Below are 55,776 nucleotides of genomic sequence, written 5' to 3'. Positions count from 1 at the left end.
ACGCTCAGGGAGGCTCGTCGTTCCAACTAGCCAACGATGGTCTTCTCCTGCACGATGAGCAGGCCTGTTCGATCCATATCGAGGAAGTTCTTTGCATTGTCCACCGCTGCAGCCATTTCCGGAGACTTGAGGGCCTCCGTCATCGCTTCATCGCTCTCGAACCAAAGCTCTCCAATGCCATCACACATCGGCTCGCCTGGTCCGCCCACCACATGGTTTTGGACCCACCTGGTCAACCCTGGCAGCCTTCCAACGATTGGCGTGTGGACGGGGCCGCTCCAGTACTGCAGGCATTCATCATGTGTCCGATCCTGCCTCCGCTGCAGGATGAAAATGATCTTCGCCATTTCATCCTCCCGAGTTGCCTTTGTACGGCAGCAACCCATTCTACGCTTATGGGCAGACTTGGAGGACTCTGTTGGCCGCTCCGCAGCAGTGTAGATTTGAACCAAGGCAATAATCGGCGCCTATTGCATATTGTATCCAATTCGGGCAGATAACCGCCGGGCATAGAGACCTCGGCGGCTGGTAGGAACCATGGCAAAATTCACCTTCAGTTGCATCGATGCGCACACCTGCGGCAACCCCGTGCGCGTGGTGATGGGCGGCGGTCCGCAGCTCGCGGGTGCCAACATGAGCGAGCGGCGCCAGCACTTCCTCGCGGAGTTCGACTGGATCCGCACCGGCCTGATGTTCGAGCCGCGCGGCCACGACATGATGTCGGGCAGCATTCTCTACCCGCCCACGCGCCCCGACTGCGACATCGCCATCCTGTTCATCGAGACCTCTGGCTGCCTGCCGATGTGCGGGCACGGCACCATCGGCACCGTGACGGTGGCAGTGGAGCAGGGGCTGGTGCGGCCGAAGACGCCGGGCCTGCTGCGCCTGGACACGCCGGCGGGGCTGGTGGTTGCCGAGTATGAGCAGAAGGGCGAATACGTCGAATCGGTGCGCCTGACCAACGTGCCGGGGTTCCTGCATTCGACCGGCCTCGAGGCCGAATGTCCGGGCATCGGCACGATCAAGGTCGATGTGGCCTATGGCGGCAATTTCTACGCCATCGTGGAGCCGCAGGACGGCTATCGCGACTTGGCGGACTTCACCGCAGGGCAGCTGGTACAGATGAGCCCGGTGCTGCGCAAGAACCTCAACGTCAAATACACCTTCCAGCACCCCGAGAACCCGACGATCAAGGGGCTCAGCCACATCCTATGGACCGGCGCGCCGAAAGCGGCCGGGGCGCACGCGCGCAACGCCGTGTTCTACGGCGACAAGGCGATCGACCGCTCGCCTTGCGGCACCGGCACGTCGGCGCGGATGGTGCAACTCGCCGCCAAGGGCAAGCTCAAGGTCGGCGACAGCTTCGTGCACGAGAGCATTATCGGCAGCCTGTTCAAGGGCCGGGTCAAGGAAGCTGCCAAGGTCGGCAAGTACGAAGCGATCGTGCCCTCGGTCGAGGGCTGGGCACGCATCACCGGCTACAACACCATCTTCATCGACGACCGCGACCCGTATAAGCACGGTTTCCAGGTCATTTGACGCGTCGCGCCATTCGGCTTGAACCGTTGCGCCGGCGTCCGTAATCTGCGCCGCAAAGGCGGCCGCCGCGCCGTTCACAAAAATCACCGACAGGGGCGCACGATGCCGACGACCTATCCGGAATTTCCGCAGCTGTTCGTGATGGATCACCCGCTGATCCAGCACAAGCTCAGCATGATGCGCGACAAGAACTCGCCCACCATCCTGTTCCGGCAGCTGCTCAAGGAGATCTCGCTGCTCATGGGCTACGAGATCACGCGCAGCCTGCCCATGACGACGACGCCGATCGAGACGCCGCTTACCAAGATGGACGCGCCGACCTTGCTGGGCAAGAAGATCGCCGTGGTGCCGATCCTGCGCGCCGGGCTCGGGATGGCTGACGGATTGATCGAGTTGATCCCGCCGGCGCGGGTCGGTCACATCGGCCTCTATCGTGATCACGTCACCAAGCAGCCGGTCGAGTATTTCGTGAAGCTGCCGGACCCCGAGGGCCGCATCTTCATCCTGGTCGATCCGATGCTGGCGACCGGCCATTCCGCCGCCGCGGCGGCAGACACGCTCAACAAGCGCGGCGTCAGCGACGACCACATCCGCATGATGGTGCTGGTGGCGGCGCCGGAGGGCGTGCGCGTGTTCCACAAGGCGCACCCGAAGATTCCCGTGTATGCCGCGGCGCTGGATTCGCACTTGAACGAGAATGCCTACATCGTGCCGGGCCTGGGCGATGCGGGCGATCGCCTGTTCGGCACGAAGTGAGGGGACCATGCCGGATTTCATTCTCTCGATCGATCAGGGCACGACCTCGACCCGCGCGATCCTGTTCGACCTGAAAGGCGAACAGCAGGGCACGGCGCAGAGGGAGCTGCCGCAGATCTTTCCGCAGCCCGGCTGGGTGGAGCACGACGGCGAAGAGATCTGGCGCGCGGTGCAGCAAGTCTGCCGCGACGTCATGGCGAAGCGATCCGCGGGAACGGTGCGCGCGATCGGCATCACCAACCAGCGCGAGACAACGATCGTCTGGGACCGCAAGACCGGCAAGCCGATCCACAATGCCATCGTCTGGCAGGACCGCCGTGGCGCGCCGCTCTGCCGCAAACTGATCGATGATGGATGGGAGCCGAAGATCCAGGCCAAGACCGGCCTGCTGATCGACTCGTATTTCTCTTCCACCAAGGTGCGCTGGTTCCTGGACAATGTGCCCGGCGCCCAGGAAGCGGCCGAGCGCGGTGAGCTCGCGATGGGCACCATCGACAGCTTCGTGCTATGGCGCCTGACCGGCGGCAAGGTGCATGCGACCGATGTCACCAACGCATGCCGCACAATGCTGTTCAACATCCACACGATGGATTGGGACGAAGAGCTGCTGCAGCTCTTCAATGTGCCGAAGAGCATGCTGCCGAAGGTGCTAGAATGCGCCGACGAGTTCGGCACCAGTACGACGGAGTCGATCGGCGTTGCTCTGCCGATCGCAGGCATCGCCGGCGACCAGCAGGCTGCGCTGATCGGGCAGGCCTGCTTCCAGCCGGGCATGATAAAAAGCACCTACGGCACCGGCTGCTTTGCATTGCTCAACACCGGCAACAAGGCCGTAGCTTCGAAGAACCGGTTGCTGACTACCGTCGGCTACAAGATCAAAGGCGATCTCGTCTATGCCAATGAAGGCAGCATCTTCGTCGCCGGTGCCGCCGTGCAATGGCTGCGCGACGGCTTGAAGCTGATCCAGCAGGCGGGCGACACGGAAGCTCTCGCGCGCTCCGTCGCAGGAACCAATGGCGTCTATCTGGTGCCGGCCTTCACCGGCCTCGGCGCGCCATACTGGGATCCGGCCGCCCGCGGCGCGATCCTGGGGCTGACGCGTGACACCGGCATTGCGGAGATCGTGCGATCGGCCTTGGAAGCCGTGTGCTATCAGACCCGCGACCTGATGGAGGCGATGGCCGCCGACGCCGGATCGATCGCGAGCAAGCTGCGCGTCGATGGCGGCATGGTGCGCAATGACTGGGTCATGCAGTTTCTAGCCGACATCCTGAACGTACCGGTCGAGCGGCCGGTGGTGACGGAGACGACGGCGCTGGGGGCGGCGATGTGCGCCGGGCTCGGCACGGGGCTCTTCTCATCCACGGACGAAGTGGCGGGCAATTGGCAGAGCGACCGCGTGTTCCGGCCCATGATGAAGGACGAGCAGCGCGAGCAGCTTTACGCCGGCTGGCGCGCAGCGGTGAAACGGGTGCAAAGCCCGAGCTAGCCGCGCCGCGCGAAGGTATCGGCGAGGTCGGGGGCCACGCCGATCACGCGGCGTTCGGGCGATTCGATCTCCAGCCCGCCGGTGACGTTGATCCCGTCGCTCGACAGCGGGAAATAGCCCCACTCGTAAGAGACCATCGCGTCGGAGCGCGTGCGCATCTCCGTGACGCCATAGACCGGGGCCTTGGTCTCGATCAGCGTGCGGTAGATGTTCTCGGCAATCTGGCGATATTTATCGCTGATCGGGCGATCATGCATCCAGGTGCCTGTGAACTCGCCGTAGAATTCCGCGATGCGCGTGCCGACCAGCCGGTAATAGACGCGCAGCGGATCGCGCTCGATATCGACCAGGACGACATAGGGCAGGAACTCGCGGATTTGCGTGGGATCGATGTCGGCGCGTGACGGCATCGCGCGCTCGCCACGCTTCCGCTTGAGATAGGCGCCCATTCGCTGGACCATAACCGACGTAACTTCGCCCTGACCGATCAGACGGTCCGTAATGTCCGTCTCGTCGACCCAGGTGATGGCATTGCGCATCCGGTCGAGCTCCACAATGACGGCTGAGCCGGAAAGACTGTAGTGGCCGCGGCCGAACCCGTCCATTCCCCAAAATGGATTAGGATTGCCGTGGTTCTGCCACCTTTATCCCTGCAATCAGGAGTAAATGAACAGAGCGGAGCAAAGGATATTCGCTACCTACGGAGCATCCTCTTCGCGGTCCTCGTCACCGCCGGGCGCAGCCGTGGCGGAGGGCGAGGTCGACCTGATCGTCGCGGAAAAATCGCAACGGCGCATGGACTTGCTATCCGGCAAGTGCGTGATCCGCAGCTACAAGATCGCCCTCGGCTCCGCACCGGAGGGCCACAAGCAGCGGGAGGGAGACGGCAGGACGCCCGAAGGCAAATACCTCATCAAGGGCGCAACCCTCCGAGCGCCTTCCATCTGTCCCTCAAGAGATCCTATCCCGATGCTTCGGACCGTATGGCCGCAGCGGCACGCGGCGTCTCGACGGGCGGAGATATCTTCGTCCATGGGGCGCCGAACTGGTGGCTCCTGCCGGGCCAGCCGCCCGGTGACTGGACGCGTGGCTGCATCGCCGTGACGAAATCGGAGATCGAGGAGATCTGGCGCCTGGTTGCCGACGGCACGCCGGGTCGAGATCAGGCTGTAGCGCCTATTCCGCCGGCGAGTTGAGCTGGTGACGCTTGATCAGCGGAATCTGCGTCAGCATGAACAGAACATTCAGCACCAGGATCCCGAATACCTTGAAATCAACCCAGAGATCGGTCGACTGCGTGCGCCAGATGATCTCGTTGAGCACGGCGGTGGCGGCGAAGAACAGCGCGAATCGGAGCGTGAGCTTGCGCCAGCCTGCCTCGTCCAGCTCCAACGCCGAGCCCATCAGGAATTTCAATGGCGGCTTGCCGATCGCGAGCCCGCCGACCAGGGCCGCCGCAAACAGCCCGAGAATGATCGTCGGCTTCATCTTGATGAAGGTCTCGTCCTGCAGCCAGAGGGTGAGGCCGCCGAAGATTCCCACCACGACGAGCGTGACGAGCGGCATGGGCTGGATCTTCCGGGTCAGGAAATAGCCCAGGCCGGTCAGAACGCCCGTCACCACGATCAGGACCGCCGTGGCCTGCATCAACCCGCCGATCTTGAAGGTGACGAAGAAGGCGATCAGCGGCCCCCAATCGACCAGGTGCTTGATCCAGGGATATTGCGTGTCTTTCATGCTTCTCCCATAACGGTTGGCAGCAGGAGAGGCAAGGCGGCTGAGCCGCCAGGAAGGAGAACCGTATGGAAGATCCCGGACTGAAGCGCTTGTTCGAGCGGAACCGCGCCTGGGCCAAGTCCATGACGGACCGGGACCCGGACTTTTTTACCCGGCTGGTGCGGCAGCAGACGCCGGATTATCTCTGGGTCGGGTGCTCGGACGCGCGGGTGCCGGCCAACGAGCTGATGGGCATGGCGCCCGGCGAGCTGTTCGTCCACAGGAATATCGCCAACCTGGTGCACAATATCGACATCAATCTGATGTCGGTACTGGAATTCGCCATCAATGTGCTGAAGGTCCGGCACGTGATCGTGTGCGGTCACTACGGCTGCGGCGGCGTGCGTGCGGCGATAGAGCGGCAGGAGTACGGCCTGATCGACAACTGGCTGCGCAAGATCAAAGACGTCTACGCCGCCAACAGGGAGGCGCTGGATTCGGAGCCTGATCCGGAAGAGCGGCTGAACCTGCTATGCGAGATCAACGTGCGCCAGCAGGTGCTGAACATCTGCCATACCAGTATCGTACAGAACGCCTGGCGCGAGGGGCGCGAGCTCGCCGTGCACGGCTGGATCTACTCGCTCGCAGACGGTCTGCTGAAGGATCTCGGCTTCACGATCGAGAACGCCCAGTCGCTGGAGCCGATCTATCACCTGCCAGGCGTCACGAGGGAGATCGGGTTCTGAAGCGCTCAGCCTCTACTGTCCATTTTTTATGCCGGACAGCCGTGTGCCAAGCACGACCATGACGATGCCGAGGCATTGTCGAGAACCGTGTTATTGCGCCGCGGTCTTTGACAGCGCGTGCTCGCGGTGGGCGATGTAGACGTTCGAGGCGATGACGATGGCAGCGCCCAATAGAACAGCCAGTACTGGCGTCAGGCTGAAGAGCCAGAGATCGAAGATGATCGACCAGATGAGCGCAGTGTATTCCAGCGGCGCCAGCATCGAAGCCTCGCCCAGGCGATAGGCGCGGATCACGGCGTAGCTGCCGAACACGCCCCACACGCCGACCAGCAGCAACAGCCCCCAGTCGACGGCGCTGGGCTCGACCCACACGGGGACGGCGTTCACGCCGCCGACCAGGAAGGCGCCGATGGCGCTGTAGAAGAGGATATTGCGCGTCGGCTCCTGGCCCGCAAAGCGCCGCAGCAGCACCATGGAGAGCGCGTAGGCGAAGGCCGAGATGATGACGAGGATCGGCCCGATGCCGAGGCCGCCGAAGCCCGGTCGCAGCGCCACCAGTATGCCGGCAAAGCCAATTGCGACGGCGCTCCAGCGGCGGCGGCCGATCTTCTCGCCCAGGATCGGGCGCGAGAGCATGGTGATGAAAAGCGGCGCCGCGAACGCGATGGTGATGGCCTCTGCCAGGGGCATCAGCTTCAGCCCGGTGAAAAAGCACCAGATCATCGGAATGGTAAGGGCGGCCCGCAGGATCTGTATTTTTGGGAAAGCGGTGTAGAAGTTGAGTGCGTTGCCGGTCTCCCGAAAGGCGAGGGTCATCGCCACCGCGATCGGCACGACGCGGCTGACGGAGACGATCACCCACGGATCGTACCCCTGGGTCAGCCACTTGGCCGTTGCGTCGACCAGCGAGAAGCACAGCACCGCCGTTCCCATCAGGGCGAACGCCAGCAGCGGCTTGATCGGTGTGTTGACGATCGCGGGAGGGGCCACGGGTCAGGAATCAGGGTTAATGAATGGAGACCTATCCTGGCGGATCGCCCGAACGGCGGCAAGTCGACACTGGAAAGCCGCCCGGGCTGGCCTCATAATCGGCGGTGCATGGGTGACACCATTGTCCCCATACACCAAGGCCTGACCGTCACCGATGCAAAACAGTCGCTTTGCCGTTGCGATCCACACGCTGGTCCTGCTCGCCGCCAAGGCAGGCAGGCCGACCTCGTCCGACTACATTGCTGGATCGGTCGGCACCAATCCCGTCCTGATCCGACGCTTGATGGGCGAACTGCGTGCGGCCGGCATCGTGGATTCGCGCGCCGGGGCCACCGGCGGCTTCGTGCTGGCGAAGCCGGTGGAACGCATCGGGCTCGATGAGATCTATCGCGCAGTCGAGGATGCGCCTCTGTTCGCGCGGCACGAGAACGCCAATCCCAATTGCCCGATCGGCCGTGCCGTCGGGCCGCTGCTTGATCGCGTCCTGGGCCAGGCAGAGACCGCGATGGTGCAAAGCCTGAAGCGCACGACGCTGGGCGACCTGCTGCGCTCGCAGGAAGTGGTGACGCAGCTGGCAGGGTAGATCAGAGTCTGGCTCTTTCGGCGGGGGAACCAACGAGATGCGGCGAGTAGTATTGGCGGTCATTCTGGCGGCTCTTGCCGGCAGTGCGCAGGCCGAGAGCGAACTGCAGGATGTCGGGTGCGCGCAGGAAAGACAGCTTCGCTCGATCGATCAGGTGACCGCGACGGAGGTGGTCTTCTTCAACCAGAGCCCGGTGCCGATCCGGACCTACTGGATCGATTTTCACGGTAGGCGGATCTTTGGCGCAGAGATCCGGCCGGGCGACAGCTTCTTCCAACAGACCTATGTCAACAATCCCTGGGTCGTCACCAAGACCACGGCAAAGATCTGCGTCGGCATCTTCCAGCCGATCGCAGAATCATCGATCGTCGTAGTCCACTGAGGGAATTGCAACGCTCACGCTTGTCGGCGTGTATCCGTGGTCAGGCCGGCGGAAGGAGACATCATGCCACTCAAGGTCATCGGTGCAGGGGTCGGTCGAACGGGGACCTATTCACTCAAGCTCGCACTCAATCAATGGGGCTGGGTCCTTGTCATCACATGGAAGAAGTGTTGCACGATATGTCCGTGCAGGTACCGCTTTGGATTGCTGCCGCGAAGGGGCACCCGGACTGGGACACGATCTACAAGGGCTACGAAAGCGCCGTCGATTGGCCAACCGCGGGCTTTTATCGCGAGTTGAGCGCGGCATATCCTTCGGCGAAGTTCATTTTGACTCATCGCAGCGCCGAAAGCTGGGCCCAGAGTTTTTTCGGAGACGATCTACAAATTGATGGCCCAAAGGGATGGGGCTCCCACGGAAATGCAGGCTTGGCTGGAGATGGGGGTCAGCGTTCTTGCAAAGACGGGATTTCCTGGCGGTCTCGATGTGGCAGGTCTGATGCGGGCGTTTGCTGCCCACAATGAGGCGGTCAAATCAGCAATCCCCGCGCAGCGACTGCTCGTCTATCAAGTGAAGGACGGCTGGGGCCCTCTTTGCGCGTTCCTTGGTGCACCTGTGCCGGCTGCCCCCTTTCCACGCACCAACGATCGCGCCGAGTTTTGGGACCTGGTGTCCGGCAAGAAGTGACGCTAGTTGCCGAGATCGAATCCGCTCTAAGCCTCGACCGCTAGATTGAAGTCGGCGGCCACCTTCTCCAGCCATTGCCAAAGATAGTCCGAGAAGCTCTTCAGCACATAAATCTCGAAGGTCGGCGTGTCGTCGACCAGGTGCAGCAGCACGTTGGCGCGGGAGAGGCCCGTCTGCGCGCATTGGCCGACGCGGAATGCGCGGGGGTGCAGATCGAGGCTGACGCCGCGCATGAGGACGTCGCGTGCTTTCGCTCCCTTGAGCGCGATGATGGCGCGGGATTCGGATACATCGCAGGCGATGGCGTGCTGGCCGGCGAAGTTTGCGCGCAGAGCCTCGATCAGCGATTCCGCTTCGCCGTCCGGGCCGGTGATCCACCATTCGTTGGGACCGAGCCAGACGATCTGCCAGACGCCTCCATTGGAAACAGTGTTTGCCGCGCTTGGCAGCGCAAGGCCGGTGGCCGTCTGGACCGCGGAGGAGAATGCCACGTCAGAGGCCGTGCCGCGGACATTCACGATCGTGCGGTGCGGGACTTCGGACATGATCACGCCGGCGCCGGCCGTGCTGCTGCTGGCGGCGCGGGCGACGAGGCCGAGGTGGGCAAGGGCGCTGCGGCGCTGATAGGTCTCAACCATTGATGCGCGCTCCTTCCGGATCGTAGAACTTGGGCTCGGTTACCTTGGCCTTCACGACCTTTCCGTCGTAGGGCATGTAGAGCGTCTCGCCCATGCGGTTGCGGCCGTTCTTCACCAGCGCCATCGCGATGGAACGCCCGCAGTTCGGGCTGTAGTAGCTCGACGTCACATGGCCGATCATCTCCATCGGCGGCTTGTCCTTGAGCTCCGCGACGATCTGCGCGCCTTCCGGCAGCACTTCGTTCGGGTCCTCGGTCAACAGGCCGATCAGATGCTTGCGGTCCGGGCGCTTGGTATCGGAACGCTGCAGCGAGCGCTTGCCGAGGAAGTCCGGCTTCTGCTTGCTGACGATCCAGTCCATGCCGAGATCCTGTGGCGTGGTGGTGCCGTCGGTCTCCTGCCCGACAATGATGAAGCCCTTCTCGGCGCGCAACACGTGCATGGCCTCGGTGCCGTAGGGCGTGATGCCGTATTTCTCGCCCGCCTGCATCAAGGCGCGCCACACATGCATGGCGTAGGACGGCGCCATATTGAGCTCGTAGGTCGCTTCGCCGGTGAAAGTGATGCGGAAGATCCGGCACTTGACGCCTGCGACCACGCCATCGCGGAAGGAGAGATGCGGGAAGCTCTGGTCATCGAGCGGCAGGTCAGGTGCCACTTCCGACAGGAGCTTGCGCGACATCGGGCCGCTGATGCCGATGACGGCCCATTGCTCGGTCACGCTGGTGAGATAGACCTTCTTGTCCGTCCACTCGCATTGCAGCCAGTCTTCGAGCCAGGCCATCACGCGCGCCGCGCCGCCGGTCGTGGTTGTCATGTGGAAATGGTTCTCGGCGATGCGGCTGGTGACGCCGTCATCCATCACCATGCCATCCTCGCCCAGCATCAGGCCGTAGCGGCACCGGCCGGGCTCCAGCTTCGACCAGGCGTTGGTGTAGACCATGTTCAGGAACCAGGCGGCGTCCGGACCTTGGATATCGATCTTGCCGAGAGTCGAGGCATCGACGATGCCGACCGAGGTGCGCACTGCTTTCACTTCGCGGTTGACCGCGTCGTGCATGGTCTCGCCGGGCTTCGGATAATACCAGGCGCGGTGCCACTGACCGACCGTCTCGAACGGCGCGCCATGCTGCTCGTGCCAGGAATGGAGCGGCGTCTTGCGGATCGGGTCGAGGAAATCGCCCTTGTCGATACCGGCGAAGGCGCCGATGGTGACCGGCGTGTAGGGCGGGCGGAAGGTAGTGGTGCCGACTTCCGGAATGGCGACGCCGCGCAGATCGGCCATCAAGGCCAGCGCGTTGATGTTGCTGGTCTTGCCCTGGTCGGTCGCCATGCCCATCGTGGTGTAGCGCTTCAGATGCTCGACCGAGCGATAGCCTTCGCGATGCGCCAGCGCCACGTCAGCAGCGGTCACATCGTTCTGGTAGTCGACGAAATGCTTGCCGTCATGGCCGAGCGGTTTCCCTGACGGCATGACCCACATCTCGCGCATTGGACTGTGCGCCGGCTCTGCACCGGCGACCGGCGTGCTGCCGGCCGGCTCGGTGTGACCGGCGGCATGGGCGGCCGCGGTGCCCGCGGCGAAACCGTCGACCAAGCAGTCCGTCAGCGCAAAGGCGCCGCGCGCCGCGCCGACCGAGTGGTTGTTCTGGCCGGGCAGCAGCTTGTCGGGCACGAACGCCAGGATGTCCTGGTTCCATTTCAGCTTACCGCGCGCCTGGGAGAACAGATGCACGGTCGGCTGCCAGCCGCCGGACGAGAGCACCATGTCGCAGGTGATCGTGCGGCCATCGCTGCTGACGCTCTTGCCGTCGCCAGTCAGGCGCCGCACCTCGACCTCGCGCACCGCGAGCTTGCCTCCGACGCGTGTGATCGCGTGATTGCCGAGGACCTCGATGCCGCGGGCACGCGCAGTCGCGACCAGTTCGCCTTCCGCGTTCTCGCGCGCGTCGACGATTGCTGCGACGGAGACGCCGGCATCCACCAGATCGAGCGCGACCTGATAGGCAGTGTCGTTGTTGGTCATGATCACCGCGCGCTTGCCGGGCGCTGCGCCGTAGCGATTGACATAGGTCTGCGCGGCGGAAGCGAGCATGCATCCCGGCCGGTCGTTGTCGATATAGACCATCGGCCGCTCGATCGCGCCGGTCGCCAGGATCACGTCCTTGGCCCGCACGCGCCACAAACGCTGGCGCGGCTGGTTCAGGGCTTCTGGCGAAGTCGGGGGCAGGTGATCCGTCACCCGCTCCATCAGGCTGACCAGATTGTGGTCGTAGTAGCCGAACGCGACGGTGCGGGGCAGCAGGGTGACTTCCGGCATCGCACGCAACTCAGCCAGTGCATTGGCGACCCACTGCGCCGCCGACACGCCGTCGATCACGGCCTGGCGATCGGAGAGGAGGGAGCCGCCCATCTCCTGCTGCTCGTCCACCAGGATCACACGCGCACCGGCACGACCGGCAGCGAGCGCGGCGGCCAGGCCTGCGGGACCTGCGCCTACGATCAGCGCATCGGCATGGGCGTGGAGCTTGTCGTAGCGGTCCGGGTCGGGTTCGGTCGGGCATTTGCCGAGGCCGGCCATGCGGCGGATGAAATGCTCGTACTTCATCCAGAAAGTCTTCGGCCACATGAAGGTCTTGTAGTAGAAGCCCGACGGGAAGATGCGGTGGAACAGGCTGTTCACCGCGCCGACGTCGGTGGTGAGGCTGGGCCAGCGATTCTGGCTCTCGGCCACTAGGCCTTCATAGAGCTCGATCTGCGTGGCGCGGAGATTCGGCTCTGAGCGATTGCCTTGGCCGAGCTGGATCAGCGCATTCGGTTCTTCCGCACCGGCGGAGAGGATGCCGCGCGGGCGGTGATACTTGAAACTGCGGCCGACCAGCACGACGCCGTTCGCGAGCAGCGCGGAGGCGAGCGTGTCGCCCTGATAGCCCTCGTACGGCCTGCCGTCGAACACGAAGCGCAGTGGCTTGCTGCTGTCGACGCGGCCGCCATGCGGCAGGCGGTTCACCTGAGTCATCGGCCATTCTCCCGCTCGATGACCGGAGCAGGCTGGCCCATTTCATAGACCGCGTATATCTCGTGCGTCACGGTATCGCGCGCCACGTTGAAGTAGCGGCGGCAGCCCTTGGCATGCATCCAACGTTCGTAGTGCACGCCCTTCGGGTTCTTGCGCATGAAGAGATACTGCGCCCATTCCGCGTCGGTCAGCTGCTCGCCATTGGTCGGGCGGGCGATGTGGCCCTCGCGCGCGTAGGTGAATTCGTGCTCGTCGCGCTTTCCGCAGTAGGGGCAGGGGATCAGCAACATGCGTTTGCCTCTCAGTGAGCGACGCCGGCGGCGCCGTGCTCGTCGATCAGATAGCCGGTGGTGAAGCGCTCCAGCGCGAAGGGTGCCGCGAGCTTGTGCGGCTCGCCGGTCGCGATGGTGTGCGCGAAGACATGGCCGGAGCCCGGCGTCGCCTTGAAGCCGCCGGTCCCCCAGCCGCAATTGAAGAACAGGTTCTCGACCGGAGTCTTGCCGATGATGGGGCTCGCGTCCGGGCAGGTGTCCACGATGCCGCCCCATTGGCGCAGGAAGCGCAGGCGGCTGAAGATCGGGAACAATTCCGTCAACGCGTTCAGCATGTTCTCGACCACCGGCGGACTGCCGTATTGCGAGTACGAGTTGAAGCTGTCGATGCCGGCGCCGAACACCAGTTCGCCCTTGTCCGACTGGCTGACATAGACGTGCACCTGGCCGGACATGACAACGCAATCGAGCACCGGCTTGATCGGTTCCGACACCATGGCTTGCAGCGGATGGCTTTCGATCGGCAGGCGGAAGCCCGCCATCCCGGCGAGCACACCGCAATGGCCGGCGACCACGACGCCGACTTTCTTGGCGCCGATAGAGCCACGCGTGGTCTCCAGGCCGGTGATCTTGCCATTTTCAATTTTGAAGCCGGTCACTTCGCAGTTCTGGATGATGTCGACACCGCGGGCGTCGGCCCCGCGGGCGTAGCCCCAGGCGACCGCGTCATGGCGCGCGACGCCGCCGCGGCGCTGCAGGCTGGCGCCGAACACCGGATAGCGCGCGGTGGGCGAGCAATCGAGGATCGGGCAGTATTCCGCCACCTGTTCGCGGGTCAGGATCTCGGAATCGATGCCGTTGAGCTGGATCGCATAGACGCGGCGCCGCAGCGCCTGCATGTCGTGGACGGTGTGCGCGGTGGAGAGCAGGCCGCGCTGGCTGAACATGACGTTGTAGTTCAGGTCCTGCGACAGACCCTCCCATAGCTTCAGCGCATGCTCGTAGAGGTGCGCGGATTCGTCCCACAGGTAGTTGGACCGCACGATGGTCGTGTTGCGGCCCGTATTGCCGCCGCCGAGCCAGCCCTTCTCGATCACCGCGACATTGGTGATCCCGTGCTCCTTGGCGAGGTAGTAGGCCGTCGCGAGGCCATGGCCGCCGCCGCCGACAATCACCACGTCGTAGGACGGCTTGGGGTCCGGGCTGCGCCAGGCTTCGGTCCACTTCTCATGGTAGCTGACCGCGTTCCGCGCCAGCGTGAAGATCGAATAATGCTGTTTCATCAAGACTTACCCGGGCGACCTTGGAATCGGCCGCGAGGATGGCGGAGCCAGCCACCCCCGTCCTTTGGCCGAGCGCCATGTATTGTCGTCGGAACGCCCCACGGTCAAGTGCTGATGGGACAATGACTTAGGCCATCAAAGCCCTGACAGGGACCGGGCCGGTTGGCATGATTGCGGGATGACCTGTTCCTTGGAAACCACCGCTCGCTTTCCGGAAGATCTGGCGGCCAATCTCCGGCTGGTCGAAGCCCTGGCGCCGGCTCATTGCTCTGGCTGCATGGGCTATCACCTGGCGCGGGCCCGCCGGCGACTAAAGGCAGGCTCGCCCGATGCCCTGGACCGGACGGAGACCATACAGTTGCTTCGAACCTGTCTCGGCCAGGCCTCCCATGGGGCCGTTGACATCGTGATCGCAGGCGTCGGGGACACGAACCTGCTGGCGACCTGCGCCGAGGCCATGCCGGATTTGGCTAAGGTCCGATTTACGGTGCTGGACCGTTGCAGGACACCGCTTGTCCTGTGCGAAGCCTTCGCACGGCGACACGGCCTCAATGTCGAGACCAGCCAAGTGGAGGTCGGTGCACCGGACGCTGCTTTTCCAGCGGACATCATTCTCGTGCACAGCCTGTTGCGGTTCCTGCCTCGCTCGGCGCATCGGGCCGTCATGCTTGCATTACGGCGATGGCTGAAACCCGAGGGCATGATCCTGTTCTCTCACCGGCTGATGGCTGGAGATGTCATGACCGAGTCTTGCTATCTGGCCGAATACGAGTCAGCCGGCCCGATTTTGAATCTGTTCCAGGAGGTGGGGCTGCAGGTCGTCTCATCGTTGGAGCCAGTCGAGCAAAGCGGACCGCGGCACCGGTTCCTGGCGCTGCTGAAACAGGGCTAGCGCCCGAGCATCCACCACACGCCACGGCCAAGTATGTCCCGTTCGATGCCGATATCGAGCACGAGGGTCAGCAGTACTAGCTGCAGTCCGATGAAGAGGAGGACCGCCGGTACGATGTGGACTGTCCGCATCCTTTGGACATGCAGCAAGAGCGTCAGGAAAATGGCGGACGACGCCGTCAGGCCAAGAAGCGGATTTGCCATCAGGAATGCACCAACCAGCCAGGCGTGGCGCAGGCTGCCATGGTCAAGCCTCTGCTGGACATGGCGGCGCGGCGTGAGCAGGATCACGGCCGCGAGCGCGATGCCCACGGCAGAGATGGCGAGCACGGGCATGCGGTCAGTTGGGTTGCCATCAAGCATCGCAAGAGAAGCGATGGCAAAGAAGGCGATCGGCAGGATGGCGCCGCGCCTGTCGGGATGCTCGGCCGGCACAGCCCGCGACTTCTTGCGCCGCGCCAGCAGGTAGGAGACCCAGCCGACCAGGATGAAGGCGAGCACGATGGTCATCGGCCGGGCCGCGGCCGACCAACCCCAGATGACGGCCGTCTGGTAAGAGGAGGTCTCCAGCAGGTCACCGACCACGAATCCCAGGATGAACGGTGCACGCGGCCAGTTTGCCCATCTGAGGACGAGCCCAAGCGCGGTCGCAACCAGCAACTGTGCATGGGTTATCAGGCTGGGCTCATGGATCAGGGACGCCGTCACTCCAATGACGATCGCGAACGGAGCAATCATCTCCCGGCGCACGGCTGAGAACCGCACGATCCACGGCACGACCACGAAGAACAGCGGGATGGCGATGAGGTTGGAAGCGACGACAGCGCCACCGAGCAGATAGGTGAGGGCGATATCTTGGCCGAGCATGCGTGGGCCGACCGCGACGCCCGCCAGCGCAAGCGCCGCCATCATGATTGCCATGCTGGAGCTGCCCGGTATTCCGAAGAACAGGGTCGGAATCATCGCGCCGCCTTCCTTGGAATTGTTGGCGGCTTCCGGCGCGACGACGCCCGCGATGGCGCCCTCGCCGAAGGGAATCTCCGACCTTGCCGTGCGAGCGGCATAGCCATAGGACAGCCACACGGAGATCGAAGCACCCAGGCCCGGCATCAGGCCGATCGCGATGCCGTAGAGGCTGCTGCGCAACAGGATCGCGCGGTACCTCAGCGCAACAACCATGCCCTTCAGGACCTCCGAAATGGTGGTCAGCTTCGCTGACCGCGCGGCGGCTTCATCGAGGAAGCGGCTCGGCGTCAGCATTTCGGGAATGATGAACAGACCCGCGACGAGGGCCGGCAGATCCAGCCCGTCCCACAATCCGGGCAGGCCAAAGGCCAGGCGCGGCTCGCCGGTGCGGATGCTGAGCCCAACCATGGCGCACAAGACGCCGATCGCGGCCACGACCAATCCATGTAGCATGCCTTCGCGCGAGACGGCGCTGATGAGGGAAATGCCCATCAACGACAGGAGCAGGAACTCAGGCGGTCCGAAGCTTGAGACGATTGGCCGCGCGATCGGCACTGCCAATATGAAAGCGAATGCACCCAGCACGCCGCCGATGGCCGAGGCGCTGAGGCTTGCACCTAACGCCTCGCCGGCACGGCCCATCCTCGCGAGGGGATAACCGTCGAGCACAGTCGCGGCGTCGGCGCCGGAGGTCGGCAGTGCAAACGCAATCGTGGGAATGGAGGAGGAAGTGTGGACCACCGCGTGCATGGCGATCAGGAAGACGGCAGCCGGATAGGGATCCCAGAAACCGCACAGCGGGATTGCGAGGATCAGGCCGACGCGGCTTCCGAGCCCCGGAATGAGCCCACAGACGAAGCCGAGCGCCGTGCCAAAGAACAGCGCCGACAAGTACGCCAACAGCGTGCCGTCCAGCATTCAGACGCAGAGGGCTGTCACATCGCCAGATCGCAGGATTGCACGACGCCGTCGCTGATCTGCTGCCCGCACTCGATCGCCGCCCTCAGCTTCGCAACCACCGCATGGTTTCCCAGAAGATCGTTCATGAACCTGGTGACTTTCGCAGAATCTTCCGGCGTTGCGATGAAATTCGCGTCCTTCAAAGCGCGCAGATAGCCAGGATCGGCGACGACCTCATTGAAAGCAACGACCAGAGCTTCCCGCTGCGCCGGGGTTGTGTGCGGTGCCGCCACGACGAACCGCCCCATATCGCTCAGTTGTGTGGCAAGCGAGATCACATCCCCGGACGCGGTCGGCAACGCGATTTCGGCCAGCGTGGGCAGAGTCTTCAGTTCGTCGGGATAGCCGACAGTGCCGAACTTGAGGATGGGGACCAGGTCTCCCGCCTCGATGAATTCGCGATAGTTCTCGTAGGTCCCGATCCCGGCATCGGCATCGCCCGCCAGCAGCATGGCATTCTGCTGATCGGTCTTGAAGCCGGGAACCATTTTGAGGCGCAGGTTGGTCATGCTGTTGAGCAGCAGGCCATCAATGTAATTATGCGCGCTCGCGCTCATTGCCAGACTTACCAGCGGCTTCCCCGGGAGCTTCGCGGGATCGGCTCGATCGATTACATCCTTCCTGACGACCAGCACGCGCTGGGAGCTGGCGAGCGCACCGATCCAATGGAATTCCTTAAGCCCGTAGGGCATCGCCTCGCCCTGGGTGACCTGGGTAAAGACCACGCTGCTGTTCACGAAGCCGATCGTAACCAGCGAACCTTGCGCGGCATGGATCTCATTCATGGCGAGGGTTCCGCCATTGCCGTCCAGGTTCTGCACATTGATCGAGGTTTCGGGCAGGTGCTTCTCAAGCGCCTTGGCAAAGAGCCTCGCCATAGTGTCGGTCGTGTTCCCGGCCTTGTGTGCGATGATGACGCGAACCGTCGCACCGTCGAGTGCGCTTGCGGCGTGGCTCTGCTGGCCGTGGAGCATGGCGATGGCAAGCACCGACGTCACGCCAAGATTTCTGCATATCTTCCAGATCATCGTTCCCCCAAAGCAGCAGCGATGGACGACCGCGCAGCGCGACATGCCCGCCACAAGCGATCAGTTTCTTTCAGTTGATGTCGCTTAACCCCCACACGCGAAATACGATAGCACGTTTGGAGAGTGTCGGAAAGCATAGCGCGGATCAAAAGTGGATCAGACCGGCCAGACGCCATCGGATTCCGCTCGCCAGGTCGGACATTCGCCGCCGCAGCGAACGGTCGCGCAAGCGGTGAAGTTTCGGCTTGGGCGTGCGGAATCTTGTGAACCCGGACTTGGCAATGGGCTGATCAAAGGACCGGAATCCCGCGACCACGCCCTCCACCGCATGATGGCGCCGCCGGGCGCGCTCCGGGCGATCGCGGCGCACGCGCGGGAAGGTCGGGTTAGTGTTGATCTCGAATATCTCGATGCGCCCGTCGACCACGGCGTAATCCGCACGGCCAAAATCGATCTCGGCCAGCTTGAAGATCGCACCTAGCTGCTCAGCGTGCGGGTTGCCGAAGACGTACTGCTCCTCCTCCTCGATCATCGCCTGCGTGAGGTCGATCGACGATCGCTTCACGACCCAGTCCCGCGACAGGAACAGGTGTTGAGGCACGATCTGCCCGCGAAAGCAGAAGGCGCCGTACTTCCGATAGATCCCGTCGTTGTCTGCTTGGTGGCGGAACTGGACAGCGATGCGTCCGGCAAGTCCCCTGCCTGAGCTTTGCAAGGCGTCAACGGCGGCTCGATATTCGCTCTCATCCTTCAGCAGAGGGCTTTCCGGGCCGAGCGCATCCTGTTCGCGTCGGATGAATACGGGATATGCCGTCGGCATGCGATGCTCATCCAGGCGCCATACATCATAACTGTTCACACCGTTCTCGTACAGCCGTCGCAACAACGCATAGCGACCAAGGACCCGGTTCGGCCAATTGACGACCACGGCGCCCGGAACCGATGCGATTGCCTTCGCGATCTCCGTCGCCGCATCGATTTCATAGCCGCTGAGGCGATCGAGATCGCTGAAAACGTAGTTACCAATCGGCGCGCACTTATTGGCAAACAGCGCTTCGTAGCTGATCGGACGCACGAAGTCGGGCGCTACCAGCCCGCAGCGACGGAAGCACGCGAGGAAATCGTCGATCGTGTAGGAGTGCAGCTCGCGCGTGACGTAGTACAGCATGATCTAATGTGCCACGCCCGAGGCGCCGTGCTCGTCGATCAAGTAGCCGATGTGGAAGCGCTCGAGCGCGAAGGGGGCGGCGAGGGGGTGCGGTGTGCCGGTGGCGATGGTGTGGGCGTAGACGAAGCCGGAGCCGGGCGTTGCCTTGAACCCGCCGGTCCCCCAGCCGCAATTGACGAACAGGTTCTCGACCGGGGTCTTGCCGATGATCGGACTGGCGTCCGGGCAGGTATCGACGATGCCGCCCCACTGCCGCAGGAAGCGCAGGCGACTGAAGATCGGAAACAGTTCGGTCAAGGCATTCAGCATGTTCTCGACGATCGGCGGGCTGCCCATCTGGGAATAGGAATTGTAGGTATCGATGCCGGCCCCCAGCACCAACTCGCCCTTGTCCGATTGGCTGACATAGACATGGACCAGCCCCGATGTGATGACGGTGTGGAGCACCGGCTTGATCGGCTCCGATACCAGCGCTTGAAGCACGTGACTGGAGATCGGCAGGCGGAAGCCAGCCATCGCGCAGATCACGCTGGAATGGCCGGCAACGGCGATGGCGACCTTCCTCGCGCCAACGAAACCGCGCGTCGTCTCGACGCCGGTCACGCGGCCGTTCTCGACCTTGAGGCCGGTGACCTCGCAGTTCTGGATGATATCCACGCCCCGCGCGTCCGCGGCGCGGGCGAAGCCCCAGGCGACGGCATCGTGCCGCGCCACGCCGCCGCGCCGCTGCAGGCTGGCCCCGACGATCGGATAGCGCGTATCGGGCGCGACATGGAGGATCGGGCACCATTCCTTTAGCTGAGCGGGGGTCAGGAATTCGGAATCAATGCCATTGAGCTGGATCGCATAGACCCGGCGCCGCAGCGCCTGCATCTCATGTTGGCTGTGCGCCAGAGAGACGAGGCCGCGCTGGGAGAACATGACGTTATAATTGAGGTCCTGCGACAGGCTCTCCCACAGCTTCAGGGAGAACTCGTACAGGTGCGCGGATTCATCCCAGAGGTAGTTGGAGCGCACGACCGTCGTGTTGCGCCCGGTATTACCGCCGCCGAGCCAGCCCTTCTCAAGGACCGCGACGTTGGTAATCCCGTGCTCCTTGGCAAGATAGTAGGCTGTCGCCAGCCCGTGCCCGCCGCCACCGATGATGACCACGTCATAGGCCGGCTTGGGGTCCGGGCTGCGCCAAGCCTCCTGCCAATCCTGGTGGTAATTGAGCGCGTTCCGGACCAGGGAAAAGATGGAATAGCTCTGTTTCATCGGGAGGGCGAAATCCGGCCAGCGGGCGAGGGCCGAGTTTCCGCAGGATTTGAGCAACCGGTCAAGCGCGGAAGGCCCCGTTAGGCTTGCATTCTCGCGCGCCCCTGCGACCGAAAAACTCCTAGCGACAAGTCCAGTGATATGTTCTATAGACGGCACCGACTTTTCCGATCGCGCCGTAACCCTCTTGAGGAGAAATCGGCGCCTTAGAGGTTTCGCGCTTACCATGTTTGGAACCAAGCCGAGCAAGCTTCCGCAGGAAATCGCCTTCCTGCTGGTGCCGAACTTTTCCATGATCGCCTTCACCTCCGCCATCGAGCCGTTGCGTCTCGCCAACCGGGCGAGCGGCAAGGAGCTCTATCGCTGGCGGCTATTCTCGCCCGACAGCAAGCCGGTGCGTGCGAGCAACGGCATCGAACTGACGCCGGAAGGCGGCATCGATCAGGTCCTTGGCTACCAGACCGTCATCCTGTGCAGCGGCATCGACGGCCATCTGTACGAGGACAAGAACGTGTTCGCGGCGTTGCGCCGCGCTGACCGACAGGGCGCAGATATCGGTGCGCTATGCACCGGTGCGCATATCCTGGCGCGCGCCAACATGCTGAACGGCTATCGCTGCACCATTCACTGGGAGAACCTCGCCAGCTTCTCCGAGAACTTCCCGGAGATCGAAGCGACCTCGGAGCTGTTCGAGGTGGATCGCAACCGCTTCACCTGCTCCGGTGGAACGGCGGCGCTCGACATGATGCTGAACATGATCTCGCAACAGCACGGTCACGAACTGGCGGCCTCGGTCTCCGAGCAGTTCATCCATGAGCGCATCCGCGACCGGCACGATCACCAACGCATGGCGCTGACGGCGCGGCTTGGTGTGCGTCACCCAAAGCTGATCCAGGTGATCCAGTTGATGGAGCAGAACCTGGAAGAGCCGCTCAGCCGCCAGGAGCTGGCCGAGGCGGCCGGCCTCTCCAGCCGGCAGATGGAGCGGCTCTTTGCGAAATATCTGCACCGCTCGCCGGCACGCTATTACGTGGAGCTACGCCTCAATCGCGCGCGGCTGCTGCTGCTGCAGACCAACATGTCGGTCATCGACATCGCGCTTGCCTGCGGGTTCGTATCCGCTTCGCATTTCTCGAAGTGCTATCGCGATTTCTTCGGCAAGACACCGCGCCGCGAACGCGCCGGGCCCAATGCCGTCATAGAGGAAGAGCCGGAGAGGAGAAGCGCGGCAGGCCGAGCGTAATCTCCGGTGAGCTTTTTTCATTCGTATAATTGAAGCGACCTAGCGGACGGCGGCGCGTGCCGCTTGATGCGGAGCTACCTAACAGTTACTGGGTAGCCAACGAGACAGGCTTATGCGATGGCGTACACGACCACCCCCGCCAGGACAACGACTACAATCGTTGTAAGTGCCCATACCTGTCCTCGCGTCATGCGTCGGAAGGTGAAGGATTCCCGGGCATAAGTATCATCATCGGGCCCCCGCTCTTTCTGTTCCATACCGATATCTCCCTAGTTGTCCTACGTACTCGCGTCACTGGCCTGAGCGCCCTGTGCTTGGGGCGTCTGCGCGCTGTTTCAGGCCTTCTTATTTTCGAACAACAGGGACGCTCCGCCGTTGCTCCGCCGAGTGCGCGGAATGCGGGCGATAGGGGTGGGCTGCAATCTCGATTTGCATGTTCCGGCTTGCTTGAACCGGATGAACTGAGCTCAACCGAAGCTGGGCGGAGGAGGAGTTCTGCAGGCGCTCAGCGGGGCATGCACTACAGGAGCAGAAACAGCACCGCCAGTCGGCGTTAAGCCGTCACACGCCAGCGCGATCGACGCGCCGACTGCCAGGCAGACGACCACCAGGATCAACGTCAGAAGTCCAAAGAACCGAAGCATGATGCCCCTCGCGATCGCCCCAGTTCGGCACGCAGCCCGAGACTCAAGGCGTAAGGGGACTCTAGGAGCATGGCGGCTGGTCGTCTGTGATCCGCCGCACAGGGCGCTGACGGGTTCTTGACTCCCTAGTCGATCGGGGCGGGTTCCCATAGCTCCACCCGCCGGCCGTCGGGATCGATGAACCAGCCGAACCGGCCTTCGACGGTTTTCTCAACGCGATCATCGACTTGAACGCCGGCTTCGCGGAGCCGCTTGAGGGCGCCATCCAGGTCAGAAACGCGGAAGTTGATCATGAAGGGCTGACCGGAATTCCCAAAGTAGCTGGTCGAGGAGCGGAACACACCCCAGACCGTGTAACCGGGCTCGCCGTTCTGGTCCTGCCAGGGAAAGGCCCAGGTGGCGGAGTCAACATCGGCCGGCACGCCCAGGACCTCGCGGTACCAGCGGGCGAGGCCGGACGGGTTGCGCGACTTGAAGAACACGCCGCCGATGCCGGTCACGAAGCTCATGCCGCTGCTCCCACGCCATCGCCGAAAGGCGGGCGTGCGAACAGCCGGCGCACCATCGGCTCAAATGCCGCGATCGGCAGCGTGTCGTAGGCCGGATCGAAGGAGGTCTGATCCCAGCGCTCGCAGAATTCGGCGGTGCGCTCGAACATCGGATGGCCGCGATAGCGCTCGCGCGCAAAGCGGTCGCCGCCGGTGTGATGCCAGAAATAGTAGCCCTGGAAGATTCCGTGGTGCTGCACCAGCCAGTGATTGTCCGGGCTGATGTAGGGCTGCAGGATCGCGGCGGCGAGGTCCGAGTGATTCCATGGCGCCAGGATATCGCCGATGTCGTGGAGCAGGGCGACGACGATGGTCTCTTCGTCGGCGCCGTCGCGCAGCGCGCGGGTGGCGGTCTGCAGGCTGTGCTGATAGCGGTCGATCTTGTAGCCCATCTGATCGCCGCTGAGGCGCTTTAGCTGCTCCAGGACATTGTCCGCGAGCCCCAGGTCCAGTTTCTTGTAGATGCGATCGAGAAGCTGATACTCTTCGCCCGTTCCTTCATCCATACGCGTGAAGCTGACGGTTTCGGTTTCAAACATGTCGACATGCTCCCCAGAATGGCGCAACGGGCGCCATGCTAGACTTGCGCCTGCGGCTGCGTCCAGGAGTGCGTGTGCCGATTTCTGAATTGAATGATGCGCTTGCGCGCTATGGTTTGCGCCTGCGCGGGGGATTCGCAACCGACAGCGAAGTGGATCGCGATGTTCTGGCAGAGGCACCGTGGGCGCGCGCGGTCATTCTCGTCGGCAATGTCGGCTCGGAGCTGTGGGACAGGAGCGGCGCAGAGATCACCGCGATGACGGATCCCGATCCGCTGGACCAATGGACGCGGCAGACCATCGATCCCATTGCGCGATCGGTCGATGGGACAGCGCTCTATCCGTTCGATGGGCCGCCTTATTGGCCGTTCCAGCGCTGGGCGGAGCGGGCGGAGGGCGTGCGCTCGTCGCCCATCGGAATTCAGATCCATCCGGAATACGGACTCTGGCACGCGTACCGCGCCGCTATACTTCTGCGCAACACGATTCATCAGCCGCGCAGGGAACACGCGCATCCTTGCGACGCTTGTGTGGATCGGCCGTGCCTCACGCACTGTCCAGTGAACGCATTCTCTGTGGACGGGTATGACGTCGACCGCTGCGTCGACTATGTTGTTGCAGCGCAGCATGACTCCAGATCGTGCAGCGGCGTTGGGTGTCTGGCGCGCTTGGCTTGTCCGGTCGGCGCCGACTGGCGCTATCAGGCCGATCACGCCCGGTTTCACATGAAGGCCTTCGTGAAGGCCCGGCTACGTGCCAGAGAAAGGAACTCTTAATAAATTGGCTGGACGATGTAGGGCGAACGAGAGCTTGAGAGCAAACGAGTCCATAGGGTATTTAAGCCGTTCACTTACTTGATTTTCGAGGGGGTGCCCCGTGCGGACCTTCACGCGCGTTGCGATTTTTTTGCTGGCTGCCGGGATGTCCGCAGCCGCGTTTCTGATCTCCAGCAATGACGTGATGGCGGCCGCCGAGGCTGAAGTCACGATTAACGCCGCCAACGGCCTGGATGGCAAGGAGATCACCGAGCCTGTCTCCTGGACCATCCTCAAGCTCGACAAGAACGGTAAGCCCGGCAACACCCCGGCGGTGCAGGAGGCAGCGGCCGTTCTCAAGACCAAGTTGAAACCCGGGCAGTATCAGGTACTCGGTCAGACGAAGGGCATGGCAGCGAAGCAGACCTTCACCGTCGGCAAGGAGCCGGTGGTGCGGACGGTGACCTTCGGCATGGCCGAGATCAGCATCAAGATGATCACCTCCAAGGGCCGCAAGCCGGTCAAGGAGCCGATCCAGTGGGATATGCTTACGTACGTGAAGGGCCAACCCAAGGGCGGTCAACTGGTGCACACGGTGAAGGCGCCGACCGCGACCTTCAACGTTCCCGCCGGCGGCTACGTGGTGCGCGCCACCTACAACGGCACGACCGCAGACCTAGTGGTTCCCCTGAAGGCCGGCCAGTCGTACGAATACACGCTCAACCTTTATGCCGGCTTTGCCGAGGCGGCTGCCTATAACGGCAAGAAAAAGGTCGTGAACGACGTCACCTGGCAGGTGGTCCGCGCCAAGGCGAACGAGAAGGGCGAACACGAGCTCGTGGCGGAGCATACCGGGCCCGAACCCAAGATCATGCTGCGCGAGGGCAAATATCTGGTGATCGCACGCTATGGCGAAACGTGGGGTAAGGAGCACCTCAATGTCATGGCGGGCGAGCTCTCGAAGGTGAAGATCACGCTGGGCAAGGATGTTGGCATGCCGGTGGTCGCTTCGAACTGACCATCGCGCCCGCAAAAGCACTTGTCCCGGGGGCCGTTTTGGCCCCCGTCTTGCTTTCAGCCGTCATCGAAAAATGGCCAGTGCCGGCGTCCCAAATCTCATTGGCATGGGGCGAGGGGGGCTGATATCGGGTCGATGAGACCTAGCCGTCCGGGTGAAAGGATCGATCATGCAGCGAGAGCAACGCGCGCGCCGCGAACGCCGCACCGTCGGCGGCGTGAAGCAGTTGCCCTGGCGCACCTATCGGAATCCCTATAAGCCGATCGAGGTTCTGACCGAAGAGCAGATCGAGCGCATTCACGATGCCTCCATGCGCATCCTGGAGGAGTTCGGCATCGAGTTCCTGGACCAGCAGGCGCGCGATCGCGCGGTCGCGAAAGGGGCGGAACTGGTGCCCGGCACGCAGCGCCTGCGGTTCGACCGGAACCTGATCGCGGATTATGTCGGGAAGGCGCCCGCGGAGTTCACGCTCCATGCGCGGGCGCCGGAACACAACCTCAGCTTCGGCAGCAATCACATCAATTTCGGCTCGGTCGGCTCGGCGCCCAACGTCTCGGACCTCGATCACGGACGCCGGCCCGGCAATTTCGAGGATTACTGCAACCTGCTGCGGCTGGTGCAGAGCCTGAACGCGGTGCAGTTCGTCGGCGGCTATCCTGTCGAGCCGGCGGATGTCCCTCCATTGACCCGCCATCTCGATGCGCACTACGCGGCAATCACCCTGACCGACCGCATCTGGCATCCCTACAGTCTGGGGCGCGAGCGTATCCTCGATGCGGTGGAGATGATCTGCATCGCGCGCGGTATCGGCAAGGAGCAGCTGGCCCGCGAGCCGAGCCTGTTCTCGATCGTCAACAGCAACTCGCCGCTGCGCCTCGACATCCCGATGCTGCAAGGCTTGATGGCGATGGCGGAGCATAGCCAACCGGTGGTGCTGACGCCCTTCACGTTATCGGGTGCGATGGCGCCGGCGACGATCGCGGGCGCACTGGCGCTGCAGAATGCAGAGGCCCTGGCCGGCATCTGTTTCATCCAGATGATCAATCCGGGTGTGCCGTGCATCTATGGCGGGTTCACGTCGAACGTCGACATGAAGACCGGCGCGCCGGCGTTCGGCACGCCGGAATATACCCGGGCCGCCATGGCGAGCGGACAGCTCGCGCGCCGCTACAAGCTGCCGTTCCGCTCCAGCAACGCTTGCGCCGCCAACGCGGTCGATGCGCAGGCGGCGTATGAATCCGAGATGTCGCTGTGGGGCGCCGTCATGGGCCACGCCAACCTGGTCCTGCACGGTGCCGGCTGGATGGAAGGCGGTCTGGTCGCCTCGTTCGAGAAGATGGTGGTCGATGCCGAGATGATCCAGGGCATGATGGAGTTCATGCGGCCGCTGGAGGTGAACGACGACACGCTCGCGGTCGATGCCATCAAAGAGGTCGGGCCCGGTGGCCATTTCTTCGGTTCGGCCCACACGCTGGCCCGCTACGAGACTGCGTTCTATGCGCCGCTGGTGAGCGACTGGCGCAACTTCGAGACCTGGCGACAGGCGGGCGCGGTGGAAGCCGCGCAGCGGGCGAATACCATCTGGAAGCAATTGCTGGCGGACTACACGCCGCCGCCCCTCGATCCCGCGATCGACGACGCGCTCAAGGAATATGTCGCCAGGCGCAAAGCCGAAGGCGGCGTTCCGGGCTATTAGGCCCTGTCATTCACCGCACTTCCAATGCTCTCCAGGTGCTAGAATGACCTTCGCGCCAGCCAATCGGCCGCGAAGGAGGCATTCGCATGAACGCGCAGATCGCAGCCCTGGTCGAACGCATCAGATCTTTGGAAGGTGAGCTGGAAGCGGAGCTGGCAAAGCGGAGCGCCGAGCTCCGCATCGGCCTGGACCACGGGCGGATCGTTTTCGAGCAGGAACTGCTGCGTCGGCACCGTGAGCTGCGGGTCAGGCTGCCGCACTACCTGCTGAATGCCCGGCCGCTCGTCGTCCTGACCGCGCCTGTCATCTATTCCCTGATCGTTCCGTTCGTCCTTCTGGACCTGTTCATGACGATCTATCAAGCAGTGTGCTTTCCCGTCTATGGCATCGCCAAGGTGCGGCGGCGCGACTATCTGGTGTTCGACCGCGGCCACCTTGCTTATCTCAACGCGATCGAAAAGCTGAATTGCGCCTATTGCTCCTATGCGAACGGCCTCATCGCCTATGTGCGGGAGATCGCCTCCCGCACCGAGCAATATTGGTGTCCGATCAAGCATGCGACCCGTGTCATGGGTGCGCACGCGCGCTATTCCGACTTTGAGGATTACGGCGATGCCGAGGCCTACCGCAATCATCTCGCGCGGCACCGGGCATCGCTGAAAGAAAAGGAAGAGCCCCGGACCTAGCGGCCCGGCGGGAACGGTATCAGGCTGCCTCTCGCGCGGCAGCGCGCAGTTCGGCTGGATGCACCATCGGCTCCTTTGCGCGCACGAACCACTTCCCGAACACCTCCCAGTAGCCGTTGAGCCGGTAGTAGCCGAGCTCGAGCGAGAGATGCGCTTTCTCGGCCTCGTATTGCCTGGGCCGCTGATGCCAGGCGAGGCGCGGGTGGCGGTGATGGGTGAGGTGCAGGTTGTTATAGAGGAACAGCCAGCTCCAGAAGAAATTGGACTCGCAGATCACCGTCCGCTGCTGGACCGGACCGGCGGCGCGATGTTCGGCATAGGAGCGCACCAGGGTGAGCGACGTGCCGGGATAGGCGAAGAAGGCGATATAGGCCCAGAGCGGGATATCGCATACGACCAGCACCCAATAGAGGATGGCAGCCGCGGCCGGCAGATGCCAGAGCAGCGGGCGCAACGCGCGCCAGCGTCGATCGCGGATTGCCAGCACCTTGTCACGCCAGGCAAAGAAGCAATAGTAGGCCGGACCGAACAGCATGCGCCCGCCCAACGTACGCATTGCGTTACGCACCAGCAGTCGCAGCGGCGACATGGCGACGATCTGCTCGGCGGTCAGATAGTTGGATTCCGGATCCAGCTCCGGATTGGTCAGGTTCTCGTCGATGTGGTGCGTGCGGTGCGTGAAGCGATAGCTGAGGTACGGCAGCCACAGCCAGAGCGGCCAGCCGACGATGAAAGAATTGACCGCTTCCCATTTGGTGGGGAAGCCATGTGTCGCCTCGTGTTGCAGCGAGCCGTGCAGGCAGACGATGGTTGCGCCCAGCGGTAGCACCAGCCACCAGGGCATGGCGTGATAGTTCAGCGTGACGATCGCGAACGTCAGGTAGACGCCGATTGCGAGGAAAAGAGTGGGCCAGTCGATGAAAAAGCTGGGTGCGTCCGAACGGGACGCGTTAGACGGGGTGGGCGAGGCGGTGGACATCTGCAGCTTGGGTCCAATCTATGCTACCTGTATATACAAGTTGATGCCCGTCGCCAAGACGGTCGAAAGCGATAGAGCGACGGATTTACGCGGACGGGGCGTCACCAACCCGGTTATGTAGGATTGAAGGCGTAAAGAAGGGTTTTTCACATGCAAGGACGGTGCTTATGCGGCTCGATCCGCTACCGTTATGGTGGCGATCACAGCGCGCTGACGGTGTGCCATTGCGGCATGTGCCGGCGCTGGCACGGATCGCTCGGCGCCTATCTCGGCGGCAAGTCGGGCGACTATCGGCTGGAGGGCGAGCGGCATCTGCGCTGGTACACGTCGTCGCCGGACGCCGAGCGCGGCTTTTGCGCGCTCTGCGGATCGAAGCTGTTCTGGCGATCCAAGGACGGCAGCGCGATGGACATAGCCGCCGGATCACTCGACCAGCCGACCGGGCTGGCAACCACCGCGCACATCTGGGTCAGGGACAAGGGCGACTATTACGGCCTGCCTGGTGATGCGTCGTGCTTCGTGGAATCGACGGGGCAAGCGCGGCAGGAGACCGATCCGTGTCCGCCGGCGGCCAAAGAGATGCCGGAGCATCATGGGCAATGCCTGTGCGGCGGCGTCTCCTTCACCGTACGCGGCAAGATGCGCGACGTGGTGTGGTGCCATTGCGGCCAGTGTCTGCGCTGGCATGGCCATTTCGGCGGCTACACGGCGAGCACGTGGACCAACATCGCGCTGCGCGGTGAGGACAAGGTCACTTGGCACAAATCGTCCGACACCGCACGGCGTGGCTTCTGCCGCGACTGCGGATCCAGCCTGTTCTGGGAAGCAACGGACCGCGACTATGTCTCGATCGCGGCCGGCGCGCTTGATCTGCCGACGGGTCTCGTCACGGCGCGGCACATCTTCGTCGAGGACAAGGGCGATTATTACCGCATCGGCGATGGCATGGCGCAGTCCTCCGGCACCATGGCTGCCAATCCCGTCACATTCTGAGCGGCGGGTCCCCATGCGCGCAATGATCTCCCTGTACGACATGCCGGAGCGCCGCGCCGCGATCGACGCATGGTGGGCAGGCCTGGTCCGGCATTGGCGCGCGGCCGGCCTCAGCGACATTCCGGAAACTGCGGGTATGCCCGCGGATCTTTATGAGCTGTGGCTGGCACCCGATCTCTTCATAGCGCAGACGTGCGGTTATCCGCTGACTCACAAGCTGAAGGATCGCGTGACTTTAGTCGCGACACCGGTCCATGCGGTGGAAGGCTGCGCAGGCCCGACCTACTGCAGCGTCATCATCGCCCGGCGGGATTCCGATGTGCGCGCGCTGGACGAGGTCGCCGGCAAGATTGTCGCCATCAATGGGCATGACTCGCAATCCGGCTGCAACGCGCTGCGCCACAGCGTGATCGGCAAGGGCGCGCCGGCGCGCATCGTCGAAACCGGCGGGCACCGCAAGTCCGTTGCTGCCGTGCGGGAGGGGAGGGCGGACGTCGCTGCCATCGATTGCGTCACCTATGCCCATCTCCAGGTCGTTGCGCCGCAGGAGGTGGCACCCTTGTGCGTGATTGCACGCAGCGCCAGCGCACCGGCGCTGCCGTACGTGACACGCCGCGATATCTCTCCCGACGATCTGCAGAGGTTGCGGGCGGGGTTGCAGGCTGCGATCAGCGATCCGACATTGTCTGAAGCGCGTGCTGCCATGCTGATCGCGGGCATCGAGATCGTTCCCCTGCAGGCTTATGACCGCATGTTGGAGATGGAACAGGAAGCGGACCGCGCCGGATCGATGGTGATGATTTGACCGCAGCCGCGCGCCATCCTCTCATGCTGCCCAGCCTGGCCATCCTCGTATCGGCGACGTTCTGGGGCTCTATGTGGATGCCGCTGCACGCGGCCTATGGTACGGGCCTGTCTGGCGCGTGGGTGGCGTGGATTATCTACGGCGTGCCGGCGTTCCTGGTGCTGCCGCTGATCCTGCGCGATCGCGGACGCGGATTGCTCGCGGGCGGCTGGCCGTTGCTGTGGCTCGGCGTGTCGACCGGCATCTGCAACTACCTCTATGCGGCCAGCGTGGTCTATGGCGATGTGGCGCGCGTCGTGCTGCTGTTCTACGTCAACCCGGTCTGGAGCGTCCTGCTGGAGCGCGCGATCCTGCGGACACCGCTCACGCCGGGCCGGACGGTAGCGCTGGCGGTCGGCCTCACCGGCATGTTCGTGCTGAACTATGACGGCCAAGGACTGCCGCTGCCGCGCACCATCGCGGAATGGGGCGGGCTTGCTGCGGGTTTCTTCTGGGCGGTCGGGCTGGTCACCATGCGCATGACGCCGCATGTCGGCATGGCGGAAAAGGCGTTCCTGCAATATGTGGCGGCGATGATCACCGGCGGGGCGGTTCTCGCGCTCGGCGTCTTTCCCGCCCAGACGGATTGGTCGGCGGTGAACTGGCCGGTGGCCATTTTCTGGATCGCCATTATCGCCGGGATCTGGGTGCTGCCGGGCTTGCTGCTGAGCTTTTGGGCGGCGGCGCGCATGTCGCCGACCCGCGCCAGCATGCTCTTCATGGCGGAGGTGGTCGTCGGGGTCGTGACGGCAGCGATCTGGACGGACTATCCCTTCGGCTGGCGCGAGGCGATCGGCGGCAGCATTATCGTTTCGGCCAGCGTGCTGGAGATCATCTTCGGGGTGCACACCCCCACGGTGCGGGAGACGGGCAAAGCATGAGCATCCATCACTTTGATGCGCGCGGCATGAAATGCCCGCTGCCGGTCTTGAAGGCGCGCAAGCTGATGAAGGACCTCGCCCACGGCGACGTGCTGGAGGTCCGCGCCACCGATCCCGGCGCGCCCGGCGACTTCAAGCATTTCTGTGAAACCACCGGTCACCGGTTGCTCGACAGCACGGAAGCCGAAGGCGTGTTCGTGATCCGGATCGAAACGGTGCGCGACGCCTGACTTGGCGAAAATCAGTTGGTGGTGGGCTGCGGTTCGGCGGGGGGCGTTTCGATGGGTTCCGCCATGCCGAGCTTGGTGAATGCCGCTTTGGCGCCGGGATGCAGCGGCACGCTGAGATGATCGATATTGACGTCGATCGTGCCAGGGGTCGCACCTTCGTCGCTCTGCGCCGCGCTATGCCAGAGGGCCTTGACGAGACCGTCCGCAAGATCCCTCGAGAGTGTGGCATTGACGACCCAAATCGCAGGCACCGAGAGTGTCGGGGTCTCCGCCGCCGAGTATTCCCTTTGCGGAATCCGGTCGGCTGCGACGTAGCTGCTCTGGTTGTCATTGGACAGCTGCGCGGCGAGCAGGCGGTAGTTGCCGGTGCGCATGAGGGACGCCACATCCGCGCTCGGCAGCTGGGCGACCACGACCAGCGCATCGGCCTTGTCGTTCAAGACGTCCTGGGCGGCGGCGTCCGGATCGCCGGTCAGCAGCTTTGTCTTCTTGTCGCTGAGGCCGGCCGCGCGCAACAGGAACCGCGCCGTGATGGCGTTGTCGGAGCCTTCAATTCCGATGGCGATGCGCTTGCCCTTGAGGGAGGCGACATCCTCGAACCGCGCCTCCTTCGCGACCAGCACATGCAGGACCATCTGCCCGACATTGGCGATCGCCCGGAGCTCAGTCATGGCGCCGGACTTCTTGAACGGGCCGGTCCCTTCCGCAGCATCGGCCGCGATATCGGCGGAGACGATGGCCGATTCCATCATTCCATCCTCGACCGACTGCAGGCCTTCGGCCGGAGCCATGGTGGTTTGCGCGAGGCCGATCAGGCCCTCCACACCGCAAGGGCCACCGTTGTCGCACTGGCGGGAGCCGGGCGGATTGCTGATGGCGCCCGCGATCTGCCCGGCCAGATCGTACAGGGTCGAACCGGGGGTGCCGGCCCCGATGCGGAAATAGGCGACTTCTTGTGCGAACGCTGTGCTGATTGCCGAGCCGGGGAGGAGATAGGCCGCAAGGCTCATGGCGCTGGCGGCGGCTACACCGCCCAACCAGATCATCCTGGCTCGCATGCCGGAACTGACCTTCAGCGCCCTCACGGCTCAATCCTCAAACTGCCCGAGGCACTCCACACGACTCGGGTTATTCGTGATTTTCTTTAATCTACGTCTCGAGTCGCCGCGGTGCCATACGACAAACGTCAAACATCCGCTATTTCAAGACATTGTGTGACCTTACGCACGCACTTTGCGGCTCCCAGCCGCGTCACCGAGGCGCTTCCGGCGTCCGATTTCGGCAACTTGGTGTGAGTCCGTCGCGGGGCCGCTTTGCCGGGTCGCGCCCAGACTTTCCCGGACGTCGTACGTCTGCTAACACCCAAGCGCAATGATTGCGGCGGGTGACGCTAAGGATCAGTAAATGAACGCCGATTTATCACAGCGTCAGCGCAATTTAAGGCGCTTGTTGCGTCCGCGGCACGTCGCCATCGTCGGAGGCCAGGCGATGGCGGATTCGATCCGGCGCTGCGCCGACACCGGCTTCACGGGCGAAGTCTGGGTCGTCAATCCGAAATATCCGGAGCTGGGCGGGCGTAAGTGCTATGCCTCGATCGCTGACTTGCCTGAAGCGCCCGATGCCACCTTCATCGCGGTTCCGCGCGAGGCGACCATCGATGTCCTGCGCCAGCTGAATGAGCGCGGCGGAGGCGGGGCCATCTGCTATGCCGCGGGCTACAACGAGGTGGGTGGCGAGGGTATCGCCCTGCAGGCGGAACTCGCCAAAGCGGCCGGTGATCTGGCGGTGGTCGGGCCCAATTGTTACGGCCTGCTCAATTTCATCGACGGCATCTGTCTGTGGCCCACGGGCGCGCTCGGACAGCAGGTCGAGACCGGCTGCGCCATCGTCATGCAGAGCGGCAATATCGCGCTAAATTTGAGCCGAAACGATCGCTCGGTACCGTTCGCCTATGTGATCAGCTCCGGCAACCAGGCGATCTTGAACGCGGCGGACTACGTCGACGCGTTGGCGGATGACCCGAAAGTGACAGCTATCGGCCTGTATCTGGAGGGCATCAAGGACGTGCCGGCCTTCAGCCGAGCCGCCGCCAAGGCGCTGCAGCGTGGCAAGCCGCTGGTGGCGCTGAAGGCCGGAAATTCCGAGCTCGGCGCCCAGTTCGCCATGAGTCATACCGGATCGCTGGCCGGCAGCGACAAGATGTATGACGCGCTGTTCGACCGGCTCGGTATCATCCGCGTTCATTCCGTTCCGCAACTGCTCGAGACGCTGAAGCTGGTTTCGACCGCCGGCCTGCCCAAAGGCGACCGGCTGGCAGTCTTCACCTGCTCGGGCGGGGAATGCCTGCTGACGGCGGATCTGTGCGACACGCTCGGCATTCCGCTGCCGGGCTTCTCCGCCGATCAGGCGGAGGATCTGCGCGCGCAGCTGCCGGTCTTCGCCACGGTTTCCAATCCGCTCGACTACAACACCTCGCTCTGGGGGCACGAGGATCTGCTGGTGAAATGCTTCTCCACCGTCATGGGCGGCGATTTCGATGCGGGCATGCTGGTGATCGACTTCGCGACTGACGGGCCGGAGACCGAGGCAGCCTGCATGGCAAGTGTGCGTGCGCTGCTGAAGGCGTGCGCCGCCCACGGCAAGATGCCGATCGTCACGTCGACCTTGTCGGAGTTGCTGCCGGCGCAGGCGCGCGCTGCGGTGGTTGCCGCCAACGGTGCGCCGATGCAGGGGCTGGAGGAGGCGCTGACCGCCTTCGCCGCAGTTCATCGCTTTGCGCAGCGCAAGGCGAAGCTGCCGACGACCTCTGCCGTGATCCCGTCGACGCCGGCCGCTGGAGAGAACAGGCGCATGCTGTCCGAGGTTGAGGGCAAGCAGCGGCTGCACAGCTTCGGTCTCGCTGTTCCGCTGGGCCGCGTCGTTGCGCCGGCGGAAGCCGTTGCGGCCGCCGAGGCGCTGGGCTTCCCCGTAGTGCTGAAGGTTGCCGAGCCGCTGATCGCGCACAAGACCGAGGCCGGGGCGGTAGCGGTCAATCTGAAATCGCCGGCTGATGTCGAGAACGCGCTGGGGCGCATGGAGACGTCGGTCTCTGCCTACCTGAAGGGCGGGCGCGTCGAGCGCGTGCTGGTCGAGCGCATGGTCGGCGACGTGGTGGCGGAGCTGATCGTGGGTGTGCAGCGCGACCCGCAATTCGGGCTGGCGCTGGTGATCGGCGCCGGCGGCATCCTGGTGGAGTTGGTGGAGGATGCGGCGATGCTCCTGCTGCCGACCACGGCGGAAGAGGTCGAAGTCGCCATACGCCGCCTGAAAATCGCCAAGCTGCTGGCCGGCTATCGTGGCAAGCCTGCGGCCGACATGAGCGCGCTGGTGAAGAGCATCATGGCGATCGCCGCGTTCGCCGAAGCCAATCGCGACACGCTGCTCGAGCTCGACGTCAATCCGCTGATGGTACGCGCGGACGGGGCGGTTGCAGTGGATGCCCTCGTCGTCCTTGGTCATTAGGCCAAGAGTCGTTTTGCCGCTTTCAGGCGTCGCAATCCGCCTAGTCGGCACTATTGGTCGTCGATAGCGTTCACTTCCTGCGGTTCTACGCCGAAGGAGCACGAGAGATGACTTATCAAGCTGGCCGTCATTTCCTGCAGATTCCGGGGCCTACCAACGTTCCCGACCGCATCCTGCGCGCCATCGCGCAGCCGGTGCTGGATCATCGCGGACCTGTCTGGGCGCGGCTCCAGGCGGAGGTGTTCGAGCGCATCCGTCCGGTGTTCAAGACGAAGCAGCCGGTGATGATCTTCCCGGCCTCCGGCACTGGCGGGTGGGAGTCCGCTCTGGTCAATACGCTGTCGCCCGGTGATCAGGTGCTGACCTTCGATACCGGCCAATTCGCGGTGCTGTGGGGCACCATGGCGCGCAAGCTCGGGCTCGATGTGAAGATGCTGGCGACCGACTGGCGCCGCGCGCCGTCGCCCGAAGCGATCGAGGCGGCGCTGACCGAGGACCGCGCCCATAAGATCAAGGCGATCCTGCTCGTCCATAACGAGACCTCGAACGGCGTGATGAGCCGGGTCAGCGAGATCCGCAAGGCGATCGACCGCGCCAACCATCCGGCTCTGTTGATGCTGGATACGATCTCTTCGCTCGGCAGTGCCGATATGCGCATGGACGAGTGGGGCGTCGACGTGGTGGTCGGCGGCTCGCAGAAAGGACTGATGCTGCCGGCCGGTTTGGCCTTCGTCGCGGCCAGCGAGAAGGCGCGCACCGCCGCCAAGTCGGCGAAGCTGCCGCGTGCCTTCTGGGATTGGGAGCCGATGCTGGCCGCAGCCGACGGCAAGAGCCCGCTGCCCTACACGCCCGCCTGCAACCTGTTCTACGGGCTCAAGGAAGCGCTCGACATGATCGAAGAGGAGGGGCTGGAGACCGTCTTTGCCCGCCATGTCCGCCATGCTAAGGCGACACGCCGTGCCGTGCGCGCCTGGGGCCTCGACACCGTGTGCGCCGAACCGAGCGAATACAGCCAATCCGTCACTGCAGTGTTCGTACCCGAAGGCCATTCCGCCGACGGATTGCGCAAGGTGATCCTGGAGCGATTCAACATGTCGCTCGGCGCCGGCCTTGGCAGACTTGGCGACAAGGTGTTCCGCATCGGCCATCTCGGCGACTTCAACGACCTGATGCTGGCCGGAACGCTCAGCGGCGTGGAGATGGGCCTATCGCTTGCCAAGGTGCCGCATCGCAGCGGCGGCGTGCTGGCGGCGCTGGAATACCTGTCGGGCACTGAGGAGCGGCGCGTTGCGGCCTAGTGGGCTCTTGCGACGAGTCGTGCCAGCCAAAGCACGCCGACTGCCAGGAGTCCGATGCAGGTAAACTCGATCAGTTCGAGCGGCCAGAGATTATGGCTGGTCGGATCGATGGATGTCTGGACCAGGATGAGCAGAATGTCGCCAGCCGGGATCAGCAAGGTCGCGGCCGCCAGCCATCGCCAGATGCCGCGCCACTTCACGACGGCAAGGATTTGCGGAGCCAGGATGGCGAGCGGCACCGATATGATCAGGAGCAAACCGGACATGGCTCAACCGAACCGCAGCCGACTCGCCGGCAGATAGACCGTCACGGTTGTGCCGACCTCGGGCTTGCTGACGATGCCAATGCGGCCGCCATGCAGCTCGATCAGCTGCTTGGAGAGAGACAGGCCGAGGCCGGTGCCTTCGTAGCGGCGGGTGAGCTCGTTCTCGACCTGTACGAAGGGCTCGAGCACGCGGTGGAGGTCCTCTTCGCGCATCCCGATTCCGGTGTCGCAGACCTGCAGGATCGGCTCGTCCTCCATGGACAGCTGAGCGCGCAGGGTGACCTCGCCGCCGGCCCGAGTGAACTTGATGGCATTGGAGAGCAGGTTCAGCAGCACCTGCCGCATGGCGCGCTGATCAACCATGACGTTTGGAAGGTTCGGGCCGGCCTCGAAGCGCAGGGCTACCTGCTGCTCGTTGGCGCGCTCCTGCATCAGCCGCATGGCCACCTCGCACAGATTGACGATCGGCGTCTCTTCCTCGATGAGGTCGAGGCGGCCGGCCTCGATCTTCGCGATATCGAGAATGTCGTTGATGATCGAGAGCAGATGCTTGGCGCTGCCGTTGATGTCGGCGGCATATTGCTCGTACGCGGGCGAGCCCATCGGCCCGTGGATGGCAAGCGCCATCATGTCCGAGAAGCCGATGATGGCATTGAGCGGCGTCCGCAGCTCGTGGCTCATGTTGGCGAGGAACTTGGTCTTGGAACGGCTGGCCTGTTCGGCCGATTCCTTCGCGGCCAGGATCGAACGCTCGCGCTCGCTGAGGTCAGTGATGTCGCTGGCCGTCCCGCGAAAGCCGAGATGCGTGCCGCCGTCATGATCGAACACCGGAACAGCGCTGACCAGGAAGGTCTTCTCGCTGCCATCCTTGGCGCGGATAGGCAGCGTGAAGTCGCGGAACGGCGCAAGCGTCTGCAGCCGCGCAAGCAGCCCTTCGGCCGCCAGAGCGTCGCTGGCCAGGGCCACGATCGACGTGCCGATCAGCTCGCGCGCATGGTAGCCGCTGGCGCGTTGCGCGCGATCGGAAACCACTGTGAGAAGACCATCGGTATTGGCCTCCCACACCCAATCCGACACCAAGCGGACGATGTCCTCCAGGCGCTCCTGGGTCGCCAGCAGGCGCCGCGCGACATCGGACTCATCGGGCACAACCTGCACAACGCCCGCGAGCGCCTGCTTCTGCCGCTGCCCGTAGGTCAGCTTGGCATAGCTCGCGCGGATGGTGACGGACCGGCCGTCGGCATTGCCGCGCGCCGTTTGGGTCCAGGATGTTGCGAGCTGCGGCGCATCCGCCAGATTTGGATGCAGCAGGCGCTGCGCTTCCGGCGCGTTCACGAGCAGGGCGGCCAAGCTGTAATAGCCGTCATTGGCCCAGATCATGGTGCCATCGGGTTCCTGGAAGAAGACCGGAACCTGCGCGGCGACCGGTCCCTCCGACAACAGGACGCGCGCGAACGCCTCAGCCAGATCGTTGCGCTCCCGCGTCGCGGGGTCGAGCGCATCGGACCGTGGCGAGGAGGGGGTCATCACCCGGCTCTCAAGAGACCGCTCTGGGGCGCTGGCGCAATGCGCGCAGGAAATCGGGGTTGATCATGTAGCGCGCGATCACCTTGCGAGCGGTCTCGGGTCTCAGCCGGTCGAACAGCTCCAGCCCGCGGCGCAGCTGCTGCGGATCATCCGCGACGCCGCGCGGATGGATGCGCTGCAGGAGCAGGAACAGAGTGGTGAAGGTGGAGCGATCGAACCCGCTGACCCGTGCCGCGATCACGAAGCCGTCGGCTTCCTCTTCGTACATCAGTCGGCAGGCGAGGTCCTGCGGCAGGGTGGTCAGCTGGCTCATCATCGCCTCGAACAGCGGCACCTCGCCGCGCCGCAGCGTCTGGACCACCAAGTCGTGAGTAAGCTCCTGGCGCTGCGCTAGCTGGTCGGCCAATGCCTGGGCGGCATCCACGTGGTTCTCGGCGGTCGCTTTCTCCAGCGCCTCGGTCGTCGCCTGCGCGAGCGAGGCGTCGAGCTCGGTGCGGTCGACGTCGTAGTGCGCCAGGATGAAATCGCGCAGAGCCGCCGAGACATGCACATACATGCGTTTGGCGAGATCCGCGCTGAGATCCTGGCGCCGCAGCAGCGGTTCCTGGAACTCATCGACGGTTGCGGACTGCTCCACCAGATAGCCGAGGGTAGCTTGCGAGATCTCGGCGCCGTGATTTTCCAGGAGGCGCTTGATCACATCCGGCTCTTTCGGCGCCACCAGCGCATCGCAGACGCCGTTGCTGATGTGCTTGCGCATGGCGATGGCGAGGCGGTGGCTGCGCGTGCGCTTGCGGATGATCTCGATCAGGGCAACGTCGCTCAACAGCTCGCTGTGCTGAAGGATGGCGGCGGCGACGTCGATCTCGTCATTGGCGAGGAGCTCGATCACCTCCACGGGCGCGCTCTTGGTGTAGGCGAGCTTCTCGGCCAGGGATTTGCGGATCGGCTTGGCGACATCGTTGATCAGCTTCTTCAGGATGTCGTTCATCAGCGCCAGTTCCTGGGCGCTGAATTGCCGATCGGTTTCGTCGATCAGGTCGCCGATCGCGCCGACCAGGGCGTTGCGGCCTTCCGGAGTGCGGTTTCGCGCCAGATCAATCAGCTTACTGACATCGGTCGCGATCACGGCTCGGCCCCGCTTTGCATTAAATATGTCCCGGTCACCCGCGCCGAAATCCGCGGGTTTCTCAGCAAATAAGGCTAAAGAGGCACACTTACTAAAAACTTAACGCCGAGACGTAACTACCTGTTCATTCACCTAAATTGCGCCTAGCGGTGTGAGGTTCTGTCGAGGAGGATGGTGCCGGCTCCCAGGATTGAACTGGGGACCTACCGCTTACAAGGCGGTTGCTCTACCGCTGAGCTAAGCCGGCATCCATCGGCGCGCGTCCGACAGATAGCCGCAACGGCCGCGCCGGATCAAGTGAGGCCTGCCGGGAGCCAAGCCCGAGGCTCAGTTCCTATATTTGACCCCTGGCAGCACACATAGCATTTCGAACAGCAGGTTGGAGGCGAGGAGCGAGGTGTTGCCGCTGGGGTCGTAGGGCGGTGCCACCTCCACCAGGTCGCAGCCGACCAGCTGCAGGCCCTGGCAGCCGCGGATGATTTCCATGCCCTGGATCGTAGTGAGGCCGCCGATCTCCGGTGTGCCGGTGCCGGGGGCGCAGGAGGGATCGAGACCGTCGATATCGAAGCTAAGGTAGACGGGCCCGCCTTTCACCTGCTCGCGCACTTCCGCCATGAGCGGGGTGAGGGATTTGTACCAGCACTCCTCCGCCTGCACGACCCGGAAGCCTTGCGAGCGCGGCCAGTCGAAATCCTCCGCCTCGTAGCCGGTGCCGCGGAGGCCGATTTGCACCACGCGCTTGCCGTCCAGCAGCCCTTCTTCGACCGCGCGGCGGAATGGCGTGCCGTGGGCGATCTTCTCGCCGAACATGTTGTCGTTGATGTCGGCATGCGCATCGACATGCACCATGCCGACCGGGCCGTACTTCTTCTTCAGCGCGCGCAGGATCGGCAGAGCGATGGTGTGGTCGCCGCCGATGGTGAGCGGGATGCAATTGTGGGAGAGAATCTCATCATAGGCCGCTTCGATGATGGCCATGCTCTTTTCGAGATTGAAGGTATTGATGGCGACGTCGCCGATATCCGCCACGCTCAGGGAATCGAACGGCGCCGCACGCGTCGCCATGTTGTAGGGACGGATGAGGCAGGATTCGGCACGGATCTGCCGCGGCCCGAACCGAGCGCCGGAGCGGTTGGACGTGCCGATGTCGAAAGGCACGCCGACAAAGGCGGCGTCCAGCCCCTTCGCCGACGGCATCGCCGGCAGGCGCATCATCGTCGCCGGCCCGCCGAAACGCGGCATCTTGTTGCCGCCCAGCGGTTGGTGATGAATCTTTTCCATTGCGGACTCCACTAAATTCGCCCTGATCATAGCGTCAACTAGACGCATGTGACAGCGGTTGCAATGACCACGATGGGCCAACGGCCGGGTCGTGAAGGCGCCCTGCTTGACCGCGCCCACAAGCTCTTGCAGTGTGCCGCGCGTCAGGAGCCTTGAGGACTGCATTCATGAGATTTTCGCCCTTGGTCGACCGGCTCGGCGGGGAAGGGGCCGCTGCGTGGGAGATCCACTATCGCGCGGTCAAGGACAAGCGCGCCGGCCGCGACGTCATCATCCTATCGGTCGGTGACCCGGATTTCGACACGCCTGCGGCCATCACCGAAGCCACGATCGCCGCGCTGAAGGCGGGCGATACGCATTACAGCGATCTGCTCGGGCTCGACGAACTGCGCGCTGGCATCGCGCGGCGGTTCGCCGCCAAGACCGGCCAGCCGGTCACGTTGGACAATGTCGCCGTCATGGCGGGCGCGCAATGCGGGCTGTTCGCGTCCGCCTTGTGCCTGCTGGCACCCGGCGATGAGGTGATCGTGCCGGAGCCGATGTATGTCACGTACGAGGCGACCTTGCAGGCGCCTGGCGCAACCATCGTGCCGGTGCCGCAGCGGGCGGAGAGTGACTTCCACCTGGATGCGAAGGATGTCGCGCAGGCCATCACGCCGCGCACGCGCGCGATCTATTTCGCGACGCCTTGCAACCCGACCGGCGCGATGATCACTCGGGACAATCTCGAGCGGATCGCGCAACTCGCCATCCAGCATAATCTGTGGGTCGTATCGGACGAGGTCTATGCGACGCTGATCTTCGGCAGGGAGCATGTGAGCATCGCGGGTCTGCCCGGCATGGCGGAGCGCGCCGTCACGATCAGCAGCCTCTCCAAGTCGCATGCCATGACCGGCTGGCGCATGGGCTGGATCATCGGGCCCAAGGCGCTGATTGATCACGTGCACAATCTCAGCATGGCGATGCTCTACGGCCTGCCGACCTTCCTGCAGCGTGGCGCACTCGTGGCACTGGAGCGGGACCTCGAAGAAGTGGAGATCATGCGCACGACCTATCAGCGCCGGCGCGATGCCGCGGTGGCGCGGTTGAACCAGGTGGCGGGCCTCAAGTGCCACTCGCCGGATGCCGGCATGTTCATGATGCTGGACGTGCGCGGCACGGGCCTCAGCTCCGGCGCGTTTTCCGAGAAGCTGTATGACGCAACCGGCGTCGCGGTGTTGGATGCAACCGCGTTCGGCAGAAGCGCGGAGGGGCATGTCCGCGTCTCCTTCGTCGCCGACGACGAGAGTTTGGAAGAGGCGTGCCGCCGCATTGCCGGGTTCGTCCGGACTTTGCCCGGCGTCGCCGCATAGAAGGGGGAAGCATGCTCACGGGATTGAATGAATACGGACGCTTGAAGCGCGTCGCCATGCGCCGGCCGGCCGACGCGATGATCGATCAGGCGACGGTGGATCGCGAATGGCGCGAGCTCGGCTATCACACAGCGCCAGATTTCCGTCACGCGGTCACGGAGCATGCCGCCTTTGCCGACATCCTTGCGCGCAACGGCGCTGAGATCGTGTTTCTGCCGCCCGATGATACGCTGACGATGGACAGCCTCTACGTACGCGACGCGGCAATGCTGTGCCCGCGCGGCGTGATCCTGTGCAACATGGGAAAGCCGGCACGCCGTAGCGAGCCGGCGATCCACGGTCGCGCTTTCGAACAGGCTGGCGTTCCGGTGATCGGTAAGATCACCGGCAACGGGCAGGTGGAAGGCGGCGATCTCATCTGGCTGGATGAGAAGAATGTCGCGATTGGCCGCACCTATCGCACCAACGATGACGGCATCCGTCAGTTCAAGGACATCGTCGGGCCCGGCGTGCATGTCGAGGTCGCCATCATGCCGCACTACAAGGGGCGGAGCGACGTCTTCCACCTGATGTCGGTGATCTCGCCGCTCGATCGCGACTTGCAGCTGGTCTATTCGGCCTTGATGCCGATCCCGTTCCGCGAATGGCTGGTGGGCAACGGCATGCAGCTGGTCGAAGTGCCGGATGAGGAGTTCCCGAGCATGGGCTGCAACGTCCTCGCCATCGCGCCGCGCGAGGTTGTGATGGTGAAGGGCAACCCTGAAACCAAGCGCCGCATGGAAGCCGCCGGCTGCACGGTGCACGTGATCGAAGCGGCCGCAATCTCCGTGCCGGGCGAAGGCGGCCCCACCTGCCTCACGCGACCGCTGATGCGGGTCTGATCGTCACGGCATTGGGCGCGTGGGCCAAGGCGTGAGGATGGCCTGGATCCGGTTCTCACTGTCCTTCAGGACTATGCGGTCTTGCTCACGCGTCAAGATATTACTTGCCGACAGCGCGGCGAGAATCGCCTCACTGAGCTCCACATTCCGCTGTCGACAAAAATAAGCGGCCGGATGGTGCTGCACGTCAATGAGAATCCACTCTGGATCCAACTTGTACATCCCGACCAGGTACCTGCAGCCGGCATAACCATGCAAGGTACCCCGTATGAAAGTGATGTGAACCTGTGCGGACTCGTCGAACACATCGCTTGTCGAGGTCAGCGCATCGTCGAGCTGGAAGCTTTCGATGTGCCAGGTGCGATTCTCAAGACTCGTTGCCGCGAGGCGCTGTGCCTCCAGTACAGGCTTTCCCTGCTCATCGAGCAACTTCAGGTGTTCGCCTTCGATATTCAGCGTCGTCACTGTCGTCCGGACCGCGCTAAATTGGTCGATAATCGGGGGCGTGGGCGCTACGGCGCACCGCAACGTGGCGCCCGATGGTCTGGAAATCTCGATGACGTCGTCGTCCCGTTCGTAGACCCAGCGTTGCGCCCCGCAGGGTCCATCCAATACCAATTGGTTCTCATCGAACAGAAGCAAGGTGTGCGGCTCGACGGGTTCTTCGGCGAAGGATGTGACCGTCCAGAATGACGTTCCGTCGCGACCGAAAAACAGCGATCCGCGATCTGTGAAAAGCCACCAACAACCATAGCCCGCGACCAGCGAACCGAGAAGCAATGCCGCCCAGAGAAGCTTATTCCTTGCGAAAGCTGGCATACATCCGCTCCAGCCGGCTGCGATAGTCGGCGGTGTAGGCGGGGTAGTCGAAATCGAGCTCGGAGTGGATCTCCTGCACCATGCTCCACATGGTCTCGCGCAGCAGGGAGGCGCATTTCATGGCGCGGTAGCTGCGCCAGAGTTGGGGCGTGAGCGGGCGCTCGAAATAGGTCTCGAGCAGCCAGCGTTCATCAGGTTCGGCGACCTCATTGTTGGAGGCGAGGTTGGCGAGGTCGAACAAGGGCGAGTTGAAGCCGGCATAGTCCCAGTCGATCAGCCACAGCCTCTTGCCATCGTCGAGGAAGTTGGTGGGCAGCAGGTCGTTGTGCCCGAACACGATCTCGACCGGGCCTACCGCCTGCTCCAGATCCTGCGCCATGCGGAGCAGGTAGGGGACGTCCGCGAGATGCGCACTGTTGCCGGCCTTCAGTGTGTGCACGTAGTCGCGCACGACATGGAACACCCAGAAGATCAGGACCGGTCCACGCACCTGCTTCGGGATGTCGCGATGGCAGGTGCGCAGCATCGGCAGGATGCGCTCCAGCATGGGGCGCGGGCACACGTCCTCGGCGCTGAGGGTCTTCGCCTCGATATAGCGGAAGACGAGCGCGCCTGGCGCCTCGTACAGCAACTCCGGTGACAAGCCGCAGGCCGCTGCCGCACGGCTGGCGGCGCACTCGTTGAAACGCATTACGCCGTGGATCGGGATGTCCTCGCCCACGCGCACGAAATAGCGCTGGCCCGCATCCTCCACCAGGAAGTTGGCGTTGGTGATGCCACCCTTGATCGGCTTTGGCTCGACCCTGCCCTTCCAGCACGGCAAATGCCGCGCCACATCGACTGCCGCCATCGAATCTCCCCATGTTGTGGGGCGATCCTGGCATGCAGGCGCACTCCTGACAATGCGTGCTAGCGGGCGCTCGCGAAGCGGGTCTCTAGGATCTTGGGACTGAGGGTGACGCAATAGCTGCGTTTGGCCGACAGGGCTTTGCAGGTCTGCTGGGCCGATGATTGCTCGAGGCCGGCAAAAAGGACGCTATAGCGGCTGAGACCATTCGCGCCCCGCGTGATGATGGCGGGCCGGCCGCGCGCGGCGGCACCGAGCTTCATCTGCGCGTCCTGCAGTGCTCTTTGCGCCTTGGACCGCGTGCGATAATCGCCCAGTGCGACTCCCCAGCCGCTTAGTTCGTCGGGCGAATCGATCAAGCTGCTGCCCACCAGCTGCGGGGCGGCGCAGTCTGCGCCAGTGAGGACGGTGGGGGGCGCCTCACCGTCTGTCTCCGTCAACTGATCGGCCAAAGCGGTCAGATCGGTGGCGGGCGCTGCGCTGCCAGAGAAACCCAGATCTAGCAGCCGTTTCATTTCCAGCGTGCGCGCGCCGCCATTGCGGCTGCCGAGTACGATTCCGATGAGGCGCCGTCCATCGCGCTCGGCCGATGCCACCAGGTTGTATCCGGAGGCGCAGGTGAAGCCGGTCTTCATGCCATCCGCGCCCTCATAGGACCCGAGAAGGGAATTGACCGTGCCACGGCTACGCGTGCCGATCGTGACGCTGCGCTGGCTGAACAGCTCGTAATGCTGCGGAAAGTCCCGCAGGAACGCGCTGGCGAGCACCGCCAGGTCGCGCGCTGTCGTCACTTGGCCATCTGCGGGCAGGCCGCTGGCATTCTGGAAGAATGTGCGCGTCATGCCGAGTTCCATCGCCATGCCCGTCATGCGCGTCACGAAGGCTCCCTCAGTCTCACCGATCTTTTCCGCCAATGCGACGGCGGCATCATTGGCTGACGCGACGATGGTTGCATTGATCGCGTCGCGCACGGTGATGACCTGGCCGGCGCGCAGGCCGAACCTGACCGGAGCCTGTCGGGCGGCGTGCTGCGAGACCTCGATCTTGTCCTCGAAACGCAGACGCCCGGCCTCGATCTCGGACAAGGCGACATAGACCGTCATCAGCTTGGTGAGCGACGCGGGATACCAGAGGTGATTGGGCGTTTCCGCCGAGAGGACCGTGCCGGTGCCGGCATCCACCACGATGCTGGCGGCGGAGGCGGCGCGGGACGTGCCAATGGCGATGCCGATCAACAGCAGGAGGAGGATTCCAACTCGAGCCATCCCCCCAACGCTTGATCTTACCATTGCATGCCGATGTCCGATTGCCAGCAGAGAACGCGACTCTATGTGAACGGCGGTAGGGTCAGAATGGATAAAGCTGTGACAATCAGACAGAATCCGGCCTTCAATAGTCTCTCGCCATAGTTGAACGCGATTCAGGTAATGAAGACTGTCGCGCGGACTATGGATTGAGGATGGCTAACGGTATGATCGCGACTGCAGCTTGAGTCGCCAGCGCTTGAAGCAGAGGTGGAAGCAGGATGAATGCAGGGAAGATCACCGGCGAAGGTCTGATGGCGATCGACAACGAGATGGCGCGCCAGCACGATGACGCGCTCGCCTCGTATGAAGGCGCCGCTGACGTGGCGGCCCAGGTCGCTGAGATCTTGCGATCACGCCGGCGCGTCATCTTGCTGGGGATGGGCGGGTCGCATGCCGTCAATCGCATGGTCGAGGTCGACTATCGGGCGCTCGGCGCCCGGGCCGTGGCTATGACGCTGTCGGAGCAGCTCTACTCGCCTATGGATCTGAGCGATGCGGCGGTTATCGTGACCTCGCAATCAGGAGAGTCGGCGGAGGTTCATCGCATCCTGGCGACCCTTGGCGGGCACGACGCCGCCTTCGGCATCACGCTTGAACCCGCCTCGACCTTGGGACGCGCGCTGCCGAGCCTGATCGGCGCCGGCGGTACGGAGCGCGCGTTTGCGGCGACCCGGAGCCTGATGATCACGCTGGCACTGCATTTGCGCGTGCTGTCGGCCCTGGGCCTCGATGCCGAGCCATCCCTGGAGGCGCTGCGGGCGCGGGTACGGCTTGACATCACCGAGGCGGTCAAACTGCTGAAGAATTGCAAAGCTGTGATCTATTCGGGGCGGGCGCTGCGCGGCCTGGCCGAGGCGGCGGCCCTCAGCACCATGGAGCTCGCACGCATGCCGGCCTACGCGCTGGAGGGCGGACAGTTCCGTCACGGGCCGCTCGAGGCGCTCGGCCCGCAACTAGGCGCGGTGCATTTCTGCGCGGACGAGGAAGCCACGTCCCTGGTGGCCGGTCTCGCAGGCGATACGGTCGCCGCCGGCTCGCCCACCTTGCTGTTCGATACTTCAGGGTCCGACGTGATCCACGCCGACCTCATCCTGCGGTTTCCCAAGGCCAGCGGCCTCGCAGCCATTTTCACCATGCTGCCGAGCGCGCAGAGGCTTGCCATTGGTATTGCCGGACAGCGCGTCTCCGACGTCGGGATCCCGCTGCGCACGACCAAGATCACGCGGTCGGAATAGCTGATCCATGCGGCCGTTGGCCATCATCGGCAATGTGAACGTCGACGTCATCGTCGGCGATCATCCGCCTGTCCTGCAGCCGGGCACGGAATCCATGGTCGCCCACGGAGACGTGCGTCCGGCCGGCTGCGTCGGCAACACGGCATTGGCGTGGATGGCGATGGATGTGCCGTTCCAGGCGATCGCCAATACCGGCGACGACATGTTCGGCGACTGGCTGCGCGGCGTATTTCATGCGCACAGCAGGGCGTGGCCGCGCGAGACCTGCCCGACCACCTTTTCCGTCGGGATCGCCCACCCGGACTCCGAGCGCACGTTCCTCACTACGCATGGGCACGTTGAATGCTTGAGTTTGGATGAGGTGAAGCGCGGGCTTGATTTCACAGTCCTGCGCGACGGTGTTGCGCTGGTGGTCGGCAGCTTCCTGACCACGCGCCTTGCGGCCGAGTACGCCGGATTGTTCGATTTGCTGGCCGATCAGAACATGGAGATCGCGCTCGATACCGGATGGCCGATCGGCGGCTGGACAGCCGACGTCCAAACGCAAGCCATGAGTTGGGTCGCGCGTTGTGACCACCTGCTGCTGAACGAGGTTGAGCTTTCCTCCCTGTTTGGGACGGCCGACACGGACGAGGCGCTGAAGTGCGCCGCGCAGGCAATGCCGAAGGACGCGCGTGTCGTTGCGAAGCGGGGACCGCTTGGCGCGTCCGGCCTGAGCGGCGACCGCTTCGTCCATGTGTCCGCGCCGGCGGTGACCGCCATCGATACGGTGGGCGCAGGCGACGTATTCAATGCCGGCTACCTGGCAAGCTGTGCCAAGGGCGAACCCTTCGAAGACGCGATCGCCGCCGGCGTCGCGATCGCAAGCCGGGCGATTTCCACGCACCCCAGGGAGTACGGGGTGGGCAGTGCCCTGGGGCCCCGCAAGACCTGAGGGGCGCCAATCAGCCCCGGAACTTCGCTAAAAACCGTGTTTTTGGGCGCAGGCCGGGGATGTTCATTTGCGGCTGCCGACCGGTTGCGCTAATGGTTCGCTCTGGGTCATTCGATAAAGAGGGAGAGGGCGGCCGCCCCTGCGAGCACCGATGTGCCGGTGACAGGCGATCGTGACGGATTTTGGAAAATTCCAACGATCGGATCGGGCATACGGAGCGTTGCCGGATGCGGCAGCCGAAGATTGACAGATGGAAATGCCGACGCCGAGTACGCAGCGCAACCCTTTGATCAGCGAACCGTTCGACATGGTCGTGTTCGGCGGCCGTGGCGATCTGGCAAAGCGGAAGTTGCTGCCAGCACTCTACGAACTCGATCGCGACAACCGCCTGCCGCCGGATGGCCGCATCATCGCTGTCTCGCGCGGCGAGATGAGCGAGGCGGAGTTTATCAAACTGGTCGAGGAATCCTGCATCGAATTCTCAACCAAGGGCAAGCCGCTCAATCCCGAAGTCTGGGCGCGCTTCTCCAGGCGTCTTGCCTATGCCGGCATGGATGCGACCAGGCCGGATGCCTATGGCCCGCTGATCAGGGCGCTCAAGGATCGGCAGTCGGTGGTGCGCGTGTTCTATCTGGCGACCGCGCCCGATCTGTTCGGACCGACCGCGGCCAATCTGGGCCGCAACGACCTCATCACGCCGGAGACGCGCCTGGTCCTGGAAAAGCCGCTGGGCCACGATCTCGCGTCGTCGCGCGCCATCAACGAGGCGGTCGGCGCAGGGTTCGCCGAGCGGCAGATCTATCGTATCGATCACTATCTCGGCAAAGAGACAGTGCAGAACCTGATGGTGCTGCGCTTTGCCAACTCGCTGTTCGAGCCCTTGTGGAACCGCACCCACATCGACCATGTTCAGATCACGGTGGCGGAGACGGTCGGCGTCGGCGGGCGGTGGAGCTACTACGATCACGCCGGTGCGCTGCGCGATATGGTGCAGAACCACTTGCTCCAGGTCCTCTGCCTGACTGCCATGGAGCCGCCGATTTCCCTCGATGCGGATTCCGTGCGCGACGAAAAGGTGAAGGTGCTGAAGTCTCTCAACATGCTGGCTGGGCAAGAGGCCGCCAACGCGACGGTGCGCGGCCAGTATCGCGCCGGCGCGATCGACGGGCAGCCGGTGCCGGGCTACCTGGACGAGACCGACGCCAAGGGCTCCAGTAGCTGCGAGACCTATGTGGCGATCCGGGCGGAGATCGACAATTGGCGCTGGGCCGGCGTGCCGTTCTATCTGCGCACGGGCAAGCGCCTGCCGCAGCGCTGCTCCGAGATCGTGGTGCAGTTCAAGACGCCGCCACACTTCATCTATCCGACCTATGGCTCGGTGCCGCCCTCCAACCGGCTCATCATGCGGCTGCAGCCGAACGAGGGCGTGCGGTTTCAGATGCTGAACAAGCGCCCCGGTCCGGGCGAACTGCGCCTGCAGCAGACGGCGCTCAACCTCAGCTTTGCCGACACCTTCGGCAGTGTCATTCCGGACGCGTATGAGCGCCTGCTGCTGGACGTGATCCGCGGCCGACCGACGTTGTTCATGCGGGTGGACGAGGTCGAGCAGGCTTGGCGCTGGACCGATTCCATCCTTGATTCCTGGTCACAACTGAATGTGCCGGCGAGGCCGTATACAGCCGGTTCTTGGGGGCCGAGCGCCGCCATCGCGCTGATCGAGCGGGATGGTAGGACTTGGCATGAAGACGATGCTTGAAAAACCACCGAGTGGCGCGCAGGTCCGCTGGACCGATTGTCCCGATCGCACGAGCTGGGCCAACAGGGCAGCCGAGAAGATCGCCGAATTGCTGGATGAGAGCATCGCGTCGCGCAGCGCCGCGAGCCTGGTTGTGGCGGGCGGAACGACACCGCAGCCGATCTTCGATCGGTTGTCGATGATGCACCTGGACTGGACGAAAGTGCATGTCGGTCTGACCGACGAGCGCTGGGTCAAGTCGACTCACACCGACAGCAACGAGCATCTGGTGCGGCACGCGCTGCTGCGCAACCAGGCGAGTGCCGCCCAATTCCATCCGCTCTACAGCAACAAGTCGCGGCCCAGCGCTGGCTTGAGCGAAGCGGAGCGCTCGATCAATTCGATGCCGCGGCCGTTCGATGCGGTACTGCTCGGCATGGGAACCGATGGGCATTTCGCCTCGTTGTTTCCAGGCCTGATGGAGACGAAGGCCGGACTCGATCTGCACAGCCCCGCTCTCTGCGTAGCGGTGGACAAGCCGCAGAACGGCTATGCACGCTTGTCGCTGACGCTCGCGGCGCTGCTCCATTCGCGGCTGATCCTGGTGGCGATCTCCGGGCGGCCGAAACGGACGGTAGCCTTACAGGCGATGGCTGGCACGTCGGACGCGCCAATCGCGGCTTTGCTGTCCCATCGCAAGGACGATTTGGAATTCCTCTGGACCGAGTGAACGCCCCATGACCCAGTTGCACGCCGCCATCCAGGAGGTCACGGAGCGGATCAAAGCGAAAAGCGCGGACGGCCGCCGCGACTATCTCGAGCGCATGCAGGCGGCGCGCATGCAGAAGCCGCAGCGTACGCATCTTTCCTGCGGGAACCTGGCGCACGGTTTCGCGGCCTGCGATGCCAACCACAAGCAGGCGCTGGCGGCCGAGAGCGCGCCGAACATCGGCATTGTCTCAGCGTACAATGACATGCTATCGGCGCATCAGCCCTATGCCGACTTTCCGCCCATCATCAAGCAAGCGGCGGATGAGGTCGGCGCCGTTGCACAATTCGCCGGCGGCACGCCCGCGATGTGCGATGGCGTGACGCAAGGCCAGCCCGGCATGGAGCTTTCGCTGTTCAGCCGCGATGTGATTGCGCTATCGACGGCGGTTGCGCTCACTCACGGCATGTTCGATGCGGCCTTGTGCCTCGGCATCTGCGACAAGATCGTGCCCGGCCTGTTCATGGGCGCGCTCGCTTTTGGTCATCTGCCGGTGATCTTCGTGCCCGGCGGCCCGATGCCGAGCGGACTGCCGAACGCCGAGAAATCCCGCATCCGCCAGCTTTACGCGGAAGGCAAGGTCGGGCGAGCCGAGCTGCTGAGGGCGGAGTCCGAATCCTACCACGCGCCCGGCACCTGCACCTTCTACGGCACGGCGAATTCGAACCAGATGATGATGGAGGCGATGGGCTTGCATCTGCCCGGCGCGGCCTTCGTCAACCCCAACACGCCGTTGCGCACGGCGCTCACGCGCGCCGCCACCCAGCGCGCCGCAGAGATCACGGCGCAGGGCAATGACTATCGCCCGATGGGCGAAGTCGTCGATGAGCGCGCGATCGTCAACGCGATCGCCACCCTGGTGGCGACCGGCGGCTCGACCAACCACACGATCCATCTGGTGGCGATGGCCTCCATCGCCGGCATCCGCATCGACTGGACGGACATTGCGGACATTTCGCGCGCGACGCCGCTGCTGGCGCGGGTCTATCCCAACGGTCAGGCCGATGTGAACCACTTCCAGGCGGCTGGTGGCACCGGCTTTGTGATCGGGCAATTGCTGGCGGCTGGCGGGCTGCACGGCGATGTCGAGACGGTGATCGGCAAGGGCCTTTCTGCCTACGCCCGCGAGCCCTGGCTGAGCGAGGGCAGGCTGGATTGGCGCGACGCGCCGGCGGAGAGCGGCGATCGCGACGTGCTGCGCCCGGCCAACGATCCGTTCGATTCCGAGGGCGGCATTCGGTTGCTGACCGGCAACCTCGGCCGATCCATCATCAAGGTCTCGGCGGTGAATCCGCAGCATCGCGTGGTGCGCGCGCCGGCCGCGGTCTTCGACGATCAGGATCACGTGCTGGCTGCCTTCAAGGAGGGCAAGCTGCATCGCGATGCCATCGTCGTCGTGCGCGGGCAGGGACCGCGTGCCAACGGCATGCCGGAGCTGCACAAGCTCACCCCTGCGCTCGGTGTGTTGCAGGACCTGGGCTTCAAGGTGGCGCTCGTGACGGATGGCCGCATGTCCGGCGCGTCGGGCAAAGTGCCGGCGGCGATCCATGTGTCGCCCGAAGCGGCGAGCGAAGGCCCGATCGGGCGGCTGCGCGAGGGCGATATCGTGTCGCTGGATTCCGAGAAGATGACCCTCACGGCGGAGGTGCCGGTGGCCGAGTGGAATGCGCGTCCGCAATGGCGGCCCGATCCGCGCAAGTCGGCGTTCGGCTTCGGGCGGGAGCTGTTCGCCTCCATGCGCGGTACCGCGACCACGCCGGAACAGGGCGCCATCACGCTGCTGGGAGCCGCGTGAGTCATGCCACAGAGCGCAGACCTGCTGGTCGCCGATATCGGCGGCACCAACGCCCGCTTTGCCATCAGCGATGCGGACGGCGGATTGCACGAGCTGCGCGTGCTGCATGCCGCCAACTTCCCCAAGGTTGATGAAGCGATCACGGCCTATTTCGCGGATTTGAAACGGCCGCGTCCGACCCAGGCGTGCTTTGCTGTCGCCTGCCCGGCGAGCGGACCGGAGATCAAGCTCACCAACTCCTCGTGGCGCTTCGTGAAGGCCGATCTGTGCCAGCAATTCCAGTTCGATCGTTTCGTCGTCATCAATGATTTCGAAGCGCTGGCCGCCTCCGTGCCTGTGCTGAGCGGCACGCAATTGGCCGAGCTGCGTCCCGGCCGAGCAGATCCGACCTCGGTCAGCCTGGTCATTGGTCCCGGCACCGGCCTTGGCGTCGGCGCCTATGTGCCGGCGGGGAAGAACGCCTGGGCGGTCATCTCGGGCGAGGGTGGCCATGTCGGCTTCGCGCCGAACACCGAGGAAGAGGTTCGGCTGTGGCGGCGGATGCGGGAGAAGTATGGCCGCGTGTCTGCCGAGCGCGTGCTGAACGGTGCGGGCCTCGTCAATGTCTATCGTTTCATCGCGGATGAAGCGGGGCAGCAGCGCGGAGAGGTCGACGCGCCAGAGATCTCGCGACGCGCGCTGGCGGGGGAAGAGGTCGCGACCAATGCGGTGCTGATGTTCTTCGACATGCTGGGCAGCGTGACCGGTGACCTGGCGCTCGCGTTCGGATCGCGCGCCGGGGTCTATATCGGCGGCGGCATCACGCCCAAGCTGCTCGACTTTGCCCGGCGCAGCAATTTCATCGATCGGTTCCTCGACAAGGGACGGGTCGCCGCCATTCTGCAGTCGATGCCGATCTGGGTTATCCTGGAAGGGCGCGCGGCCCTCTACGGCGTGCGCCGCCAATTCGATCGCGAGGGAACATGAGCGGACCAACCTCAGTGTTTGCATTGCTCAGCGGCATTCGCGCATTGCCGGTGGTGGCAATCGACTCCGTCGAGGATGCGGTGCCGCTGGCCGATGCGCTGGCGGAAGGCGGCATGCCGGCGATCGAGGTCACATTGCGAACCGCCGCCGCCGCCGCCGCCATTGCCAAGCTGCTGAAGGAGCGGCCCAAGCTGCTGATCGGTGCCGGTACCGTCGTCACCTGCGCACAGATGAAGACCTGTGCTGCGCTCGGCGTGAAGTTCGCGATCAGCCCGGGATTGACACCTGCGCTGCTGGAAATCGCGCATGAGCTGAAGATGCCCTACTTGCCCGGCACGGCGACGGCGTCGGACGTGATGGTCGGCGTGCAGCATGGCTTCAGCGAGTTCAAGTTCTTCCCGGCCGAGGCGGCGGGTGGAGCCGCCATGCTGAAATCCTGGGCCGGGCCGTTCCCCGACATCCGCTTCTGCCCGACGGGCGGCATCAATGCACAGAATGCCCGCACCTACATGGCGTTGCCCAACGTGGTGATGGTGGGCAGTTCCTCCACGATGCCAGCGGCCTCGCTCAAGGCAAGGGACTGGGCGGACATCGCGCGGCGGACGCGCGCCTTCACCGATGGGCTCGACAACATCGTTTCGTGCTGAAGGAAAAGTGCGCCCGGAGGGGATGATGCTCCGGGCGCCGGTCCAGGATGGCGACCCTTGGGGACGGATGGGTGTGGATCGCCGCCTGATGGAAGAGAGTAAAGACCCATCCACGGATTCGGGTCTGTGATGGGCGTCACACCACGCCCGCTAAGCAATTCTGGGATCAAGAAACGTCATATGCGGCTGGCTTGAAGGTGGGCAGGGCTGGCCGGTACACTCCCGCCACCCCTTGGGCGCGTTCACGCGTCGTCATCAGTCAGGGAGATTTGCCATGTCAGCCGCGCTCAGCGTCGACAGCTGGAAGGATCAGGCTCGCAGCCTCAGCTACCGGAACCAGTGCTTCGTCGGAAATCGTTTTGTTTCAGCGGCTTCTGGGAAGACCTTCACTTGCGTAAACCCGGCGACCGGCGCGCCGCTGACTCAGGTTTCGGCGGGCGACAAGGAGGATGTCGACCGCGCCGTGAAGGCCGCGCGTGCTGCTTTCGAGAAGGGCGTCTGGTCGCGGATCGCGGGCTCTGAGCGCAAGAAGGTCTTGTTGCGTTTCGCGGATCTGATGGAAAAGCACGCGACCGAGCTGGCGCTGCTGGAGACCCTCGACATGGGCAAGCCGATCGGCGACAGCTCCACGATCGACGTGCCGCTCTCCATCCAGTGCATCCGCTGGTATGCCGAGGCCATCGACAAGATCTATGACGAGATCGCCCCGACACCGCCCAATGCCATCTCCTTGATCCGGCGTGAGCCGCTGGGCGTAGTGGGCGCGGTCATTCCTTGGAACTTCCCGCTGCTCATGGGCAGCTGGAAGATCGGTCCCGCGCTCGCCACCGGCAACTGCATGGTGGTCAAGCCGGCCGAGCAATCGCCGCTCTCGATGCTGCGCCTGGCGGAGCTGGCGGCCGAGGCCGGCGTTCCCGAGGGCGTGTTCAACGTGATCCCGGGCTATGGCGAGACGGCAGGGCAGGCGCTCGGCCGCCACATGGATGTCGACGCCATCACCTTCACGGGCTCGACCGAGGTCGGCAAGTATTTCCTGAAATATGCCGGCGAGAGCAACATGAAGCAGGTCTCGCTGGAATGCGGCGGCAAGACGCCGAACATCATCATGGCGGATGCGCCGGACCTCGACGCCGCGGCGGAGGCCGCCGCCTGGGGCATTTTTTTCAACCAGGGTGAAGTCTGTAACGCAGGCTCGCGGCTGATTGTCGAGGAGTCTGTCAAGGACGCGGTGCTCGAGAAGATCCAGAAGGTCGCGCAGATCCTGCAGCCCGGCGATCCGCTCGATCCCAAGACCAAGATGGGCGCGATGGTGGACGAGACGCAAATGAACCGCGTGCTTGGCTATATCGAAGCCGGCGCCAAAGAAGGCGCCAAACTCGCCTTCGGCGGCAAGCGCGTGCGCGCTGAGAGCGGCGGCTATTATATCGAGCCGACTCTGTTCGATGGGGTAAAGAACAGCATGAAGATCGCCCAGGAGGAGATCTTCGGGCCGGTGCTCTCCACCATCACCTTCAAGGACCAGGACGAGGCGGTGAAGATCGGCAATGACACGATCTACGGCCTCGCAGCTGCCGTGTGGACCAAGGACATCAACAAGGCCTTCAAGACCTCGCAGGCCCTGCGTGCCGGCGTGGTATGGGTCAATTGTTTCGACAACGGCCATATCTCGTCGCCCTTCGGCGGCTTCAAGCAATCCGGCTTCGGCCGCGACAAGTCGCTGCACGCGATGGAAAAATACACGCAGCTCAAGGCAACGTGGATCAATATCAGCTAGACTAGGCGGATTGGAAGGGGCGCCGTACGGCGCCCCCTTTCTGCTAAGCGGCTACGGCAGATTGCAGCGCATACCGCCGCAACACAACTTCGCCGACAATGCCCTGATACATCGCGCTGTCGTAAAGACCGGCCATCGCCAGTACGACGAGGCAAGGCTCGGCACGATATAGAGCGTGATTCCTTCATTCTGGAGCGTATCCTGAGTTTCTGAAGTAGTTAGCGCATTCCTGTGGTGTGAAGACGTCGATGAGCTGACCGATGCCGCGCCAGGTGGTTTCGATGGTG

At 63.9% G+C, this 55,776-nt stretch carries 53 protein-coding genes, 1 tRNA gene and 1 pseudogene; 31 read left to right on the top strand and 24 right to left on the bottom strand.

From position 1 onward, the window contains the following. Positions 1 to 26: 26 nt before the first annotated feature. Positions 27 to 347 carry an EthD family reductase gene (locus DTX69_RS07150; RefSeq protein ID WP_162916823.1) on the bottom strand — a complete coding sequence of 107 codons (321 nt, stop codon included), beginning with the start codon at positions 345 to 347 and terminating at the stop codon, positions 27 to 29. Between the two features lie 190 nt (positions 348 to 537). Between DTX69_RS07150 and DTX69_RS07145 the strand changes: the two genes are divergently transcribed. From DTX69_RS07145 to glpK, 3 genes are all read left to right on the top strand, one after another. Continuing rightward, entirely contained in the window at positions 538 to 1,539 is a 1,002-nt protein-coding gene (locus DTX69_RS07145; RefSeq protein ID WP_119300844.1) for a 4-hydroxyproline epimerase, read from the top strand. A 102-nt stretch (positions 1,540 to 1,641) separates the two neighbouring features. Beyond that, the gene (gene upp, locus DTX69_RS07140) at positions 1,642 to 2,295 is read left to right on the top strand and encodes a uracil phosphoribosyltransferase (protein WP_119300843.1); all 654 of its coding nucleotides are present in this window, start codon (positions 1,642 to 1,644) and stop codon (positions 2,293 to 2,295) included. A gap of 7 nt (positions 2,296 to 2,302) precedes the next feature. Next, on the top strand, positions 2,303 to 3,784 hold the full coding sequence (gene glpK / locus DTX69_RS07135) for a glycerol kinase GlpK (RefSeq protein ID WP_119300842.1): 1,482 nt from the start codon (positions 2,303 to 2,305) through the stop codon (positions 3,782 to 3,784). Here glpK and DTX69_RS07130 read toward each other — a convergent pair. Next, positions 3,781 to 4,323: a PAS domain-containing protein gene (locus DTX69_RS07130; protein WP_284735610.1), complete on the bottom strand. Its 543-nt coding sequence runs from the start codon at positions 4,321 to 4,323 to the stop codon at positions 3,781 to 3,783. The two genes, glpK and DTX69_RS07130, sit on opposite strands and share 4 nt — an antisense overlap. Before the next feature lie 127 nt (positions 4,324 to 4,450). Between DTX69_RS07130 and DTX69_RS07125 the strand changes: the two are divergent. After that, positions 4,451 to 4,980, top strand: a pseudogene (locus tag DTX69_RS07125) (L,D-transpeptidase family protein). Here DTX69_RS07125 and DTX69_RS07120 read toward each other — a convergent pair. Next, positions 4,961 to 5,521, bottom strand: coding sequence for a septation protein A (locus DTX69_RS07120; RefSeq protein WP_119300840.1), 561 nt, complete (start codon positions 5,519 to 5,521; stop codon positions 4,961 to 4,963). The pseudogene DTX69_RS07125 and the gene DTX69_RS07120 overlap by 20 nt on opposite strands. A 65-nt stretch (positions 5,522 to 5,586) precedes the next feature. Between DTX69_RS07120 and can the strand changes: the two genes are divergently transcribed. After that, positions 5,587 to 6,246 (top strand): carbonate dehydratase, encoded by a 660-nt coding sequence (can, locus tag DTX69_RS07115; RefSeq protein WP_119300839.1) that lies wholly within the window; start codon positions 5,587 to 5,589, stop codon positions 6,244 to 6,246. 90 nt (positions 6,247 to 6,336) lie between these two features. Here can and DTX69_RS07110 read toward each other — a convergent pair whose 3' ends face one another. After that, positions 6,337 to 7,236, bottom strand: a complete 900-nt coding sequence (locus DTX69_RS07110; protein WP_119300838.1) for a DMT family transporter — start codon at positions 7,234 to 7,236, stop codon at positions 6,337 to 6,339. A gap of 154 nt (positions 7,237 to 7,390) precedes the next feature. Here DTX69_RS07110 and DTX69_RS07105 point away from each other — a divergent pair, with 154 nt between their 5' ends. From DTX69_RS07105 to DTX69_RS30010, 4 genes are all read left to right on the top strand, one after another. Further along, a complete protein-coding gene (locus DTX69_RS07105) occupies positions 7,391 to 7,819 on the top strand; it encodes an Rrf2 family transcriptional regulator (RefSeq protein WP_119300837.1) in 429 nt (142 codons plus the stop codon). Between the two features lie 37 nt (positions 7,820 to 7,856). Then, positions 7,857 to 8,201, top strand: a complete 345-nt coding sequence (locus tag DTX69_RS07100) for a VHL beta domain-containing protein (RefSeq protein WP_119300836.1) — start codon at positions 7,857 to 7,859, stop codon at positions 8,199 to 8,201. A gap of 134 nt (positions 8,202 to 8,335) precedes the next feature. After that, positions 8,336 to 8,725, top strand: a complete 390-nt coding sequence (locus DTX69_RS30965; RefSeq protein ID WP_407643975.1) for a sulfotransferase — start codon at positions 8,336 to 8,338, stop codon at positions 8,723 to 8,725. Next, positions 8,622 to 8,888 carry a sulfotransferase gene (locus tag DTX69_RS30010; protein ID WP_284735609.1) on the top strand — a complete coding sequence of 89 codons (267 nt, stop codon included), beginning with the start codon at positions 8,622 to 8,624 and terminating at the stop codon, positions 8,886 to 8,888. Before DTX69_RS30965 ends, DTX69_RS30010 begins: the two co-directional genes overlap by 104 nt. A 26-nt stretch (positions 8,889 to 8,914) precedes the next feature. Here the strand turns inward: DTX69_RS30010 and DTX69_RS07090 are convergent, their stop codons facing one another. Genes DTX69_RS07090 through DTX69_RS07075 form a run of 4 tightly spaced genes read right to left on the bottom strand, consistent with a single transcriptional unit; the run spans position 8,915 to position 14,100 of the window. Continuing rightward, positions 8,915 to 9,526, bottom strand: coding sequence for a sarcosine oxidase subunit gamma (locus DTX69_RS07090; RefSeq protein WP_119300835.1), 612 nt, complete (start codon positions 9,524 to 9,526; stop codon positions 8,915 to 8,917). Then, positions 9,519 to 12,545: a sarcosine oxidase subunit alpha gene (locus DTX69_RS07085; protein WP_119300834.1), complete on the bottom strand. Its 3,027-nt coding sequence runs from the start codon at positions 12,543 to 12,545 to the stop codon at positions 9,519 to 9,521. The genes DTX69_RS07090 and DTX69_RS07085 overlap by 8 nt, the downstream gene beginning before the upstream one ends. Beyond that, positions 12,542 to 12,835, bottom strand: a complete 294-nt coding sequence (locus DTX69_RS07080) for a sarcosine oxidase subunit delta (protein ID WP_119300833.1) — start codon at positions 12,833 to 12,835, stop codon at positions 12,542 to 12,544. The genes DTX69_RS07085 and DTX69_RS07080 overlap by 4 nt, the downstream gene beginning before the upstream one ends. An 11-nt stretch (positions 12,836 to 12,846) precedes the next feature. Beyond that, a complete protein-coding gene (locus DTX69_RS07075) occupies positions 12,847 to 14,100 on the bottom strand; it encodes a sarcosine oxidase subunit beta family protein (RefSeq protein WP_119300832.1) in 1,254 nt (417 codons plus the stop codon). A gap of 190 nt (positions 14,101 to 14,290) precedes the next feature. Between DTX69_RS07075 and DTX69_RS07070 the strand changes: the two genes are divergently transcribed. Then, positions 14,291 to 14,992, top strand: coding sequence for a class I SAM-dependent methyltransferase (locus DTX69_RS07070; RefSeq protein ID WP_162916817.1), 702 nt, complete (start codon positions 14,291 to 14,293; stop codon positions 14,990 to 14,992). Here the strand turns inward: DTX69_RS07070 and DTX69_RS07065 are convergent. The 4 genes from DTX69_RS07065 to DTX69_RS07050 form a co-directional block, all read right to left on the bottom strand. Further along, positions 14,989 to 16,875 (bottom strand): tripartite tricarboxylate transporter permease, encoded by a 1,887-nt coding sequence (locus DTX69_RS07065; RefSeq protein WP_119300830.1) that lies wholly within the window; start codon positions 16,873 to 16,875, stop codon positions 14,989 to 14,991. The two genes, DTX69_RS07070 and DTX69_RS07065, sit on opposite strands and share 4 nt — an antisense overlap. 17 nt (positions 16,876 to 16,892) lie before the next feature. Continuing rightward, positions 16,893 to 17,945, bottom strand: coding sequence for a Bug family tripartite tricarboxylate transporter substrate binding protein (locus DTX69_RS07060; protein ID WP_162916815.1), 1,053 nt, complete (start codon positions 17,943 to 17,945; stop codon positions 16,893 to 16,895). A gap of 145 nt (positions 17,946 to 18,090) precedes the next feature. Further along, positions 18,091 to 19,113 (bottom strand): hypothetical protein, encoded by a 1,023-nt coding sequence (locus DTX69_RS07055; RefSeq protein WP_119300828.1) that lies wholly within the window; start codon positions 19,111 to 19,113, stop codon positions 18,091 to 18,093. A 3-nt stretch (positions 19,114 to 19,116) separates the two neighbouring features. Beyond that, positions 19,117 to 20,370 carry a sarcosine oxidase subunit beta family protein gene (locus DTX69_RS07050; protein WP_119301145.1) on the bottom strand — a complete coding sequence of 418 codons (1,254 nt, stop codon included), beginning with the start codon at positions 20,368 to 20,370 and terminating at the stop codon, positions 19,117 to 19,119. Positions 20,371 to 20,596: 226 nt separating this feature from the next. Here DTX69_RS07050 and DTX69_RS07045 point away from each other — a divergent pair, with 226 nt between their 5' ends. Further along, the gene (locus tag DTX69_RS07045) at positions 20,597 to 21,613 is read left to right on the top strand and encodes a GlxA family transcriptional regulator (protein ID WP_119300827.1); all 1,017 of its coding nucleotides are present in this window, start codon (positions 20,597 to 20,599) and stop codon (positions 21,611 to 21,613) included. 769 nt (positions 21,614 to 22,382) lie between these two features. Here the strand turns inward: DTX69_RS07045 and DTX69_RS07040 are convergent. Both DTX69_RS07040 and DTX69_RS07035 read right to left on the bottom strand, forming a co-directional pair. Beyond that, positions 22,383 to 22,766: a VOC family protein gene (locus tag DTX69_RS07040; protein WP_119300826.1), complete on the bottom strand. Its 384-nt coding sequence runs from the start codon at positions 22,764 to 22,766 to the stop codon at positions 22,383 to 22,385. Next, entirely contained in the window at positions 22,763 to 23,344 is a 582-nt protein-coding gene (locus DTX69_RS07035; RefSeq protein ID WP_119300825.1) for an HD domain-containing protein, read from the bottom strand. Before DTX69_RS07035 ends, DTX69_RS07040 begins: the two co-directional genes overlap by 4 nt. Before the next feature lie 74 nt (positions 23,345 to 23,418). Here DTX69_RS07035 and DTX69_RS07030 point away from each other — a divergent pair, with 74 nt between their 5' ends. The 4 genes from DTX69_RS07030 to DTX69_RS07015 all read left to right on the top strand — a co-directional run bounded on the left by DTX69_RS07030 (position 23,419) and on the right by DTX69_RS07015 (position 27,499). Beyond that, a complete protein-coding gene (locus DTX69_RS07030; RefSeq protein WP_284735608.1) occupies positions 23,419 to 24,120 on the top strand; it encodes a ferredoxin in 702 nt (233 codons plus the stop codon). 145 nt (positions 24,121 to 24,265) lie between these two features. Then, the gene (locus tag DTX69_RS07025) at positions 24,266 to 25,117 is read left to right on the top strand and encodes a hypothetical protein (protein ID WP_119300823.1); all 852 of its coding nucleotides are present in this window, start codon (positions 24,266 to 24,268) and stop codon (positions 25,115 to 25,117) included. 169 nt (positions 25,118 to 25,286) lie between these two features. Further along, positions 25,287 to 26,813: a trimethylamine methyltransferase family protein gene (locus DTX69_RS07020; RefSeq protein ID WP_119301144.1), complete on the top strand. Its 1,527-nt coding sequence runs from the start codon at positions 25,287 to 25,289 to the stop codon at positions 26,811 to 26,813. Positions 26,814 to 26,899: 86 nt separating this feature from the next. Then, a complete protein-coding gene (locus DTX69_RS07015) occupies positions 26,900 to 27,499 on the top strand; it encodes a hypothetical protein (protein ID WP_119300822.1) in 600 nt (199 codons plus the stop codon). Between the two features lie 19 nt (positions 27,500 to 27,518). On the opposite strand, the gene DTX69_RS07010 is transcribed toward DTX69_RS07015, so the two are convergent. Continuing rightward, positions 27,519 to 28,478, bottom strand: a complete 960-nt coding sequence (locus DTX69_RS07010) for a fatty acid desaturase (RefSeq protein ID WP_119300821.1) — start codon at positions 28,476 to 28,478, stop codon at positions 27,519 to 27,521. A 150-nt stretch (positions 28,479 to 28,628) separates the two neighbouring features. Between DTX69_RS07010 and DTX69_RS30575 the strand changes: the two genes are divergently transcribed. The 4 genes from DTX69_RS30575 to DTX69_RS06985 are packed head-to-tail and all read left to right on the top strand — an operon-like array spanning position 28,629 to position 31,426. Next, positions 28,629 to 29,471 carry a GFA family protein gene (locus DTX69_RS30575; RefSeq protein WP_284735607.1) on the top strand — a complete coding sequence of 281 codons (843 nt, stop codon included), beginning with the start codon at positions 28,629 to 28,631 and terminating at the stop codon, positions 29,469 to 29,471. Between the two features lie 13 nt (positions 29,472 to 29,484). Next, positions 29,485 to 30,276, top strand: a complete 792-nt coding sequence (locus DTX69_RS06995; RefSeq protein WP_162916813.1) for a phosphate/phosphite/phosphonate ABC transporter substrate-binding protein — start codon at positions 29,485 to 29,487, stop codon at positions 30,274 to 30,276. Between the two features lie 23 nt (positions 30,277 to 30,299). Continuing rightward, positions 30,300 to 31,196 (top strand): DMT family transporter, encoded by an 897-nt coding sequence (locus DTX69_RS06990; RefSeq protein ID WP_119300819.1) that lies wholly within the window; start codon positions 30,300 to 30,302, stop codon positions 31,194 to 31,196. Next, positions 31,193 to 31,426: a sulfurtransferase TusA family protein gene (locus DTX69_RS06985; RefSeq protein WP_119300818.1), complete on the top strand. Its 234-nt coding sequence runs from the start codon at positions 31,193 to 31,195 to the stop codon at positions 31,424 to 31,426. Before DTX69_RS06990 ends, DTX69_RS06985 begins: the two co-directional genes overlap by 4 nt. 11 nt (positions 31,427 to 31,437) lie before the next feature. On the opposite strand, the gene DTX69_RS06980 is transcribed toward DTX69_RS06985, so the two are convergent. Continuing rightward, positions 31,438 to 32,511 (bottom strand): TAXI family TRAP transporter solute-binding subunit, encoded by a 1,074-nt coding sequence (locus DTX69_RS06980; protein ID WP_162916811.1) that lies wholly within the window; start codon positions 32,509 to 32,511, stop codon positions 31,438 to 31,440. A 319-nt stretch (positions 32,512 to 32,830) separates the two neighbouring features. On the opposite strand from DTX69_RS06980, the gene DTX69_RS06975 reads away from it, so the two are divergent. Both DTX69_RS06975 and DTX69_RS06970 read left to right on the top strand, forming a co-directional pair. Continuing rightward, a complete protein-coding gene (locus tag DTX69_RS06975; protein ID WP_119300816.1) occupies positions 32,831 to 34,927 on the top strand; it encodes an acetate--CoA ligase family protein in 2,097 nt (698 codons plus the stop codon). 107 nt (positions 34,928 to 35,034) lie between these two features. Next, positions 35,035 to 36,225: a pyridoxal-phosphate-dependent aminotransferase family protein gene (locus tag DTX69_RS06970; protein WP_119301142.1), complete on the top strand. Its 1,191-nt coding sequence runs from the start codon at positions 35,035 to 35,037 to the stop codon at positions 36,223 to 36,225. On the opposite strand, the gene DTX69_RS06965 is transcribed toward DTX69_RS06970, so the two are convergent. The 5 genes from DTX69_RS06965 to speB all read right to left on the bottom strand — a co-directional run bounded on the left by DTX69_RS06965 (position 36,222) and on the right by speB (position 40,428). Beyond that, complete coding sequence (locus DTX69_RS06965; protein ID WP_119300815.1) at positions 36,222 to 36,491, bottom strand: hypothetical protein; 270 nt, start codon at positions 36,489 to 36,491, stop codon at positions 36,222 to 36,224. The genes DTX69_RS06970 and DTX69_RS06965 overlap by 4 nt on opposite strands. A 3-nt stretch (positions 36,492 to 36,494) precedes the next feature. Next, positions 36,495 to 38,018, bottom strand: a complete 1,524-nt coding sequence (locus DTX69_RS06960) for a PAS domain-containing sensor histidine kinase (protein ID WP_162916806.1) — start codon at positions 38,016 to 38,018, stop codon at positions 36,495 to 36,497. A gap of 10 nt (positions 38,019 to 38,028) precedes the next feature. Continuing rightward, positions 38,029 to 39,147, bottom strand: a complete 1,119-nt coding sequence (locus tag DTX69_RS06955; RefSeq protein ID WP_119300813.1) for a DUF2336 domain-containing protein — start codon at positions 39,145 to 39,147, stop codon at positions 38,029 to 38,031. Between the two features lie 172 nt (positions 39,148 to 39,319). Beyond that, positions 39,320 to 39,394, bottom strand: a tRNA-Thr gene (locus DTX69_RS06950). Positions 39,395 to 39,474: 80 nt separating this feature from the next. Beyond that, positions 39,475 to 40,428, bottom strand: a complete 954-nt coding sequence (speB, locus tag DTX69_RS06945) for an agmatinase (RefSeq protein ID WP_119300812.1) — start codon at positions 40,426 to 40,428, stop codon at positions 39,475 to 39,477. Positions 40,429 to 40,595: 167 nt separating this feature from the next. Here speB and DTX69_RS06940 point away from each other — a divergent pair, with 167 nt between their 5' ends. Both DTX69_RS06940 and DTX69_RS06935 read left to right on the top strand, forming a co-directional pair. Beyond that, positions 40,596 to 41,780, top strand: coding sequence for a pyridoxal phosphate-dependent aminotransferase (locus DTX69_RS06940; RefSeq protein ID WP_119300811.1), 1,185 nt, complete (start codon positions 40,596 to 40,598; stop codon positions 41,778 to 41,780). An 11-nt stretch (positions 41,781 to 41,791) separates the two neighbouring features. After that, entirely contained in the window at positions 41,792 to 42,661 is an 870-nt protein-coding gene (locus DTX69_RS06935) for a dimethylarginine dimethylaminohydrolase family protein (RefSeq protein ID WP_119300810.1), read from the top strand. Positions 42,662 to 42,664: 3 nt separating this feature from the next. On the opposite strand, the gene DTX69_RS06930 is transcribed toward DTX69_RS06935, so the two are convergent. The 3 genes from DTX69_RS06930 to DTX69_RS06920 are packed head-to-tail and all read right to left on the bottom strand — an operon-like array spanning position 42,665 to position 45,592. After that, a complete protein-coding gene (locus DTX69_RS06930; protein WP_119300809.1) occupies positions 42,665 to 43,480 on the bottom strand; it encodes an META domain-containing protein in 816 nt (271 codons plus the stop codon). After that, positions 43,458 to 44,330 carry a phosphotransferase gene (locus DTX69_RS06925; RefSeq protein ID WP_119300808.1) on the bottom strand — a complete coding sequence of 291 codons (873 nt, stop codon included), beginning with the start codon at positions 44,328 to 44,330 and terminating at the stop codon, positions 43,458 to 43,460. Before DTX69_RS06925 ends, DTX69_RS06930 begins: the two co-directional genes overlap by 23 nt. A 59-nt stretch (positions 44,331 to 44,389) precedes the next feature. Then, positions 44,390 to 45,592 (bottom strand): D-alanyl-D-alanine carboxypeptidase family protein, encoded by a 1,203-nt coding sequence (locus tag DTX69_RS06920; protein ID WP_162916804.1) that lies wholly within the window; start codon positions 45,590 to 45,592, stop codon positions 44,390 to 44,392. Between the two features lie 260 nt (positions 45,593 to 45,852). Here DTX69_RS06920 and DTX69_RS06915 point away from each other — a divergent pair, with 260 nt between their 5' ends. From DTX69_RS06915 to DTX69_RS06880, 8 genes are all read left to right on the top strand, one after another. Beyond that, on the top strand, positions 45,853 to 46,869 hold the full coding sequence (locus DTX69_RS06915) for an SIS domain-containing protein (protein ID WP_119300806.1): 1,017 nt from the start codon (positions 45,853 to 45,855) through the stop codon (positions 46,867 to 46,869). A 16-nt stretch (positions 46,870 to 46,885) separates the two neighbouring features. Continuing rightward, complete coding sequence (locus DTX69_RS06910; RefSeq protein ID WP_284735606.1) at positions 46,886 to 47,803, top strand: carbohydrate kinase family protein; 918 nt, start codon at positions 46,886 to 46,888, stop codon at positions 47,801 to 47,803. A gap of 250 nt (positions 47,804 to 48,053) precedes the next feature. Then, positions 48,054 to 49,559: a glucose-6-phosphate dehydrogenase gene (gene zwf / locus DTX69_RS06905; RefSeq protein WP_456073056.1), complete on the top strand. Its 1,506-nt coding sequence runs from the start codon at positions 48,054 to 48,056 to the stop codon at positions 49,557 to 49,559. Next, on the top strand, positions 49,543 to 50,268 hold the full coding sequence (gene pgl / locus DTX69_RS06900; RefSeq protein ID WP_162916802.1) for a 6-phosphogluconolactonase: 726 nt from the start codon (positions 49,543 to 49,545) through the stop codon (positions 50,266 to 50,268). Before zwf ends, pgl begins: the two co-directional genes overlap by 17 nt. A 7-nt stretch (positions 50,269 to 50,275) precedes the next feature. Then, positions 50,276 to 52,102: a phosphogluconate dehydratase gene (gene edd, locus DTX69_RS06895; RefSeq protein WP_119300803.1), complete on the top strand. Its 1,827-nt coding sequence runs from the start codon at positions 50,276 to 50,278 to the stop codon at positions 52,100 to 52,102. A 3-nt stretch (positions 52,103 to 52,105) separates the two neighbouring features. After that, complete coding sequence (gene glk / locus DTX69_RS06890; protein ID WP_119300802.1) at positions 52,106 to 53,068, top strand: glucokinase; 963 nt, start codon at positions 52,106 to 52,108, stop codon at positions 53,066 to 53,068. Next, positions 53,065 to 53,715: a bifunctional 4-hydroxy-2-oxoglutarate aldolase/2-dehydro-3-deoxy-phosphogluconate aldolase gene (gene eda / locus DTX69_RS06885; RefSeq protein WP_119300801.1), complete on the top strand. Its 651-nt coding sequence runs from the start codon at positions 53,065 to 53,067 to the stop codon at positions 53,713 to 53,715. The genes glk and eda overlap by 4 nt, the downstream gene beginning before the upstream one ends. Positions 53,716 to 53,989: 274 nt before the next feature. Beyond that, positions 53,990 to 55,489 carry an aldehyde dehydrogenase gene (locus tag DTX69_RS06880; protein WP_119300800.1) on the top strand — a complete coding sequence of 500 codons (1,500 nt, stop codon included), beginning with the start codon at positions 53,990 to 53,992 and terminating at the stop codon, positions 55,487 to 55,489. Positions 55,490 to 55,776 lie beyond the last annotated feature (287 nt).

The sequence above is a fragment of the Dongia deserti genome, assembly GCF_003574735.1.
GTDB classification, from domain to species: domain Bacteria; phylum Pseudomonadota; class Alphaproteobacteria; order Dongiales; family Dongiaceae; genus Dongia_A; species Dongia_A deserti.
Note: the sequence above shows the minus strand (reverse complement) of the source record. Positions and strands in the feature narration are given on the sequence as shown.

Excerpts from the sequence above, each read along its gene's own strand:
- DTX69_RS07150 (WP_162916823.1), bottom strand. The coding sequence starts at position 347 with ATGGCGAAGATCATTTTCATCCTGCAGCGGAGGCAGGATCGGACACAT.
- DTX69_RS07145 (WP_119300844.1), top strand. The coding sequence starts at position 538 with ATGGCAAAATTCACCTTCAGTTGCATCGATGCGCACACCTGCGGCAAC.
- upp (WP_119300843.1), top strand. The coding sequence starts at position 1,642 with ATGCCGACGACCTATCCGGAATTTCCGCAGCTGTTCGTGATGGATCAC.
- glpK (WP_119300842.1), top strand. The coding sequence starts at position 2,303 with ATGCCGGATTTCATTCTCTCGATCGATCAGGGCACGACCTCGACCCGC.
- DTX69_RS07130 (WP_284735610.1), bottom strand. The coding sequence starts at position 4,323 with ATGCGCAATGCCATCACCTGGGTCGACGAGACGGACATTACGGACCGT.
- DTX69_RS07120 (WP_119300840.1), bottom strand. The coding sequence starts at position 5,521 with ATGAAAGACACGCAATATCCCTGGATCAAGCACCTGGTCGATTGGGGG.
- can (WP_119300839.1), top strand. The coding sequence starts at position 5,587 with ATGGAAGATCCCGGACTGAAGCGCTTGTTCGAGCGGAACCGCGCCTGG.
- DTX69_RS07105 (WP_119300837.1), top strand. The coding sequence starts at position 7,391 with ATGCAAAACAGTCGCTTTGCCGTTGCGATCCACACGCTGGTCCTGCTC.
- DTX69_RS07100 (WP_119300836.1), top strand. The coding sequence starts at position 7,857 with ATGCGGCGAGTAGTATTGGCGGTCATTCTGGCGGCTCTTGCCGGCAGT.
- DTX69_RS30965 (WP_407643975.1), top strand. The coding sequence starts at position 8,336 with ATGGGGCTGGGTCCTTGTCATCACATGGAAGAAGTGTTGCACGATATG.
- DTX69_RS30010 (WP_284735609.1), top strand. The coding sequence starts at position 8,622 with ATGCAGGCTTGGCTGGAGATGGGGGTCAGCGTTCTTGCAAAGACGGGA.
- DTX69_RS07090 (WP_119300835.1), bottom strand. The coding sequence starts at position 9,526 with ATGGTTGAGACCTATCAGCGCCGCAGCGCCCTTGCCCACCTCGGCCTC.
- DTX69_RS07085 (WP_119300834.1), bottom strand. The coding sequence starts at position 12,545 with ATGACTCAGGTGAACCGCCTGCCGCATGGCGGCCGCGTCGACAGCAGC.
- DTX69_RS07080 (WP_119300833.1), bottom strand. The coding sequence starts at position 12,835 with ATGTTGCTGATCCCCTGCCCCTACTGCGGAAAGCGCGACGAGCACGAA.
- DTX69_RS07075 (WP_119300832.1), bottom strand. The coding sequence starts at position 14,100 with ATGAAACAGCATTATTCGATCTTCACGCTGGCGCGGAACGCGGTCAGC.
- DTX69_RS07065 (WP_119300830.1), bottom strand. The coding sequence starts at position 16,875 with ATGCTGGACGGCACGCTGTTGGCGTACTTGTCGGCGCTGTTCTTTGGC.
- DTX69_RS07060 (WP_162916815.1), bottom strand. The coding sequence starts at position 17,945 with ATGATCTGGAAGATATGCAGAAATCTTGGCGTGACGTCGGTGCTTGCC.
- DTX69_RS07055 (WP_119300828.1), bottom strand. The coding sequence starts at position 19,113 with ATGCTGTACTACGTCACGCGCGAGCTGCACTCCTACACGATCGACGAT.
- DTX69_RS07050 (WP_119301145.1), bottom strand. The coding sequence starts at position 20,370 with ATGAAACAGAGCTATTCCATCTTTTCCCTGGTCCGGAACGCGCTCAAT.
- DTX69_RS07045 (WP_119300827.1), top strand. The coding sequence starts at position 20,597 with ATGTTTGGAACCAAGCCGAGCAAGCTTCCGCAGGAAATCGCCTTCCTG.
- DTX69_RS07040 (WP_119300826.1), bottom strand. The coding sequence starts at position 22,766 with ATGAGCTTCGTGACCGGCATCGGCGGCGTGTTCTTCAAGTCGCGCAAC.
- DTX69_RS07035 (WP_119300825.1), bottom strand. The coding sequence starts at position 23,344 with ATGTTTGAAACCGAAACCGTCAGCTTCACGCGTATGGATGAAGGAACG.
- DTX69_RS07025 (WP_119300823.1), top strand. The coding sequence starts at position 24,266 with ATGTCCGCAGCCGCGTTTCTGATCTCCAGCAATGACGTGATGGCGGCC.
- DTX69_RS07020 (WP_119301144.1), top strand. The coding sequence starts at position 25,287 with ATGCAGCGAGAGCAACGCGCGCGCCGCGAACGCCGCACCGTCGGCGGC.
- DTX69_RS07015 (WP_119300822.1), top strand. The coding sequence starts at position 26,900 with ATGAACGCGCAGATCGCAGCCCTGGTCGAACGCATCAGATCTTTGGAA.
- DTX69_RS07010 (WP_119300821.1), bottom strand. The coding sequence starts at position 28,478 with ATGTCCACCGCCTCGCCCACCCCGTCTAACGCGTCCCGTTCGGACGCA.
- DTX69_RS30575 (WP_284735607.1), top strand. The coding sequence starts at position 28,629 with ATGCAAGGACGGTGCTTATGCGGCTCGATCCGCTACCGTTATGGTGGC.
- DTX69_RS06995 (WP_162916813.1), top strand. The coding sequence starts at position 29,485 with ATGCGCGCAATGATCTCCCTGTACGACATGCCGGAGCGCCGCGCCGCG.
- DTX69_RS06990 (WP_119300819.1), top strand. The coding sequence starts at position 30,300 with ATGCTGCCCAGCCTGGCCATCCTCGTATCGGCGACGTTCTGGGGCTCT.
- DTX69_RS06985 (WP_119300818.1), top strand. The coding sequence starts at position 31,193 with ATGAGCATCCATCACTTTGATGCGCGCGGCATGAAATGCCCGCTGCCG.
- DTX69_RS06975 (WP_119300816.1), top strand. The coding sequence starts at position 32,831 with ATGAACGCCGATTTATCACAGCGTCAGCGCAATTTAAGGCGCTTGTTG.
- DTX69_RS06970 (WP_119301142.1), top strand. The coding sequence starts at position 35,035 with ATGACTTATCAAGCTGGCCGTCATTTCCTGCAGATTCCGGGGCCTACC.
- DTX69_RS06965 (WP_119300815.1), bottom strand. The coding sequence starts at position 36,491 with ATGTCCGGTTTGCTCCTGATCATATCGGTGCCGCTCGCCATCCTGGCT.
- DTX69_RS06960 (WP_162916806.1), bottom strand. The coding sequence starts at position 38,018 with ATGACCCCCTCCTCGCCACGGTCCGATGCGCTCGACCCCGCGACGCGG.
- speB (WP_119300812.1), bottom strand. The coding sequence starts at position 40,428 with ATGGAAAAGATTCATCACCAACCGCTGGGCGGCAACAAGATGCCGCGT.
- DTX69_RS06940 (WP_119300811.1), top strand. The coding sequence starts at position 40,596 with ATGAGATTTTCGCCCTTGGTCGACCGGCTCGGCGGGGAAGGGGCCGCT.
- DTX69_RS06935 (WP_119300810.1), top strand. The coding sequence starts at position 41,792 with ATGCTCACGGGATTGAATGAATACGGACGCTTGAAGCGCGTCGCCATG.
- DTX69_RS06930 (WP_119300809.1), bottom strand. The coding sequence starts at position 43,480 with ATGCCAGCTTTCGCAAGGAATAAGCTTCTCTGGGCGGCATTGCTTCTC.
- DTX69_RS06925 (WP_119300808.1), bottom strand. The coding sequence starts at position 44,330 with ATGGCGGCAGTCGATGTGGCGCGGCATTTGCCGTGCTGGAAGGGCAGG.
- DTX69_RS06920 (WP_162916804.1), bottom strand. The coding sequence starts at position 45,592 with ATGGCTCGAGTTGGAATCCTCCTCCTGCTGTTGATCGGCATCGCCATT.
- DTX69_RS06915 (WP_119300806.1), top strand. The coding sequence starts at position 45,853 with ATGAATGCAGGGAAGATCACCGGCGAAGGTCTGATGGCGATCGACAAC.
- zwf (WP_456073056.1), top strand. The coding sequence starts at position 48,054 with ATGGAAATGCCGACGCCGAGTACGCAGCGCAACCCTTTGATCAGCGAA.
- pgl (WP_162916802.1), top strand. The coding sequence starts at position 49,543 with ATGAAGACGATGCTTGAAAAACCACCGAGTGGCGCGCAGGTCCGCTGG.
- edd (WP_119300803.1), top strand. The coding sequence starts at position 50,276 with ATGACCCAGTTGCACGCCGCCATCCAGGAGGTCACGGAGCGGATCAAA.
- glk (WP_119300802.1), top strand. The coding sequence starts at position 52,106 with ATGCCACAGAGCGCAGACCTGCTGGTCGCCGATATCGGCGGCACCAAC.
- eda (WP_119300801.1), top strand. The coding sequence starts at position 53,065 with ATGAGCGGACCAACCTCAGTGTTTGCATTGCTCAGCGGCATTCGCGCA.
- DTX69_RS06880 (WP_119300800.1), top strand. The coding sequence starts at position 53,990 with ATGTCAGCCGCGCTCAGCGTCGACAGCTGGAAGGATCAGGCTCGCAGC.